The sequence below is a fragment of the Paenibacillus sp. CECT 9249 genome (genome assembly GCF_918697855.1).
Classification (GTDB): domain Bacteria; phylum Bacillota; class Bacilli; order Paenibacillales; family Paenibacillaceae; genus MSJ-34.
The window spans coordinates 1-57,671 of the sequence record NZ_CAKKLI010000018.1; the positions used below are offsets into that span (position 1 = coordinate 1).

Sequence of the window (57,671 nt, forward strand, 5' to 3'; positions counted from 1 at the left end):
GTAAATGACTTGATTTTCGGGCTGGGTTTAGTTTGGTGCTGTCATTTTCCCTGACTCCCTTGCTTTACGGCCAAGAAAATTTCCAATTCTCAAGAATCAGGGACTTGACATCTTACCGCTGGACTTAATTGATATATAGACAGCGATTAAGTAAGCGATATTTGCGCCAACACCTCCTCGTTTATTTGCACGTCCGCGTCTCTTATCCGCCGGTCGATCTCTTGCTCGAGCCGCTTTTGGACATAGATTTGAATTAACGGAGCTTTCACCTGCTCGTACGCTTCATATCCTTGGTCCCGAACGGCAACAAGCCTGTACGTGACGGCGCCCTCATCTGTTGGGACGATCTCCGTCAATTCGCCGGCCTGCATCGTGGTGAATGCATCGTGAAGATAACGGGCCATATCGTCGTCCTTGGACCTTTCTTCCAAATCCAAATGCAATGTTTCCATGCGAACTGTGGCGGGAAGTTGATCTTGTCCGATATTCCCCCGTGCCGCAGACGCCGATTTCCGCAGTTCTTGCAACGTATCGATCGCCTCCGTACCGTTTGCGGCCGCGATCTTCTCGTAATCGAATCCGAATCCTTTATAAAAATAATCCCGCTTCACCTGTTCGTACAAAGGCTTCAACTCGGAATCGGAAAGAGAAGCCCGCTCTTGTCGAACCAAGGTATCGACTAATCGTTGGTAATTGATGCTTTGGGTATAGGAATAAAATTCATTGACGCCGTACGTTTTGGGACCGTAGACGGGTTCGTTGTTTTGAATTTTCCGTTGCCGCTCGCCGTTTTCCTCCGCCAATTTTTTCAAAAATGCGTGATACGACAAATCCTCGATGATGCCGTGTTCTTTCATAACTATCTGTTCGACCTTCTGTTTCTTGATGTCTTTGATCGTTTGTCGCTTGGCATAATGCAACGGATTTTCACCGCCGTAGGTCGAAGTCCAGAAATCGTCGCTGTAATCCGCATCATACATTCGTTTGAAATAGCCGGCAGTCAGCGCCTTGTTGTTTTGCAAAAAAACTTGAAACTCGGAAACGGTAACGGGATAATCGTCAATGGTCAATACGACGGCATCCTCCGCCGCCCGCGACGAGCCTCCCCATACAACGATCATGGCAATTCCGACGATCAACGCGGAGCATACCCACAATACGCCCATGCTTCTTACTGACTGTTTCCGCTTCACAGCAACCCCCCTCCTTAAAAAGAAAGCCCTTTCATGAAAGATTACCTACATTATGGCAGGGTGAAAATAACGATGTAATGAACTAATTTGACAGATGCCAGACAATTTTTACCGATTATATGTTTAGCTCCGAAATCTGCCGTTATATTTGATCTATCTCGCATCATGGCTTCACATCCCCCCCCCAATTTGCGCAAAAAAACCTCCGGATTCGATCATCCGAAGGTTTTCCTTGCATACGATTACTCGTACCAATATCCTCTTATTCCTTTTTGCATCCGCACCAGCGCTTCCAAATAATAATAGTCGCCCCAAATCATATAGTCGTCCGGCGCGCGGTTGCCCCTGACGTGGTAGGACCCGTGCCGCAACAACCCTTCCGCTTTGGAATGGCTTGCTTCCGCATAGTTCGTCGACAAGGAATACATGCTTTGCCGCAACGCTTTCTCGAACGATTCCCGATCGGGGTCGCTGTCGCCGAGCCATTCCAGCAGTTCGAGCAGACCGCATGCGGCGATCGCGGAAGCGGAGCTGTCGCGCGGCGTTCCGGGCTCGAGCGGAACGTCGAAATCCCAGTATACGACGTAGTCCTCAGGCAGCCTTTCGATAAAATAGCGGGCAAGCCGTTTGGATGCGTCCAAAAACGCGGCATCCTTCGTATATCGATAGGCGAGCGCGAAGCCGTAGATGCCCCATGCCTGTCCGCGCGTCCACGTCGATCCGTCCTCGTATCCTTGATGCGTGCCGCCGCGAAGCGCATGGCCCGTGCTCGGATCAAAATAAAACGTGTGGTAAGAGGAACCGTCGCCGCGCACGAGAAACTTCAGGCTCTTGCGGGCGTGCCGATAGGCGATGTCGTAATATTTGCGGTCGCCCGTCTGTTCGCAAGCCCAGAACAGGAGCGGCAAGTTCAGCAAACAGTCGATAATGATCCGTCCCCCGTTATCGGGATCGCCCTCGACGCCCCACGCCTGAATCGCGCCCATCCCCGGCCGCCACCGCCCGCACAGCTTCTCCGCCGCCTGCAGGGCCACGGCGCGCGCTTCCTCGCTTCGGGTCGTCCGCCACTGGGCGACGGCCGACAGCGAATACAAGAAGCCGATATCGTGGTGATCCAGCTCCACATGACGATCCAACCGGTCCTTGAAGTTCGGCAGGAACGACTCTGCCGCCTCTTTATAGTAAGCGTCCCCGCTGTATTCGTAAGCCAGCCACATCATGCCGATATAGAAGCCCTCGATCCAATCGTCGTTGCCGCCCCACTCGTAGCGCTGCCCTTCCGTAATATGCGGCAGCTTTCCCGGGTGGCCGGCAATATTATTCTTCAGTATATGCAAAGCTTGTTCGATCGCTTGTTGCCACATCGCTTCTTCCATCCCCTTCCAGAGCTCTATTGCGCATCCGTACGCGATCGCGAAACGGGCGCCTCGCACCATATCTCGCCCGACTCCGGGTCCCGCACGACGATGGCGGATCCTCCCGCCGCGCGCTCGACGCGAGGCGGCCGCGCCCATCGCCGCACGTTCTCCTCGCTATGCGTCGCCCCAATCACGGCGGAGACGAGCCAATGTTCCCCCGGCTCCAACCGGGTCGTCAGCGTAGGAATCATCGTGCGCGGGTGCAGCACATTCGTGTTGGCGTCCGGATAAATCATCTCGGCCTGCCCATGGCCCTCCACGTTCGCGATCCCGCTGACGCCCCATGGCAAGATGGCGGCAATGCCGCATGGCACGGTCATAATCGCGTCTTCTTCGCGGATCGCGAAATCGGCCGGACGCCGCACGGCAAAGCCGCCTTCGGCCGCGTCAAGCGGCCGCCCGGTCGCGATACGGTGAATGCGGACATGCCACACGCCCGCAGGCACGAGCCATGTCCGCACTTCGACGTCGCGCCAAGGCAGCCAGCGCGAATAGACATAGCGCTCCGCGATCGCGAACTCCTCGCAAAACCGCCGCACGCGGTAATGGTCGTCGCATTCGCTGAGCGCCAGCGTCGAATCGTAGGCGCCCTGCACCAAGCCGTAGTACGCCTTCGGCACACTGAAGCCGAACAGCGTCGAATACGCGAACTTGGCGTATTTCGCTGCGCTGTGCGCCATATCGAAGTTGGCCATTTGCCCGGATGCGAGCGCCGTCACATGCCGGTCCCCTTCCGGACGGCAAACGATCATTCGCGCATGCGGCTGCGCGGATGCCGCTCCAAGCGCGGGCAGCGGCTCTTCCTCCGCCAGCCAAAAAGGATCGTCGTCCGGCAAGGCCAGCACGAGGAACGTTTTGTAAGCCCAATAAGGCGAGCCCGGCGCATTATAGTTCTCTCCCATGATCAGGTTCGGATAAGCGTACCCGATGCTGAGCAATCCGTCCGGCGCAAAGATCGGTTGGCGGAACCACCAGCGCAAATGGCGCATGACAATTCCTTTCAGCACGCCCGGCGTAAACACTTCCACGCCGGCGTACGCGAGCGCGGACCAGAACGACGCCTGCGCGAAACGGTACGTCAGGCTCCGCCCGAACGGCAGACTGCTTCCGTCTTCGGCAAACCAATAGACGAATTGCTCGGCAAAGCGCTTGGCCCGTTCGCGATAACGCGCGGCGCGCCCGGGATCTTCCCCTTCCATCAGCTTCGCATAGATCAGCGTATAGTAATGCATCGCAAACGGAATGTAATAATCGCGCTGATCGGTCTTGCCGTCCGCGTACCAACCGTCGTCCAAATAATAGGAGTCGATCGTGTCCAAATACTCGTTCATAATCGCCCGGTTATAAGGCAGGCCGACCTTCATCAATCCGATATTGACGAGCACGGTGAACATAAGCCAATTGTTCGGATTCGAACGATCGACCAAGTTGATTTGATTGAGCCAGCGGAACAGATTGTCTCGCTGCCGTTCGTTCAGCGGCTCCCACAACCGGTGCGGCGCAAGCGCCAGCCCGAGGCCAAGCGCCGCCTGCTCGACCATTCGCTGGTCCTTCGTGCCGAAATCGCCCCAATACTCCTCATGTTCCGGGTCGGTTCCGTTCGCGATTCCTTGAAGGAAGAGCGGCCACAGATCGCTGTCCCCGCCTCCGGCGGCATGCGGCACAAGCCCCCATAGCGGCCGGGCGAACGCCTCCATCAAAGCGATCGCTTCATTATGTATCGCTCCCGTCGCCCCGAGCTCCAATCCGGCACGGCCCGGGGTAAATCGCGCCCGCAAAGGCTCGAACGTTGCAACGGCCGCTTGCTGCAAGTCGGCTTTCGTGCGAAACGATTGCCAATCCGGCATTTCAGTTGTTTTGTGCATACGGTTCATACTCCTATCCGCCGTCTTTGTTAGTGCCAAGCCGTATATTCGCTGGGCGTCATGCCGACTTCCCGCTTGAACAGTTTAATGAAGTAGCTCTTATTGGCATAGCCCAAATAATCCGAAATTTCTTCCACCGTCTTATTCGACAGTTCCAGCAGTTCCTTCGCCTTTTGCAGTTTGACCATATTGACGTATTCGATAAAATTTTGATTCGTTTCCCGTTTGAACAACCGGCTGAAATAGCTGGAGTTCAAATTCAGGTGAGCCGCCATATCTTCCAGCGTAATTTTCTCGGTTACGTGCGCAATGACGTATTGCTGCGCCTTGATCACTTCCGTACGCTTCGAACGGACCGCAAGCATGCTCAATTTGCGCGAGAGATCGCATACGTATTGCAGCAGCCATTCTCGCAAATGATCGATCGATCGGATTCCGTTTACGGCGTCATGAAGCTTCTCTTCCGACAGGGAAGGCTGATATTGCAGCGTAACCTTCGTCTTCATCTGCAAATCGAGCAGCAGTTGCAGCACCCACTCTTTCACGTCGCCCGGATGGAACTTTTCGGATTTCACCCATTCCGCCCAGCCGCCGACAATGCTCTGCAACTCGTCCGTCCGGTTCAGCGCGATCGCGTCGTTGATGACGGAGAAGAATCGGGAATATTCCCCGTAAATATCTTCCGCGCTGTATTTCTGTTTCTCGAAACGATGAACTTTCGCTTCTTCCAGATAGAAACGATGCCAGGCTTCGTTTAACATCGGCGCAAGCGTTCTGCGGATATCGTCCGGCGTGCGCGCCTCTTGCCCGATCAAGCAGGAAACGGATATTTTCAAATAATTCTGAAAAGCCGCAATGCATTTTTGCGTGGAATAATAAGCTAATTGAACTTCTCTCGCGGGATCGTCGCAGCATAACAGTACGACCAGATCCCGATTGCTGTACCGGAAGATGACGCATCGATGCATCGAATCCATAATTTCCTGCAAAATATTCTCGACCGCGAAAACGATCGTATAATCGTTCATATTCCGCAGCCGCGCCGCTTCGGCCGCCCGGTCGACCGACACGACCATCGGCACGTAATGCTTCGCCTCGAGCGATATGCCGTTCAGCCGCGCTTGCTCGATCCAATTATCCTTCGTCCACGACGGCTGATACAACGTATCTTTCAGAAACTGTTCCTTCAAAGCCGATTGGTTGATCGATTGCTTCCGTTGATACATCAGCATTTCCGCGATTTTATCCTTTTCCTTGCAGAGATCGGTCGAAATATGCCGCAAAATCCGCTGCAGTTGGCCGACGTCCAAACTTTCTTTCAGAATATAATCGCTGACTCTCAATTTCATCGCTTGCTGCGCATAATGGAACTCGTTGTGGCATGATAATATCACCGCGCGGAACAGCGGGTGAACGGCGCCCAGCTTTTCCAACATTTCCAATCCGTTCATTTTGGGCATGCCGATATCGGTAATAACGATGTCCGGCAAGCTCCGCTGCGCGCCTTCCCATGCCTCGAGCCCGTTCGAATAGCAGCCGACGAGTTCGATGCCGAGTTCTTTCCAAGCGACCGTTTCCGAAAGATACCGTACCACCGGATAATCGTCATCCACTAGAATCGCCGTCAACATGATGCTCATCCACCCTTCCATACTCTAATGGAAATATCAACGCAATTTCCGTACCCACATTGGGCTCGCTCTTCATCTCCATTTGGAACCGGTCGCCGTAGATTAAGCGCAACCGCTGGAACACATTGGTTACCCCGATTCCCGAAAAACCGGCCGGGGCGCGTCCCCGCGGATCGGCCGAGCCGTCCAATTTGGACCGCAGCTCATTCAATCTTGCCTCCGTCATTCCGATTCCATTGTCGCGAACCGCGATCCGCAACCATTGCCGCGCACCGTCGTTCCCGCTATCCGACTCGATCGCGATTTGTCCGTCGTATTGCTCGAACCCGTGAATGATGGCGTTTTCAATGAGCGGCTGTATCATAAAGCGCGGAACCAACGCATTCCCGGTGTCGTCATCGCCTTGAAAATCAAGCCTGACCTGGTTCGCATGCCGGAAATTCATCAGACGAACATAATGGCATACCGTATCCACTTCTTCCCGAAGCGTAATGAATTCGTTATCGCGGGTGATCGTCATTCGCAGCAGCGAAGACAACGAACCGATCAAGTCCGCGTTTTCCTTATCCCCTTGTATCAAAATGTTCAACCTGATCGAATTCAGAAGATTGAACATGAAATGCGGGTTGATTTGCGCCTGGAGCATTTCGAGCTCCGCTTTCCGCTTTTTGGCTTGCTCCACCGTAATTTGCTCGATCATCGACTGGATTCGGTCCAGCATATGATCGATCGTCCGCCCGAGTTGGCCGACTTCATGCTGGCCGCGAATGCCGGAGCGTTCGTTAAGCTGCCCGCGTCCGATATTCGTCACGAATCGGCTCAATTCGGCGATCGGCCTCGTAATGGCGGAAATGACCAAAGTCAATAAAATGCAAAATACCGTAAAAAATAAAAATTGCAGTGTAAAGCTGATAAACAAAACTTGCTTGTTTTTCGCAAGCGCCGACGACAATGGGATCAGGTTCACCAGTCTCCAGTTCTCGTTGTTGTGCAGCTTCTTTTCGACGTACACATAATTTTCGCCGTCAATACCGATCGTCCTCGAATCACCGCTTCGCTTCCACCAATCCAATCTCGTTCCGATCTTCTCCGGATCGGTATGGGAGATGACGACCCCTTCTTCGTTCAACAGCATCATTTCTTGATTCGGGGTATTCGCCAGCATGGAACGAATTTTCCTTTCGTTTACGCTGACGACGACATAGCCGACCGGGCTGCTTGAAGTCGTCCGGATCGGGCGCCCGATCGTCACCAGGTAAGAAGACGCATTGCCCGGCAAGAAATAATTATGCTGCAAACCGGTCCAATAGGTGGAGAAGGCCGGGATACGGTCCAGCTCCGAGAACCACGGTTGTTCATACAGTGTGACCGGGTTGAACTCGATATGCGAATAATTCGTATAGATTAAACCGTTTTTCCCCAAAACCGTGACATAAAAATCGCCGTTCTGCGCGAATAAATCGTCCAGAAAACGCACCAATCGGCTGTAATTCACCAGGAAATCTTCCCTTTGTTCCGCCGATTGCATGTCATGCTGGCTAAAGAGCAGCAATTGGCGGATGCCGCTGTTCGTCAGCACGATGTTCGACAATTCCAACGTCTGGTCGATAATGCCGCCGACATCGGACTGCACCGCTTTCAACGAATCTTCCGCGCTGATAACCGCCTTCTCCAAGATAAGATCTTTTGTAAAATAATTCGTTACGACATAATTGACGCCAAGAGGGACCAGGAAACATACTAATGCCGACCACACCAATTGTTGACGCAAAGAGAGTTGTCTTATCTTCACCGGATGCAGGCCTCGAATCTAAATGGAATAGGACAGGGAAAACGAACGAATATCGTTCGTTTCCCCCGTATCCTCAATTGTAAATCCGTTTCTATTAAGCGGCAACCGCTTTACGGCCGATTATTTTCCGTTATTTTTAACAATCTCCGCAATTTTTTGATCGATTTTTTCGATCGTCTTATCAATGCTTTCTTTATTCAGGAGAAACAGTTCGGCTTCCGGAATGACGGAATTTTTCACTTCTTCGGCATAGGTCGCAGGAACGGGCGCGCTTCCCGGAATTGTATTTTTCATCGTATATTTCAAAGATTCCACGTCGATTTTGGACGGGTCCTTCGCATTTCCTACGATCGTTTCGACTAATTTGTCCGAATCCGATTTCGCCCAACCGGAGAACACTCTTCCCCCGATTTCCAAGCCCTCGGAAGTGTACCATCTGACGAACTGATAGGCGGCTTCCTTGTTTTTCGACTTGGCGGCAACGCCCATATACGTCGGCTGTACCGGCGAATAATGCGCATTCTCGCTTTCCAGCTTCGGAAGCGGAGCGAATGCGGTTACGAATGTGGCGGGAATCGCATCCGTGCCGCCCGATTCGGCCACCATCCAGTCTCCCATCGGGAGCATGACGGCATTTCCGTTAAAATATTGGTTCCGGTATTGCAATTTTTGCGAGATGATGTCCTCATACGGGCTCACGCTCTTGTCCTCGTACATCATTTTCTTCATCATTTCCAGATTCGTTTTGAGCAGCGGATCTTTCCCGTTGGACGTTCCGTCGGACTTCAAAAACGTGTTGTCGGCGGATTTGCTCATCAGCTGCAATTGGAAATAATCCGGCCAGTTATGCAAATAAGCGCCATAACGTTTGCTTGCTCCATCGCCTTTGGTCAATTTTTTCGCATAGTCCATAAAGTCGTTCCAGGTCCAATCCGTCGGTACGGGCAAGCCTTCTTGATCCAGCACCTCTTTGTTCATAATGACGAACCAGCGCTGCATGGAGGACGGAAGCGCGTAAATTTTACCGTTGACGCGCGTGTCGACAAGGTATTCTTCATCGTAGTTGTAGCCTTCTTGTTCAATATATCCGTCGAGCGGCTCGAGCAATCCGATGTCGGCGCGCTGCGAATAGTTGGTATACGGGAACTCGATAATGTCGAGCTGATCGTTGGAAGCGGCCATCAAATCCAGCTTCTGCATCGCCGCGAGCGAATCGCCTTTCTCGCTTAACAAATCGAGCTCGACTTTGATGTTAGGATATTTCTTTTCAAATTCCGGAATAATCTTGCTCCATTGGGCCTTCCCGTCCTGCTGCCAGGTGCTGAGCTTGAGCGTCACTTGCTCGGCTTGTTCCGGCTCATTCGCGGACTCTTTGGACGCCTCCGGGGAATTCGAGGATGCATTCTGTTCCGCCTGCGGCGACGATTGGCTTCCGCTGCCGCATGCGGCAACGAACAGCGCCAGAGATAAACAAAGTACGAGCGATAAAATCTTTTTCATATAGACCCTCCTAATTCATAAGTAAGTGCTTACAATGCCATCCTATCACGATTGATTCGGAAGCGAAGTGGCCAATTTTGACGTATACGAAACGATTTTGACTTCTTCATCCTTTTACGCCGCCGAGCGAGATCCCTTCGATGACTTGCTTTTGCCCGATTGCGAAAATAATAAGCAGCGGCAATATCGCCGATACGGTTCCGGCCATCATAAGCGAGTAGACGTCGCCGTATTCGTCGCCGAATAGCGAAATTCCCAGTTGGATCGTAAACAACGCTTTCGTCTTGAGAAAAATAAGCGGATTCTGATAATCGTTCCATGTCCAGATGAAGCGCAAAATCGCATAGGTCGCCAGCGCGGGACGAATCAGCGGCAGCGCGATTTGGAAAAAGGAACGGAAATGGCCGGCTCCGTCGATTTTCCCCGATTCGATATACTCGTTGCTGACGCTCATAAAGAACTGCCGCAGCATAAACGCCCCGATAATGCTGAAGCTGTTGAGCAATATGAGCCCAAGATGCGTATCGTATAAATGAAACCAGCGCAGCAGCAGGAATTGCGGGACGAGCGACGCTTGCGGCGGAACCATGTATAGAGCAAGTACAAGCAGGAACATCGTATCTCTGCCGCGAAACCGCAATTTGGAAAACCCGTAAGCCGCGAGCGCGCACACGAACACGTTGATGACGGTCGTGGCGACCGTTATATAGATGGAATTTCCGTAATACCTGACGAAATCCCCCGACCATACTTGCTTATAGTTTTCGATCGCATTCCACTGTTTGGGAATCCATTCGATCGGAAACGTAAAGACGTCGATTTCCTGTTTGAATGAGGCCGACAGCATCCATATGAACGGAAGCAGGAATAAGATACCGATCAGTGCCATAACGATCGTCCAGCATAATTTCGAAATGGATAGTTTTTTCATTGAAGTTTCCTCCTCCCTTGCCGTTTAGTAGTTGACCCACTTCTTCTGCGCAATCCATTGCGCGGCCGTAATGATGAGGCATATAAGGAACAAGATGAGCGCCATGGAAGAAGCGTAGCCTGTCTTCAGCTCGACGAACGCCGTATCGTACAATTCGTATACGATGACGGTCGTCGAATTCGCCGGACCGCCTTTCGTCAACACCTGGATGAGGTCGAATATTTTGAAGGAGCCGATAATGCCCGTCACGAGCAAGAAGAAAGTGGTCGGCGATATGCACGGCACGGTAATGTTGCGGAATTTCACCCATACGTTGGCGCCGTCGATATCGGCCGCTTCGTACAAATCTTTCGGAATCGACTGCAAGCCTGCAATGTAAATGATGATATTGTAGCCGAGCATAATCCAGACTTGAATCATCATCAGCGACGGCAGCGCGAAATCGATATCGGCGAGCCATTTGGGCGGGTTGTCGACGCCGAGCGCTGCGAGCGTCTGGTTTACCGGCCCCAGCGAAGGATGGAACAGCACTTGCCATACCATCGCTACGGCGACGATGCTGGATATGTACGGCAAAAAGTAAATCACCTTGAACGTATCCTTGATATACACATACTTGTCGATCAGTATCGCAAATACGAGCGCGAGAATCATCGTCACCGGCACCGTAAAGATGAAAATAAGATTGTTCTTCAAACTTTGAACGAAAGCGGAGTCGTTGAACAATTTGACGAAATTGTCAAAGCCCGCGAATTTGATGGCGTCGAAGCCCGCGACGAAATTCCAGTTCGTAAAGCTGAGCAGCAGCGAGAACACGACGGGAATCAGCGTTAGCACGACGAGACCGATCATTAAAGGAGCGACAAACAAATATCCCGCAATTTGCTCTCTCGTCCCCATGCTCAAATGGTCGAATCTGTTTTTTCGATTCATGGTTGGTTCCTCCTATACCCGTTGTATGTCTCATTGTAGAAAAAACGAGCGCGCCGCATAAGAAATAGAAATGAGCATTTTGGAACGAATTTTACTTTTTGCGCACGCAAAAAACCCGATGGAGCCGAATTCTCATCCGGTCAATCGGGTAATAGGCCGCTAGCCTTGCGTTAATTTTTTAAACTAGTTTTCAGCGAAATAGCCGACCGCCCAAGCAAGGACAAAGTCAATGTACCAAACCTTATAAAATAAAGGACTTTGCAACGTTAATGTCGCAACGCGGACAGAGGATCCCTTATTCCGATTAATGCGCCACTTGGTTGAAGGTCATGATCCAGATCGATCCCGCCAGGATCGTGACGACGATGACGAGGCCGAGAATAAGCGCCATAACGTTCCAACGCTTATTCTCCCCGTCGCGAATATGCATGAAGAAGAACAGTTGGACGATAAATTGCAGCGCCGCCATCGCCAGGATGACGACCGCCGTCGCGGTTTTGTTCAGCATTCCGTTCATCACGACGACCAGCGGAATGACGGTCAGGATGATGGACAGCAGGAAGCCGATCACATAGGACTTCAAGGAACCGCCATGGGATTCGCCATGCGTTTGTTGCGAATGCGCCTCATGTGCGTTATGGTTACTCATCCTACATCACCCCCATCAAGTATACGACCGTGAAGACGAAAATCCAGATCGCGTCGAGAAAATGCCAATACAAGCTGATGACGTTCACTTTACGCTTCGTTACATTCGTAATGCCGTGGCGCCGAAGCTGAATCATAAGCGCAATCATCCAGATCAGACCGATCGACACGTGCAAACCGTGCGTTCCGACCAATGTATAGAAGGCGGATAGAAATGCGCTGGTCGAGATGGTTGCCCCTTCGCCGACCAAGTGCACGAACTCGGTCACTTCCAGCGTAATGAAAGAGATCCCGAGCACGGCGGTAACGGCCAGCCACCCGATCAGGCCTTGCTTGCTCCCCCGGTTCATCGCCAGAACGGCAAGGCCGCTCGTAAAGCTGCTTGTCAGCAAGATGAACGTTTCGGCGATAATCATCGGCATTTGAAACAATTCTGCCGCCGTAGGACCGCCGCTCGTATTATTCCGTAAGACGACGTAAGTGGCGAACAATACGGCGAACAGAATCACGTCGGTGATGAGAAACAGCCAAAATCCGAACGTCTTCAACGATTCTTGATCGTGATGATCATGCTCATGATGTTCGGCACCGTGACGTTGCGAAATCGTATGTGCCATTAATTTGCCCCCCTCAACGCTGCTTCCGTACGCTTAATCTCGTCGACCGGAATGTAGTAGTCCGTATCGTATTGGAACGAGCGCGCCAGCATGCATATTGCGACGCCGATCAGTCCTGGAATCGCCATCCACATCCAGCCCCAGACGAAGCCGAAGCCGGCCACAAACCAGCAGATCGACTTGATAAACGGAATGCCGGAATTTTTCGGCATATGGATCGGTTCGAGCGGCGGCTCGGGCTTCGGCGGAATGCCTTGCGCCCGCTTCTGCTTTTGCTCCCACCAATCGTCCTGGCTTTCCACCGTCGGCGTGATGGCGAAATTATATGCCGGAGCCGGGGAAGGAATCGACCATTCGAGCGTACGGCCGTCCCAATTGTCGCCCGTTTTTTCTTTTTTATGATTTTTGATGCTGTAGGCGATTTGCCATACTTGGAAAATAAACGCGATCCCCATCAAAAATGCGCCGACCGTCGAAACGACGTTAAGCGGCTGCCAGCCCATATCGAAATCGTACGTATTGAGACGGCGCGTCATGCCCATTAAGCCAAGCGCGTATTGCGGCATGAAGCAAATGTAGAAACCGATGTTCCAGAACCAGAACGCCCATTTGCCGAGCCGTTCGTTCAGCTTGAAGCCGAACATTTTGGGCCACCAATAATACAATCCGGCGAAATATCCGAAGACGACGCCACCGATCAGCACCTGGTGGAAATGCGCGATCAGGAAGTAACTGTTATGGAACTGGAAGTCGGCCGGAGCGACCGACAGCAGAACGCCGGTCATCCCCCCGATGACGAAGCACGGTATGAACGCCACGGCCCACATCATCGGCGTCGAGAACGTAATCTTGCCCCGGAACATCGTAAACAGCCAGTTGAACACTTTGACCCCGGTCGGGATGGCGATCAACATCGTCGTAACCGCGAAGAACGCGTTCACGTCCGCCCCCGATCCCATCGTGAAGAAATGGTGAACCCATGTAAAGAACGAGAGAACGCTAATCGTCATCAAAGCGAACACCATCGATTTATAGCCGAACAATTTCTTCTTGGAAAACGTCGCGACCACTTCGGAAAAAATACCGAACGCGGGCAGGACGACGATATACACTTCGGGATGTCCCCACATCCATATCAAGTTGACGTACATCATCGGATTCCCGCCGGCGTCGAGCGTAAAGAAATGCGCGCCGGTAAAGCGGTCCAGAAACAATAACGCGAGCGTAACGGTCAAAATCGGGAACGCCAAGATGATCGTCAAGCTGGATGACAGAACCGACCACGTAAAGACAGGCATCTTCATTAACGTCATGCCGGGCGCGCGCATTTTCAATATCGTCACGATAAAGTTAATGCCTGTCGCCAAGCTGCCGATCCCGGATATTTGGATGCCCCATAAATAAAAGTTCTGCCCGACGCCCGGACTGCCCGACAATCCCGACAGCGGCGGATAAGCCAGCCATCCGGTGTCCGGGGAGCCTCCGATGACAAACGATACGTTGAACAGCATCGCGCCCCAGAAGAACAGCCAGAAGCTAAGCGAGTTCAAGAACGGGAACGCAACGTCACGAGCCCCGATTTGCAGCGGTACGATAATGTTGAACAAGCCGAACATGAGCGGCATCGCCATGAAAAGAATCATGATCACGCCATGGGTCGTAAAGATTTGGTTGTAATGCTCCGCATTCAGAAATTCAAGCTGCGGCGCGGCGAGTTGGGCTCGCATAAGCAGCGCGTCGACGCCGCCGCGGAATAACATTAATATGGATGCGATAATATACATAATGCCGATCTTTTTATGGTCGACGGTCGTCAGCCATTCCGTCCATAACCAGCGCCATTTTTTGAAATAGGTCAAGACGAATACGATCGCGACGACCGATAGAGCAATCGATACTTGCGCCCCGAGAATGAGCGGATCGCCGGTAACGAAAAACTCGGATGCGAATTCTTTCAAATTATCGAGCATAGGAACCACCTTTCTGTTTGCTATCCCCCATGATGATGTTGGGAAGTACTGTCGCCTTGCTCCGACGGTTGCGACTCTTCCATAACGCCGTTTGCCCCGTCGTCAGGCTTTTCTCGATCTTTCGAATTGGTGCCGCCGTGATGGTGGGATCCGCCCGGAGCGTATTTCGTTACGACCCGCTCGAACAAGCCTTCCGGGAACGAGGAGAACGACTGCAAATCCGAAACTCCCGGTTCTAATAACTGCTCGTAAGCTTCTTCCGTTAACGGCGGGGACGTTTCTTTTACTTCCTTCACCCATGCATCGAACTCGTCTTCCGATGTCGCCTTCACTTTAAACGTCATTTGCGCGAAATCCTTTCCGGTGAAGTTGGCCCCCGAACCGTAGTAGCTGCCTTCTTCATCGGCTTGCAAATAGAGCGTCATCGCCATGCCCGACATCGTATACATTTGGCCGCCGAGCTGCGGAATCCAGAACGAGTTCATCGCCGATTCGCTCGTCAGTTCGAACCGCACCGGAACTCCAGCCGGAATTTGCGCGTAATTGATCGTCGCAATGTCCTGATCCGGATATTTGAACAGCCATTTCCAATCGAGCGACGTGACTTGTATCGTTATTTCCTCTTTTGCCGATTCGATCTGTTTGGAAGGCTCCAACGCATAAGTATAATTTACCGTTACGGCAGCCAGCGCGATAATGACGATGATCGGGATGGTCCACCACGTAAATTCAAGCTTGTTGTTATGTTCCCAATTCGGTTTGTACGCGGCTTTCCGGCCCGGTTTGTCGCGATAACGCCATACGATAATGACGGTCATGATCAGAACGGGAACGATCACAATCGCGCACAGTATCGTAGCAATGACCATCAAATCCCTTTGCGATGACCCGATCGGGCCTTTCGGATCGAGCACGATAAACTTATCGCTGCACCCCGATAAGAGGCCAACCATGACGGCAAAAAGAACGGGCATCAAAATTCGCTTCATCGGTCTCACTCAGTTTTCATCTCCTTGTCCTTACCTGCTCTTGCGGATGCGCTTCGTAACATATTTCATTGACGAGAGACGTGACCGCTATTTTGTTACTCTTAACATAGCAGAAATAAAAGCTCTTAACTGCCGACTTAACAATTACGACAAAAAACCGCCTTTTTTTCGTAATACTTTATTCACCGGAATGACAAATCTTCGGCATTTGCTGGAGCAAGCTGGAATTTCGCCGATTTATCCGCATGAAACTGTCACAAAACGTTCAACGTTTTGCCGGTATTCTCCTTTCCCGCCATTAGCGTTGCATCCCTTTTTAAAAACGGATTGGGACGAGGAAGCAGTGTTCGTCTTTGGAAACCAACCGTGCTAGCAGGGAGAGATTAGTTTGACAATGACTTTGATTCAGAAACCTGCAAATGAAACCAATTTCATCATACCGTTAACGGCTGACGTTCTTTCGGGCAGGCTAACGAAACTGAAACATGCTTATGAGGGAAAAAAAGCGATTAAACCGCCGATTTCCTATGAATAACGATACGTACTTTCGTATGATTGGAAATGTCTTCATTTTGAGCCCAATAAGGATTGCCAGTTTCGTTAGCGCCTAGGTCCGCGCGGATCGCCTTCAAAATGGGGAATATTACTATCGCGCATGACAACTTCCATGAACTCGAATCCGCAGCCTTTATGGAGGCAATGCAGTGCACTCCCGCAACCATTTGCTTTGGGCACGATCCCATTCGCTCAGGCGGCGACAATTTGGGAACGCAAAAAAGGCCGCCCCAAAGCCACCAAAATGACTCTGGGACGACCTGCTATTTTCAGCTTCGCGCCTGATGATCCGCCAAACTATCGCAGCAATTTCAAAAATTCCCGCATAAATCCCGGCAAATCCGGCCAAGCATGGCCTGAAACAAGATTGCCGTCAAGATGAAGCGTTTCGGAAGTATAAGACGCTCCTATATTTTCAACGTCAAATTTGCATGCGCTATATGCCGTCATCGTGCGCCCTTCGAAATAACCTTTCCCCGGGAGGGCGCTAAATACTAAAGCCGCATGGCAAATCGCCCCGATCGGCTTGTTCGATTCCAGGAAATGTTCGAGAATGCGCGGAATATGCTCGTCGAGCCGAATATATTCCGGCGCCCGGCCTCCCGGAATGATCAGGCCCGCATAATCCGACGGTTCCACATCCGCGAATGCGAGATGCGATTCCAGCCTGTACCCCTGTTTTTCCGTATAAGTATCCCATCCCTCGAAATCATGCACCACCGTTTGCAGCAATTTTTTCTTGGGCGAGGCGATGACGGCTTCGTATCCTTCCTCCAATACGCGAAAATAAGGATAATACACTTCAAGAGCTTCTACGGCGTCTCCAGTAATGATGAGCACTTTTTTGGACATGGAATCAACTCCAATTCATTTTTTTAGGCTTTGCCCTGCATTTATTGTCAACCAACGGATAACCGCTGTAAAGAGGTGGAAAATGCGGAAATTTGTCGTACGAAAAATATTTTTTTTCGCGGTAGGAAAAAACGATTCCGCATCGAAATTAGGGAATGTAAACCAAAATGTTCAGGAGGGAATTATGAAGAAAAAAGCTTTCATCATCGCATCGCTAGCTTGTTTTGCGGCGGTTGCCTTCTCCGCCGGCGTCTTTGCGGCGCAAGACATCAAACTGATCGTGAACGGCAAGACCGCCAAAGCCGATGTGAAAACGATCGACGGTTCGACCTACGTTCCGCTGCGGGCCGTTTCGGAAATGTTAGGCGCCAAAGTCGATTACGATCCGAAGACCAAAACGGTTACGATTACGGGAGCCGCCGGCGCCGGAGAGAAGGAGAACGCAAACGAGAAGGCCGGAACGTCATTGCGCAATGCCGCGCCGATCGGTACGACGGTTTCCTTTTCCGATTCGGGCATATACGAATATGAAGGAACGTTAACCGTGAATGAAGTCATCCGGGGCGAAGAAGCGTGGAAGCTCGTTTCGCAAAACGAGTTCAATAAAGAGCCGAAGGAAGGCTACGAGTATTTGCTGGCAAAAGTAACCTTCGGCGTGACGAAGAACAAGAAAAACGCTGACGAACAAATTGTGATTAACCCTGCCAGGTTCGATCTGCTCTCGGGAGACGGCAAGGTATACGACCGTACTTCCGTGGCCGATCCGGAACCGGGCATCGCCTCGAAATTGTATGCCGGCGCGTCGCATACCGGTTGGGTCGGATTTCATGTGAAAAAGGACGATCCGAATCCGATCATCGCGTACGCCAGATCCCTGGACGGAACGGGCGGAGCCTGGTTGAGAACGTCTAAGTAAGGCAACAAGGGTTCCTCTCCGACTTTACAGAGAGCTTTTGCTTTTCATGGCATATAAAACCGCTGGAGAACACCCCTCCTGCGGTTTTATTATTCTTTGGCGGGCGAAGGGCGCATAAGAGTCGGCATAAAAGTCAGCATGCGGCATGGCGAAGAGCGTATCCCATTCGTCATAGCTCCGAAGTTTGGAGTTAATTGGTAATTCTATCGATTATATGTCACCGGCGTTGCATCGAGAAATTGCTATTCGGACCGTACGGCCGTTATTTCGCGTCAAAATCGCTTATTCACGGTTTAGGCGGACATTGGTTCCGCTATCCGTTCGACGGAGGGCTTATTTTTACGCTTTTGCCGCGAATAGAGGATCGTATGTCCGCGAACTGTCCGAAATTGGGCGTTTTGTCACAATCAGCGTCTTCTGTGTCCGCGAACTTGGGAGCGAGGCGGTAGAACCAATGTGAAGGAATAGTACGGTAATCCGCACAGCTGTTTCAATATTGCTGAAAAAAGTTAATGCAACGCCAGTGATGATTCTGCAAAGGTATACGAAAAATCGTACTAATCGAGCGGCGCACACTGCGAATCCGTCGATTTAGTTCGAAATTTCATACACAATGAGCGATTTCACCCCTATTCCCACAAAGGTATACGAAAAATCGTACTAAGCGAGCGGCGCACGCTGCGAATCCGTCAATTTAGTTCGAAATTTCATACACAATGAGCGATTTCCCCCTATTCCCTACTATATGTACTCTTTAACGGCGAAAACTACCGCTAATTTTTGAGAATCAACTTTTTGGCAAGTCCGCTCGAAAGCAGTTCCGCAAAATACCGTTAGTTTTCATTTTTTGCCCCGTGAGAACAAGATTACTCCAGAATTTACCGCTAAATAAAAAACGCCTGACGGCGTCCTTGCAGCTTACTCGAACCGAAACGATCGAAATAGGAATGGATTCCTCGAAAAAAGCAAGACGCCCGCCGAAGGGTTTCGCCGCGAACGGACATCTTGCGATCAAGCTATTTCAATTTCGTGAACATCCCGTTCCCTGAGCCGACGTATACATCATTGCCAAGCTTCGTAACATAACCTTCGACCGCCGGCTTCTCGCGCAGATCGGGATAACCGAACCGCTGGCCGGCCACGCGATTCAGCGCCGTTCCATCCTTGGCGCGCAGCGTATATAGATGCTTCCATCCCTGCACTAGGAGCTCGTCGCCGCGCAGAATCATGCGCGGACCGCCGTCAGTCAGGGGAGATTGCCAAATCGTCCGTCCCGTAGCCAGTTGCAGCGCCGCAGGATGTCCGTCGAGCGCAAGGTACAGCGCATCTTCTTTTACAATGGCGCCTGCGCCCCTTCCTTCCCGTTCCCATACGATTTCGGAATTGACGGTATCGTACAATGCCGTTGTGAATGTTTCATTCGGCCACTCTCGCGAACCGGTAATAAGTAAGAAATACCGTTCGTTTGCTTGTTCTACGCTCTGTTCCCCGATGAAAGGGAGACGATGCGTCACTTTACCCGTTTTCGTATCGATTCGCAACAGTTCGTCCTTTGCGGGAAGCCAACGTTCCGCCGGAGCAGGCGAGCCTAGATCCCTTTCGTCGACGGAATAAGGAAAACTTTCATAGAGGCCCGATTTGAACCTGGACATGTCGATGTTTTCAGGGAGTTCCCATCTTTTCTTCCCGGTTCGCGAATCGTATGCGGACAGGCGATTTTTCGAAGCGATCAATACGTTATCGCGCGACTGCCGATCCAGGATCAGGCTCTCGCTGTCCGCGAGCGTTTTGGTCCATAGCGACTTGCCGGTCGACTCGTCAAACGCGGTCAGTTTCCCGCTCCTCTTGCCTTCCCAATCGCTCTTCTGCATGACGATTACCCCATTCGCTTTCGAAAACTCAAGACGGTAATTCTCGTATTCCTTGCTATTGCGATTGAATCTCTTGCTCCATACCGTCTTGCCGGTGTTTGCGCTGATATACCGCAGCGAGGGCGAGTCGCCGTATGCGGTGTAAACGGCTACGTTCCGGCGGTCTTCGGAAATAAAATAGGCGAGTTCCTCGTTTTTGACATCGATCGTCCACCGCTTGCCCCCGGTCGCCGCGTCAACACCATACAGCTTTTTATCGTAATGCATGCCGCTGTATCCGCCGTCGTCCGCCAATACAAGGAGCGTTGAGCCAGCTTTGCCGACAAGGAAATTGTAGGCGAGTTCGCTTTGAAACTTCCACGCTTCCTCTTTCCGTACGGATCGTACGAACGGTTCCTTTCTTAATATATGGGAAAGGCGGCCGCTTTCTCCATCCATCTCAACTACGCTCAAATACCCGGTCTCGCCTTCCGGATAGGCAAACTCAATCCCGCGAACGGTTTTATCCTTCGACCAGGTCACGGCCATTTGCCAAGCATCGGTTTCGTATCTCCAAACGTCCAACGTTTGCAACGGTTCTCCCGTCATATTGACGGCTTCGGACGATTCCCGGAAGGACGGTTCGCCGAAAATTTGCTTGAACTTCGATGCCGCATCGCCGGGCCGAATATTGGCGTTTACGGCAGCTTTCGTAAAACTGAGCGATCGAGCATCCGATTTTACAGGCTCGACGTCCCGTTCCCGAATCCACCCTGCCCGCGGCGCCCGCTCATTTTCCGCCTGTTCCTGGTACAGATATACTTTCAACCAGTCTTTGTAACGCGCTATCGCCTGCACTCTTTGTCCGATTTCCGCGACGCCGCGTTCCACCGAATCATTCGGGTACAGGGCTAAGGACGTTGTCGCCTTCATGGCGAAATCTTGCGGCAGCATACCGCTCATTTCCTCCGTCTCCGGCGTCAAATACCAGATCGGGATCCAGCCGAAGTCGCTTTCGAAATCGATGAGGGCGTAATGTTCGGTAAGCGCGGTTACCAAAAACGTTTGCTCCGGTTTCGGATAGAACAACGCCTCCCGTTCCGCCGCGCGCGGCAAAGCGTAAGCTGCATCGGTTCCGGAGGGCAAGCGGTAAGTTTGGCCGATTTCGATTCCGTAACGCTCGGCCAACCTATTAGCCGCGGAATCGCCGGGCGGAATGTCCGCTGTGCCGGAATAAGAGGAGACAACTCGGCCGTCCTTAAGGGCATACGCAATATACTGCGATACTTTGTCATGATCCCATTCGACGATAAGCTGCTCGCGAACCGCGCCGCTGCGCAGTCCGTCGAAATCGACGTCCACCGTATATCCGTTCCTGTCAGCAAGGGGCGTAAACTGGTACGAGGAATCGGCAACATCGTACCGCCAATACTCCCGCGTGATCAACTCCCCGCCCTCATAACGGGATTTTTGGAATTCATAGTCGGGCGATTCCAGCACTCGCACCAATTGTTCTTTGCTCATGCCGATTTGAATTTGCCGCGTGTCCGGCAAACCGGATGACCGGTCGCCCTTCGGGGCAAGCGATCCCTTCTCCTTCAACTGTTCGGTCGATACTTCCACGAGATTTGCAGACGTCGGGCCGCCGGCTTCGAAAGGCTTCCGCGAAGAATCGCCTCCGTCTTTCGCCGCCGCGCAGCCCGCTGCCAACGCGAGCACCGCCGCAAAATATATGGATTTCACCCATCTCGTTTTCATGTCATTCTCTCCGTCTTTCATTGTATATTTTTTTCATTCGTTTCTAATTATATGACGAGAGTGGAGAATGGATTGTTACGCTTCCTTCCGAACTTTCTTTTCCGGATCCAGCGCTGAAATGAGCCGCCGCTTGCATTACGATTGATCAGCCTTCACAATCCGGTCCAATACCGTCTGGCCCTCCGCCTGAATCCTGTCCAGCGCCTCGTCCAAAGTCGTCTCTTTGGCTTGCACCCGCTGAATTTCCCGTTTCGTCAGTTCCTCAAAGAGCGGATAAAATTCATTGGGGATATCGCTTTCGCGGCCGTTACTCACGGTCTTGGGTTTAAGCGCATAGAAGGCCTCCAGTCCGTTCTCCGCATATTCTTCTTTGTAAGAACCCATTCTGGAGAGCAGGTTACCGTTCATCGTTCGTGATTTGATCTTAGCATATTCGACCCCGTTGACATATTTAATAAACTCCCAAGCGGCATCCGAATTCGGCGAACCGGCCCGAATCGCAAATATTTCCTGCAACTGAATATCTCTTGACGAATCCGGCTCGAACGGGTCTACCGGACCTGCCGCAATCCCCAGTTGAAAAGGTTTAAAAGCCTTGATTCGTTCTTTTACCTGCTTTATATTTTGAAGCAAATAAGAATCGTCCACGGTCATCGCCATCCGTCCCATCAAAAACGGCTTATGCAGATAATACTCCTCTAAAGAACCGCCCCAAAAATCCTCTTTCGGGCTGTAAATTGCCCCGGAATTCGCCGCTTCCAAAGCCATCTTCCAAACGTTTCTCCATGAATCGGTGTTTGCCGTCACTTTCAACGTACCGGGATTGACAGTGGTCAGTCCTTGGGTATAAGCGATACTGCTTGCTAAAGTATCTAGAAGACGATCGGAGGTCACGGAACCTTGCAGTCCGAACCCGTACACCCGCTCCTTCTCGTCGCCATCCGCCGGAAAACGCCGCGCCAATTCGAGTATTTCCTGCCAGGTCATTTTGTCATGCGGCAATTCGACTCCATACTTGGCGAACAAATCCGCGTTATAGAACAGCGCGTTGCCGTAAAACCTCGGACTGAGCCCGTACAGTTTGCCACCGCCCTTTTCTTTCAACAAATCGATGATGGTAGGATAAATGCCGTCGATGTCGTAGTTTTCTTTGCGAATGAAAGAATCCAGTTCCAACAGCATCCCGTCCGCGGCATATAGTTCGTATTGCTCCGCGCTGAGCAGCACAACATCCGGCTGCTCCTTATTGATAAAGTTGGTCTCCGCCTTGATGCCGTCTTTTTCCGATTCATAATCAATACCGCGATAGTCTACGACTTGCACTTCAATATTGGGGTATTTCGTAGAGAATAAATCGCCGTATTCCTGATAAAAATAGTCCTCGCTATAATACATAATTTTGAGACGCCGAGGCTCAGCGGACTTTTCCGGCTTGACGAGCGTACATCCCCCAAGCGCAATACAAAGCGCGATAACGAACATCTTATATATTTGTTTGACTCTCATTGCGACCTCCAAAGGCTGAAGTGAGGAAGAACGTTTTTTACCGAAAAACTATATTGCCGCCGGCAATGTGAAAGCCGTATGTATCGATGAATTTCACCAGCTCTTGATCGCTTATTGACACTATCTTCTCGATTTGGTTGCTGCCGTTTCTGATCACTTGCACGTCAACCGCGCCTCTTGCGTCGAAATAAAGAGTATCGGTTTCCCTTTTCGCAGCCGCATTCCCGTCAATCAATAACCTGATCGCTTTGTTGTCCCATAAATAGCGCTGTGTCTTTGGATCGTACTCGATTCCGTAATCCGTATAGACGTCTAACGATTCATCGCTTGCACCCGGGCCGTCGCCCTGCTCGAATGCAAACGTATAGTTGGAGCCGACAGTCGCTTGAACGTCGTCTGCCGTACCTGGCGTAAATACCGTAACGGCAGTCGCCTGCATGTCTTCTGCAGTGCCGGCCGCGAAGACCGAAACGGCTCCCAGGGTCAACGCCACGGACAAAACGATCGTTGCGACCGATGCTTTTCTAAATTTCATAATGGATACGATTCTTTCTTGGACGGCATTTTTACCGAATCCGTTATACAATGGGGCAAACTTTGAATTCCGCTCCGCCACAGCGATCAAAGACAATGCATAATCCGCCTTCTTGTCATCGCCGAGCTTCTGTAACACCTTTTCGTCGCAGGCCAGTTCCAAATCTCTGTTCAAGAGCATATACAAGAGCCAGACTAGCGGATTGAACCAATGGATACAAAGCGCCAGTGCCGATACGGTCTTCCATACCACATCGAAATGCTTGATATGCGTCAATTCGTGAGTAAGAACCTGTTTCAATAGCCCCTCATCGCTTAGATCCAACGCCTTCGGCAAAATAATTCTCGGTTTCAACAAGCCGCAGGCGATCGGGGTCGCGATTCGATCGGAAACCAGTATTCGGATGGGGCGAACGGTTTTATGTCCGCGCAGCCACTCCTCTATGAAGGGATGATGCCGAAGCGGCAAAGCCGTTCGAATCTCCCTGTAGCTTCTATAAAAAGCGGCTATACAATAAACGGACAGCAGTATCGTTCCCGCAAGCCAAACGACAACGATCGGAGCGATGAATTCGCTTCGATCCGACGTAGCGGTACCACCTGCGTATGAATGGGCCAAACCGGGAACGCCTTCCATAGATTGCCCGTTGGCGAGAGTTGAGATATCGGCAGCCGGAGAAGGAAGAAACGATGCTGCGCTGCCGATCCAATCGGATACGGTCCATAGGGGTAATGCGGGTATCGGAATGGAAACAGGAAGGATCAGCCGACATACCGCAATGCCCCATAGGATCACAAATGTTGTTTTGGGCAGCTTATCGATCGCAAGCGCTCTTACTATTGCAATGAAGGCTATCAAGGCTCCTGCCGAAATGCTCATTTGGAGAATCATCATCACAAATCCCTCACTTTAGGCGCTCAACAATTTGCTTTAACTTGTCGATCTCCGCTTTAGTCAAATTTTTCTCGTTAATAAAGGAAGAAAAGAACAGCTCGGCAGAACCGTCGAACATTTTGTTGATCAAACCCATCGTTTCCTGTTCCTGTACTTGCTCCTTGGACACTAGCGCCTTGCATACGAAATTCGGCTCCACTCGTTCGATTGCATTTTTTTCGATTAGTTTTTTAATCACCGTATAAGTCGTATTTCGATTCCAGCCCGTTTCTTCTTTCAAAAGCTTGGCAAGCTGCCCGGCCGACAAATCCCCCTCTCTCCATAATGCTTCCATCACTTTTAATTCCGAATCAAACAATTTAATTTCCATGTTATTCTCTCCTTGCGTGACTATTGCAATAGTTATCATGCATCAATACTATCGCAGTAGTCACACCTTGTCAATGACGATTATAGTAGTTAATCAAAAATTGGGGATTACCGAACCTAGAGTTGTGTCGAAAACAAAAAAAGCCGCCGATCTCCCGGGCTTACCTTTGCGGGTGATCGACGGCGCGAGGTTCGGACTTTTTATCGTTTCGTCCTGCAAGCTTGCCTATTCCATCGGCACTTCAATTTCTCCGTTCACAATCTTCTCTTTATATTCTTCGACTTGTTTCAGAACGTCCTCGGGCACGTTTTTCGAAGAGGTGTCGGCAATGCCGACCCCGTTCTCTTTCAGCCCCAGTTCGAGCGTAGTTCCGCCTTCGAACGTTCCGTCGATCAGCTCTTCGGAGACGCGGTATACGGCTTCATCCACCCGTTTCATCATGGACGTCAATGTAACGTCGTCGCCGTACTCCAAGGACTGGTCTCTATCTACGCCGATGACCCATACTCGCTTTCCTTGTTTCAACCGGTCCGACGCTTCGTTGAACACACCCGCGCCGGTGCCGCTCGAAGCGTGGAAGATAATATCGGCCCCCGCGTTATAAATGGTCGCCGCCGCCGCTTTGCCGAGATCCGGCTTATCGAACGCGCCGGTATAGTTGACGATAATTTCCGCGTCCGGATTGACCGCCTTCACTCCCGCTTTAAAACCGGCTTCGAATTTGGCGATAACCGGAATTTTCATTCCCCCGACGAAACCGACTTTGTCCGATTCGGTCATTAATCCCGCAATGACGCCGACAAGAAAGGATCCTTCATGCTCCTTGAACAAGACCGACTTCACATTCGGTTCGTCCACTTCATTATCCACAATGGCCAGCTTCGCGTTCGGGTTGTCCCGAGCCACCTTCTGAACCGCCTCCACCATGACGAATCCCGTCCCCCATGTCAGGTCGTAACCGTTCTTTACAAATTGGCTCAAATTCGGAACGAAATCGGCGTCGGTTTTACTCTGCAAATATTTAATATCCGCGCCTTTGTCTTTTTTGATCTGCTCCAAAGCTTCCCAAGCGGTTTGGCTGAACGCCTTGTCGTTCACCCCTCCGATATCCGTTACCAAGCCGATTCGGACCGATTGTTGACCCGCGTTCCCTTCGTTCTGTTCGGTACCGCCGGCGCTTTTGCCCGAATTGCAAGCGCTAACAATCATTGATACGAAAAGCATGAAAACGACCGACAACCAAGATAACCTTTTCAACAGAATTCCTCCCTTTAATCAATAATAGTTTAACAAATAAATGTTTGTTTATTAAACTTATGTTTATTTATAGCATATGCAAACCGAACTATCAATACTAAAAAAATGTTCCAAAACGAAGGAAGCGGAAATAAGAGGCAAGTTGCAAATAAAAAATTTACTATTGTTTTTACAACAAACATATGTTTATAATGATGTGAAAAAGGATGGTGACAAACATTGGACAAAGATAAGGACAAACAGATTTTAGATTACATCAGGCTGAATCCTTATATATCGCAACAGGAATTAGCGGATAAACTCGGTTTATCCCGTCCGGCGATCGCGGGGTATATTTCCAACCTGACCAAGAAAGGAGTGATTAAAGGGCGGGCGTACGTATTGCGCGAAGATACGGTCATCACTTGTATCGGCACGTCCAATTTCGACCGGAAAGCCTACAGCAAGCAAAAAATGATTACAGGCACGGCCAATCCGGTCGAATTCAGCGAATCATGCGGAGGCGTGGCGCGGAATGTCGCGGAAAATTTGGCCCGGCTCGGCCTTCACGCGACGTTGGTATCTTGCGTCGGCAACGACCGGGAAGGAGAGCTGCTCCTGGACGAAACGCGGCGCGCCGGCGTCGATGTCAGCCAAGTCAATGTGCTGCCGGACGAAAGAACCGGCACGTACACGACATTGCTGGACACGACGGGGGAAATGTTCATTGCCATCGCCAATTACAATGTATTGGACCGGTTAACGAGTTCGATGTTGGCGGAGCGCTGGTCGGCGGTCGCCTCCTCGCAAGCCGTCTTCCTCGATTCCAACGTATCGGCGGAGAGTCTCTCTTATGTCATCGAACGTTGCAGGGACGAGAATATCCCGCTCTATGTCGATCCGGTATCGCTGCCGGATGCGCAGAAGCTTCCGCAAAGGCTCGACGGCGTTCACTGCATATTTCCGAATCGCCACGAAGCCGGATTTTTGGCGGGCATGGTGATCGAGAGGGCGGAAGATTGCCGCATAGCCGCCCGCAAAATAAAAGACAAAGGAGTGCGCAACGTCATCATTACGATGGGCGACCAAGGATTGTTCTATTCTTCCGAGGAAGAGGAACGGTTCTTGCCCACTTTTTCAACCGAAGTCGTAGACGTTACGGGTGCGGGCGACGCCTTTACGGCAGGGTATTTATTCGGCATCGTCCGGGAGGAAAGCATGCATCGCGCCTGCCAATTAGGCCTGGCCGCTTCCTCAATCGCTTTGCAAAGCGATCAATCCGTTTCGCCCAAGCTGCAGCCGAATCTATTGTATTCCCTATTAAACGAACATAACGATGAGGAGGTCCTAACGCAATGAAATCTTATATAACGATATCCGAAGAAGTGCAATCGGCTCTGGAGCAAAAGCTTCCTGTCGTCGCCCTCGAAACGACGATTATCTCTTTCGGATTCCCGCATCCGTACAATATTCAAATGGCATTGGAGATGGAGGAAATTATTCGCCGGCATGGCGCCGTTCCCGCAACGATCGGCCTGAAGGAAGGGAAAATCAAGGTAGGCTTAAGTAAAGCGGAAATCGAGGAGTTCGCCACGGAAGGCTCGGTGTTGAAGGCGGGCCGGCGCGATTTCCCTTATGTGCTCGGGCAGAAGAAGTTGGGGGCCACCACCATTTCCGGCACGATGATCGCCGCCGGACTGGCAGGCATCCGAGTATTCGCCACGGGAGGATTGGGCGGCGTACATCGCCACGGCGAAGTGACATGGGACGTTTCCGTCGATTTGACCGAAATGTCGCTTACCAATGTCGCGGTCGTCAGTTCCGGCGCCAAAGCGATTCTCGACCTGGGCCGGACATTGGAAGTGTTGGAGACGTTAGGCGTGCCGGTCGTCGGATACCAATCGGATTATTTCGCCTCGTTCTATTCCCGCCAAAGCGGATTGAAAGCCAATTTCCGGCTGGACACCCCGGAGGAAGTCGCGGCGATGATGGACGCGAAATGGAGTATCGGCCTGAACGGCGGAATTCTTGTCGCGAACCCCGTACCGGAGCAGGACGAAATTCCGTTCGCCGAAATCGACGAAATTATTAAGCAAGCGGTGGAAGAAGCGAACGCCGAAGGCATCGCCGGGAAAGAAGTGACGCCGTATCTGCTGAAGCGCATCAATCATCATACGAAAGGCCGGAGTCTGGAGACGAATATTGCGCTGGTTAGAGAAAATGCAAAAGTAGGCGCGCAAATCGCCGTCGCCTATCAACATCTGCAAAACAACAGGTAGGTGAGATGACAATGGCGCCAAATGCCGCAGTGGAGTTGAAAAAGATTACAAAACGTTTCCCCGGCATCGTCGCGAACGATTCGATCGATTTCAAGCTGGAGAAGGGAAGCGTTCACGCCTTGCTCGGCGAGAACGGAGCGGGCAAATCCACGCTAATGAATATTCTCTTCGGACTGTATCAACCGGACGAAGGCAGCATTGAGATCGATGGAAAAGAAGTCGCCATCAACGGGCCAAACGAAGCGATCGGGTACGGAATCGGGATGGTGCACCAGCATTTCAAGCTCGTCAGCCCTTTTACGGTCGCCGAGAATATTATTCTCGGCATGGAGCCGAAGCGCGGCGGGCGCATCGATACCCGTTCGGCCGTCCGTAAAGTGCAGGCCTTGTCGGAACAATACGGATTGCATGTCGATCCCCAAGCGAAAATCGCGGAAATATCGGTTGGCATGCAGCAAAGAGTGGAGATTTTGAAAACGCTTTACCGCGGCGCGAACATTCTTATTTTCGACGAACCGACGGCGGTTCTTACCCCGCAAGAAATTTCCGAACTGCTGGACATTATGAAACGTTTGGTTGCCGAAGGCAAATCGATTATATTGATTACCCATAAATTGAAGGAAATTATGCAAATCGCCGACACGGTGACCGTTATCAGGCGCGGCAAAGCAATCGATACTTGCCCCGTATCCGGGACGAACCCGGATGAGCTCGCCGAGAAAATGGTCGGGCGAAGCGTCAATTTCAGCGTGGAGAAACAGCCTGCAAAGCCCGGCCCGGTCGTCCTGAAAGTCGACAAGCTTGTCAGCCGCAATAAGGACGGCGTCCAAGCGCTGAATGAAATCTCCTTCGAGATTCGGGCGGGCGAAATTGTCGGAATCGCCGGGGTCGACGGCAATGGACAGACGGAACTGATCGAAGCGATATCCGGGCTAAGAAAAGCCGATAGCGGGAGCATTCGCCTGAACGGCCAAGAACTGACTTCCTTAACGCCGCGCCAAATATCGGAAGCGGGGCTGTCGCATATTCCGGAGGATCGCCATAAGCACGGTCTTGTGTTGGATTTTACGATGAGTGAAAATATGGTGCTGCAAACGTATTTTCATCCCGAATTCCAAAAACGGGGGCTGCTCAATTATAAAGCGATCGACCGCAAGGCGGAGACGTTAATTGCCGAATTCGACGTTAGAACGCCTGACATCCACACTCCCGCCCGCGCACTGTCCGGAGGCAATCAGCAGAAGGCGATTATTGCCAGAGAGATCGACAAAAATCCGGATCTGCTCATCGCCGCTCAGCCGATTCGAGGCTTGGATATCGGGGCGATCGAATTTGTGCATAAACAGCTGATCGCTCATCGCGACCGCGGAAAAGCCGTGCTTCTCGTGTCCTTCGAGCTGGACGAAATTCTGAACGTGGCGGACCGGATTGCGGTCATTTACGAAGGTCGAATCATAGGCGAGGTATATCCGCATGAAACGAATCATCAGGAACTGGGCCTGATGATGGCGGGAAGCGATAAACGTTCAAAATCGAGGTGATACGATGCGCAAATTGGCGACATGGTTGCAAGGAGACTCGCTTATTATTTCATTCGTTTCTATTTTTCTAGGTTTGCTCTGCGGCGCGGTCATTATGCTGATGGGCGGATACAATCCGATCGTCGCCTATTCTTACCTGTTCGCCAAAGTGTTCGGCAATATGTATGATTTGGGCGAAACTTTGCGGCAGATCAGCCCGCTTATTCTTACCGGTCTGGCCGTCGCCTTCGCGTTCCGGTCCGGACTGTTCAATGTAGGCGGCGAAGGGCAATTTATTATGGGCATGACGGGGGCAACGATCGTAGGAATCAAGCTGTCGCTTCCATGGTTCATCCACGCTCCCCTTGCCGTAATCGCCGGAGCGCTGTTCGGCGGCCTGTGGGCGGCCATTGCCGGGTTTTTTAAAGCGAAGCGCGGGGTTAACGAAGTCATTACGACGATCATGTTGAACTGGATCGCCATGTTCCTTGCCAACTATTTGATCGGAGCGTTCCTAATCGAAGCAGGCCAGCAACGTTCGCAAACGATCCATGACTCCGCATCCGTTACGATCGCCCCTCTGCTCCCTTTGTTCGATAACGCGCGCATCCACTGGGGCATGCTGCTGTCGTTCGGATGCGTCCTGATCTATTACTTGGTGATGTGGAAAATGAAGCAAGGCTACGAATTTCGGGCGATCGGCCATAATGCCGAAGCAGCCAAATATGCCGGCATGAATATTAGCAAAAGCATCGTGAGCGCTATGTTCCTTAGCGGCATGTTCGCCGGTTTGGCGGGAGCGTTCGAGGTTCTCGGCGTATTTCATTATCAGCCCGTCGCGACCGCCTTCCCCGGTTACGGCATTGACGGCATCGCGGTAGCGCTGCTCGGCATGAGCAATCCGATTGGCGTCGTCCTCGCCGCCTTCCTGCTCGGATCGCTCACGTACGGAGCGGCGGGGATGAGTTTCGGAACGGATGCGCCTCCTGAAATTATTCGCGTCGTGATCGGTTCGATTATTTTCTTCGTCGCTACGCAAGGCATGATACGTTTCGTTCTGAAACGGTTTTATCCAAAAGGTACCGGGAAGAAGGTGATGTAAGATGGATGCAATGGACGTCATCGGTAACATTATCAACATTACCCTTGTATACGCCACCGCGTTAATCTTTACTTCCATGGGCGGAATCGTTTCCGAGAAATCCGGAGTCATCAATATCGGTTTGGAAGGACTTATGACGATCGGGGCTTTTACCGCGGCGATAACCGCCTTTTATATGCAAACAAAGCTCGGAATGGGGGCGAGTTCCCTCTGGATCGGCATGATCGCCGCCATGATCGCTTCCGCGGCATTCTCGTGCATCCATGCGGTCGCCTCCGTTTCATTCAAGGCGAATCAAATCGTTAGCGGCGTGGTCGTAAACTTTTTGGCGGCGGGATTGGCCGTCTATTTGGTCAAGCTGTTGTTCGACGGATCGGGAACGACAGACACATTGAAGGTGGTATTCGGCAAAATCGAAATTCCTTTCCTTTCCTCGCTCCCGATTATCGGAAACGGAATATTCGTCGCCTATCCGACCACTTTTCTGGCACTCATTCTTGTCGTTGCAATCTATTACGTATTGTTTAAAACTCCGTTCGGTCTGCGCTTGCGGGCCGTCGGCGAGCACCCCAGCGCGGCGGATACCGTCGGCGTCAAAGTGTCTCGTATGCGGTATATGGCCGTCATGTTAAGCGGCGCTCTGGCGGGACTCGGAGGAGCGACGATCGTGTTGACGACGACCAGCAATTTCTCCCATAATACGATTACCGGGCAAGGATATATTGCGCTCGCGGCCATGATTTTCGGCAAGTGGAATCCGTTCGGAGCGTTGGTGGCTACGCTGTTCTTCGGATTTTCGCAGGCGCTCGGGAATATTGTGCAGTTGTATCCGTGGGCGAACGATATCCCGCGGGAGTTTATCTATATGCTTCCTTATATTTTAACGATTCTCATCTTGGTCGGGGCGATCGGCCGCGCTTATCCGCCCGCTGCGCTCGGCGAGCCTTACGACCCGAACAAACGTTAAGTTAGCGGCGCTGCCTGGAGATCGCAATTCTCTGGGCAGTTTTTATAGCGGACAGTGGATCCCTTATTTGGCGAAAAAGCCCCTTTTTCCGCATGCTGGAGGACAGAGCTTCCGTTATCTGTGACAAATCGTCTTTTCGGGCCTGTTCCGGGTCAAATTGCGGATCGTGTGTCCGCCAATCATCGAAAAAACGCTCATCTAGCCAATTTAACGGAAGCTGTATCCGCCAAATCGCTTACCGCAGTCGCTTTCCCGTTTCTCGCGATCAAGCGGCTTAGAACAAACAAAAATCGCCCCCTGGCCATCATGCGGCCAAGGGACGATATGCTAGACGAGACTTATACGGCTCGCCGTACGCGCCCTTCCGTCTTACGATTCGCTTCGCTCGTTCTCTCGATCTCGATTCATCCGTTCGTGCACCAGCCCCATCGCCGTGCCGATGACGTAAATATGAACGCTGCCGACCAGAAATCCGAGGCCGACCATCAGGCCCGTATTTTGATCGCTGAAATGATATAAATTGAACAGGCATAGCAGCAAGCCTATGCCGAATACGACCCAAGCCATCCAAGTCATCGCTTTGACCAAACTCCGGGCGCTTCCTTCATTGCCGCCTTTCACTCCGCTTACGGATACTGTCTTTGTCGTCATCTCGAACACTCCCGTACTGTTGTAAGTGCTTACTTATCTATACTATACCACATGTATCCGAATTTGTTCATACAATTTTCGAAATTTGATCAAAAAACGGTCAAAATTATACGCAGGCATTAGTCTAATCATGTTTCCGGAATGGGCCCGCATGGAATCGATCGAAAAAATTTTACGCCCCCCGCATCGAATCGAACCGCTTCATTGTCTAATATAATAGAGACTATACGAGGAGGAATACGAATGGAACAGCATACGGAAGCGGATCTTCAAAATTTGGAACAAGAAGCGTGGAATTTAAAAAAGAGATTTCTAGAGACGGTTGCGCCTTATCGGTCGGATCTGTGGAGGTATTGCCGCAAATTAACCGGTTCGCCATGGGATGCGGAAGATTTGGTTCAAGAAACGCTGCTCAAAGCGTTGGCCTCGTTAGGTCAGATTTGGCAGCCGGTATTTCCGAAGAGCTATCTGTTTCGCATCGCGACAAATACGTGGATCAATCAGTGCCGCAGAGACAACCGATTCGAGTTGTCATCCTATGATGAAGAATGGGATGATTCCAATCGCTCCGGACATATATCGGATTTTGAAGTTTACGAATCGATCGAGTTATTGGTACATAGATTGTCCCCCAAACAAGCCGCGGCTATTTTATTGGCGGAGGTGTTTCATTTTACCGCTAAGGAAACGGCGGATATGCTTGCAACGACGGAAGGAGCGATGAAATCCTTGCTGCACCGGGCAAGAAAAAACTTGCGATCCATGCAAACAAACGATGAAAAGAACAGGGAAAGCCGAAGCGTCTTGGAAAGAGAATATCCGATGCCGGACCGGAAAGTAATCGATTCGATTATCGACGCGTTCCATAAGCGCGATCCGGAAGCGATGGCCGCACTATTCAGCGAATACGCCTATAACGATATCGTTCACGTCGGACAGGAATTCGGCAGGGAAACGATCAAGAAATACTCCGTCCGCGATACGTTTTTGCATTGGTCCGGAGCATTAAAGGCTTTCTTTCGGATGCTATGGGATCGCCCGGTTGTGATCGTCTTGATCGATACGAACCAAGGGTGGCAGTTAAAGAGCGTAATTTATTTGGAAACGCTAGACTGCTCTATCGTTTATAAAAAGGAATATTATTTCTGCGAAGATTTATTGCTGGAAGCGGCCAAAGAATTGGATGTTAAGCTTCACGAGAGAGGCTGGTGAAGAAATTTCGTCAACAGGATCGCCATGTACCGTTTTTATTTTATATAAACATATGTTTATAATGAAATGAAAGGGATGGTGACCTCGATGGAAAAAAACAAGGAGCAACAAATTTTGCACTATATCAGGCTGAATCCGTACATATCGCAGCAGGAGCTGGCCGATAAAGTCGGTTTGTCCCGTCCGGCGATCGCAGGATACATTTCCAATCTGACGAAAAAAGGTGTCATCAAGGGGCGTGCATATATTTTGCATGAAGATGCGATCATTACATGCATCGGCACATCCAACTTCGACCGCAAAGCCTACAGCAGACAAAAAATTATAACCGGTACGGCCAATCCGGTGCATTTCAGCGAATCATGCGGAGGCGTGGCGCGGAATGTCGCCGAAAATTTGGCGCGGCTCGGACTTCATGCGACGCTCGTGTCCTGTGTCGGCAACGATAAGGAAGGAACGCTTCTATTGGAGGAGACGCGGCGGGCCGGCGTCGATGTCAGCCAGGTGAGCGTCATGCCGGACGAGCGGACGGGCACTTATACGACATTGCTGGACGCGACGGGAGAAATGTTCATCGCCATGGCCAATTACGATATTTTGGATCGGTTGACGAGCGCCGTGCTGGCCGAACGCTGGTCGCTGATCGCATCCTCCCAAGCCGTCTTCCTCGATTCCAACGTATCCGCGGAATGCCTGGCTTACGTTATTGAACGTTGCCGGGACGAGAATATTCCGCTCTATGTGGACCCGGTTTCGTTGCCGGATGCGCAGAAGCTTCCGGAGAGGCTGGATGGCGTTCATTGCATATTCCCGAATCGCCGCGAAGCCGGATTGCTTGCCGGCATGAACGTCGAAACGGCGGACGACTGCCGCGCCGCCGCACGCATCATCAAAGAAAAAGGCGCCCGCAATGTGATCATTACGATGGGCGCCGAAGGGTTGTTCTATTCGTCCGAAGAAGAAGAGCGGACATTGCCGTCCATGTCGACCGAGATCGTGGACGTGACGGGCGCGGGCGACGCTTTCTCCGCCGGTTATTTATTCGGAATCGTCCGGGGCGAAACGATGCAGCAAGCGTGCCGACTAGGCCTTGCGGCTTCCTCGATCGCCCTGCAAAGCGACCAATCCGTGTCGCCTAAGCTGCATTCCGATTTGCTTGATGCTATCGTTTCGCAGGCCGGCCCCAAATAAGCGGCGCCCCTCCCGAATCCGATCGGGAAGGGCGCTTCCTATTCTATTACGCGAATTGCTCCTGCAGTAAAGAAAGCACTTCCTCTTGGCCGGCGCATTGCAAGGCGGATGCGGCCATTTGCTCGCAAGTCCCGCTATCCAGCGAAGCCGCCTTTTCTCTAATGCCGAGTATAGAAGAAGCCGACATGCTGATCGAATCGACTCCCAGGCCGATCAGAAGCGGAAGAGCGGACGCTTCGCTGCCCCATTCGCCGCATAGGGAAACGGTAATGCCATGGCGATGTGCTTGCTCCGCAATATAGGCGATCTGGCGCAGAACGGCCGGATGATACGGTTGGTAAAGATGCGATACCGATTCGTTCATGCGGTCGCAAGCCATCGTATATTGCACCAGATCGTTCGTGCCGATACTGACAAAGTCCACCATCGCGCCGAGTTGGTCCATCAGCAGGGCGGCAGCCGGCGTTTCCGCCATGATGCCGACTTTCATATGCAGGTCGTAAGGGATTCCTTCTCGGTCAAGCTCCTCTCTCGCCTGCTGCAAAAGCTGCCGCGTTTGCCGGATTTCTTCGGCCGCGCAGACCATCGGCAGCATAAGCCGCACTTGCCCGTAATGGCTCGCGCGCATAATGGCCCGCAGCTGCGCTAGGAACAACTGTGGCTGGTCCAGACAAAGCCGTATCGCTCGATAGCCGAGAAACGGATTCAGTTCTTTCGGCACTTGGAGATAAGGCAAATCTTTATCGCCGCCGATATCCAAGGTGCGGATCGTGACCGGCTTTCCGGCCATCGTCTCCGCGGCTTTGGCATAGGCGGCAAATTGCTCCTCTTCCGACGGCAAATCGTCGCGATGCATAAAGATAAATTCCGAGCGGAACAGGCCGATCCCTTCGGCTCCTTGCCGCAACGCCGCCGCCGCTTCGTCCGGATGGCCGATATTGGCCTGCAGAACGATGCTCTTGCCGTCGGCCGTAACCGTCGGCTTATCCTTCCAGCGGGCTAACCGGCTGCCGGCTTCCTCCAACGCGCGCCGTTTCTCCTCGTATTCGCTCAGCAATTCCGGGGCGGGATCGATATGAACGATTCCGGCGCTGCCGTCCACGATGAGCGTCTGTCCCGATTGAATCCGATCCCGCAGTTCGCCGGCGCCTACGACGGCGGGAATGCCGAGCGTTCGGGCAAGGATCGACGAATGGGACGTTCGCCCCCCCGTCTCCGTCACCCATGCCAGCACCGTGTCCGGATTCGCTCCGACGGTGAGCGAAGGCGGCAAGTCGCGCGCCACCCATATGACGGGGCCGTTCGTTCGCTCGACGCCATCGCTATCGCCGCCTTGCAGCTCCGTCAACAGCCGATTGCCGAGATCGCGCACATCGCTCGCCCTTTCCCGCATATATGCATTGTCCATTGACTCGAACATGCCGATCAATTCGTCCACTTTCCTCTTCGCCGCATCGGCTGCGGACGCGCTTTCTTCGTCGATGATGCGCAGCATGCCCTCAATCCAGGAGCGATCCTTCGTCATTAGAATTTGGCCTTTAATCATTTTGGCGGTGTCGTCGCCAAGCTTGGCCTGCGCCTGAGCATAGATCGTTTCCAATTGCTGCCGCACCTGCTCGAACGCTTGCAATAGCCTCGCTCTTTCTTGTTCCGGCTCTCCCGCCGCGATGGCAGGCGCCGCCTCATCGTCTTCCCAGTATGAGCGGGGAAGTACCCAAGCCGTACCGATCGCAACGCCTTCCGCCGCCGCAATGCCGCGAATCGTATTCATGCGTCCTCCTCCATTTCGCCGAGAACCCGCTCCAAAGCGGCCAATGCCTCTTCCTCATCCGGTCCTTCCGCTTCAATCACGATCTCCTCGCCGCATGCGATTGCCAGCGAAATGACGCCGACCATACTTTTGGCATCAACCGAAATACCGTCTTTCACGAGTGAAATCTTGCTGGCAAAAGCGGAGGCACAATCGACGAATTCCGTTGCCGGACGCATATGCAACCCGTTCGCGTTTCGGATCGTAGTTCGTTTCTCCACCATGTTTCTCCCCACCTTTATTTCTCAATATCGTCATTCACATTATTGTTTCAGTTCCGCGCCTTTGTTCCGGCCGTTGCGAACGATGCCCCATACAATGAGCGCAACGATAACGGCAGGAACGACAATCGGCAGCAAATGAAGCGAATGGAGCAGCTTCACGCCCGATAGCACGATCAGCGCGTCGGACACGAGCAGAGCGATCCCCGTTACGCCATACGCCTCCAAACCGTACATCGGGAAGAATAACGCTACCGGAATCGTTAACACCAGGCCGTATATCAAACCGGAAATCATCGCTCCCCGTCTGCCGCCCCACGTATTGCCGAAGATGCCGGCAATCCCGCCGGTGAAAAATCCGCCGATGATGGAAGGAAGCGGGACGATTGCGCCGAAAGATTGGGAGACGAGCATTCCGATCACCATGCCGACGATGCTGCTCAAGAAGCCGATAATCAGCGCATTCGGCGCAAACGCGAATACGACGGGACAATCCAGCGCTGGCGTCGCCCCCGGCACGAGCTTCTGCGCCACCCCGCGGAATGCGGGTACGATTTCTCCAAGGAACATCCGCACTCCCTGCAGCAAAATAAGCACGCCGGCCGTAAAGCCAAGCCCTTGAACGATCGCAAACACGATCCAATTCTGGTCATTGCTGATCGACTTCATAAATTCAGGACCGGCCATCAATACGGAGATAAGATAAATGAGCACCATAACGCAAGAAATCGAGACCGCCGTGTCCTTGAAAAATTCCAAGCTTTTCGGCATTTTCATCTGTTCCGTGCTCTTCTGCGGATTGCCGGCGAGCTTGCCGATGCCCGCGGACAATACGACGCCGGCCGTTGTAAAATGCCCGTAGCCGATATCGCCGGAGCCCGTCAATTTGCGCATGATCGGCTGGGCGAGCGCCGGAAAGAGCACGCAGGCCAAGCCTTGAATCATCGATCCCCATAGCACCGCCTCAACCGTCTGATATCCTAAATCGTAGAAAGCCCACGCCAATGCGCCCGACATAATCCACAACATATGCCCCGTAAGAAAGATATATTTGAAAGGAGAGAAGCGGGCAAGTATAATATTGATAACAAAACCGAAAGCCAAAATCAGCGAACCGTTGCGGGCAATCTCGGGCACCTTCTCGGACAGCGCCCCGACGACGGCTTCATCGAACGGAACGACGCCGGTCAACTGAAACCCTTGGGTAAAAATCGTGGCGAACGGTTCCAAATATTGAACGATAACTCCCGACCCTGCCGACAAGATCAATACGCCAAGTATGGTCTTCAGGGTTCCTTTCGTGACGTCTGCGGCATTTTTGCGCTGGATTAGAAGACCGACCAAAGCGACTAATCCGAGCATGACTGCAGGCGTCGTTATTAATTCAATCAGGAAATCGAGCATCGCGCTTGTTCCCCCTTCTTAGGTTATCGGTTTAAAAAAGCAATGACTTTCTCCTTGATCTCCGCCTTGTCCGTCATATTTTCCAGGAAAATGACCGGCGCTCCGACGTCCGGGAAACTGTTCTCCATATCCTTGGAAGTAACGAACAAATCCGCATCGAGACCTTTTACCGACCCCATATCCATCGCTTGCGTGTCGGCCTGCTTGCCCAACTCCTTCAAAATATCGTCAATGCTCATCTTGACCATCAAACTCGTGCCGAACCCCATGCCGCATACGGTTACAATTTTCATCGTCTTCCACGCTCCTATTTGGAATTTTACAATTCATAACCTAACGATACAGCCGAACGAACTTCTCTTCCCGATTACAAACATTTGATGCGGTCTTTATAGCGCCGTATATACTCCGCGTTGATCGCATCGCCCTTGTCCAGATTGGAACTGACCCAGATCGGCGGCTGCACGCCGCGGCCGCATAATTCATCCACGGTCTGAACGATGAGCGATTGCAGCAAGGTGAAGCCAAGAATCGACGAAGTCGGGCCGAACTTGGCCGGCATATCCTCCCGCTCCATAATCGCGTCGCCGCTTACTCCGCAATTGTCCAGCACGACGTCGGCCACATCGATCAATTTTTTCCCGGAAGGATGGCGGCTTGTCACATCATTCGTAAACTGCAGCGACGTCAATGCGATAACATGCATGCCGCGTTTCTTGGCTTCCATCGCCATCTCCACCGGCACGGCATTCCGACCGGAAGTCGAGGCGATCAGCAACACGTCTCCCGGGGCGATCCGTTCATGCTCCAGCACGATTTCCGCATATCCTTCGATTCGTTCAAACCAGGTGCTCTTCGTCGCTTCGGGCCGTAAAGACAAAGCCGGCTCCAGAATAGCGTTTACGGGCACCAACCCTCCCGCGCGATAAAATACTTCCTCCGCATACATTTGCGAATGTCCGCATCCGAACACATGCAGAACGCCGTCTTGCTGAACGGCATCCGCCACCAGCTTTGCCCCTTGACGGACCGACTCCAATTGCGTATCTTTCGCGGTCTGCATCAATTCCATAATTCGATCGATATAAGTCACTGCCAACATGTTGATCTAATCCCCTTTCGTATGAATCCATGATGATTGCATTCGAACGTCAGTCATGCAACAAAGCGAGCGCTTCATTCGTTGACGACGCCTTCATGAGAGCGGATAGCCGCTCCTCGTCGTTAAATAGCGACATTAAACGGGATAAAGCTTGCAAATGCGATTGCGGATCCGTCGTTCCGAAAGCGAAGACCAACCGGACCGGATCTCTGCTCGGATGCCCGAACGCCACGCCGTCGGGAACGATCTGCAGGCTCATGCCCACTTCGTTGACCCCGTCTTGCGGCCTTGCATGCAACAAAGCGACGCCGGGCGCTACGACCATATAAGGCCCGTGCTTGCGCAACCCGTTCATCATCGCGTGGGTATATTCCGCCTCCACGGCGCCGGTACTTTCCATCAGCTCTCCCGCCTTCATTACCGCATCTTCCCAAGAAGTACAATCGGGACGGCAAACTACGGTTTGTTCCGTTAATAAATCGGCCAGCATTTTTCCTTGATCGCTCCTTTTCCAAAATTGTGTCATCGTTTTTTCGCTATGGGCAAAATAGGATGCGATTGTCCTGCTCACCTCCTTCGCAAACTGGGGATGATGCATTCCCAAGCGGGCCGCCGCCGCAACGACTTCCCCCGTCAGCCTTTCTCTCAAGCCGGCGAACGAGGCGCTCCCGTCGGCCAGCCAAGCGCGAATCGCCAGAACGTCTTTCGAATCGAGAAACGGGCTGCATTCAATGACCGCCGCTCCGTCGAGCTGAAACGGCACCGTTGCAAGAAATAAATCGGTTTGCCCGTCAAGCCATTCCCGTACGGCAAAGACGGAACAGGTCGCTCGAACGTGAATTTCCGGAAATTCCTGCATTAACCGGACTTCCAGCATTTGCGAAGTGCCCATTCCGGTCCCGCAAACGATGACGGCCCGCACGCTTCCGGAGGAAACGCTTCCTTTTTTGCGCTCCACCGCCGCTCCAATGTAAAGGGCAAGATGGGCCGCTTCGTAATCGGGAACGGTAATGTCGAACAATTCTTCCACCGCCTTGGTCCCGGACCGGGCCGCGTAGAAAATCCACGGGTAAGCTTGCTTGATATCCATCTCCGCCGGGGAAACGGCCAATTGCGCGATCCCATAGCGCAGGCGCTGAATCATCGGCGCCACATGATTGGCCAGCCCCCGATACAGCTCGCGGTCCCCTTCAAAGGACAAGCCGAGAAACCGCTCCGCGATTTCGACCATATTGCGCACCGCGGTTGCCAGCATGGAAGCTTCCCCTTCCGATAGAGGCTGGAAGCCGTCCAACCATTCGATCATGCTGGATGCCGCCAAATGGACGGCCATATTCAGCACTTCTTCCTCGGGCCAAGGCAGCGCTTGAGACGGCAGCATATGAGCGAGCAGCGAGACGAGCCAAGGATGGAAATTTTGGCGGCGGATGCGTTCCTTCTGCCGATCGGACAGCGAGATTCGCCCCCCAAGCGGAATCCGGTATGCGGCGATCGCCATATGGAGCGCATAGGCGGCTAATGCTTCGTCGGTGAGACGCATGCCGTGCCGTTTCAACTCCTTGCGCAAACCGAGCAATACGCCAATCGTTCGTTCCCGCCCCGTTTCCGTTCCGCCGGGCTGTTCGCCGTCCGCTTTCAGGCAACGGTAAATTTCGTCAATGTATTTTTGCGCGGCCGGCATTTTCATCAAGGGTTCATCCGTCAGCAATTGGAATAACGCATTGCGGATCGCCCTCTCTTCCCCTACCGCCAACACGCCGAAATTGGGCCGTTTGACGAGCCGAAGCGGCGTATTCGTCCACGCCCGCTCCAAAGCGTCCAGATCGCGCAGCGCCGTCGATTTGCTGATACCCAGCATAAGCTCGAATTCTTTGACCAGAACCGCTTCATTGCGAAACAGCAATTCGAGTGCCATCAGTTTATGGCGGTCGTCGGGGCTGTAGGCGATTTGACGGCGGAAAGCCGGCGGCGAAAGCGGCGGTTCGGACGGGATTCCGCGGCCCTTCGTTTCGAGCCAAACGCCAACATTCGGTTTGCGGCACAGCCGCATCCCTTGCTTCCTGCACCATGCGTCCAATCCTTGCAGATCGTTGCGGATCGTTCGCTCGTTCACCTTGAACGAGCTGGCAAGGAAAGAAACCGTCAGCGGGCGCCGGCTTTCCTGCAATTTCTGAAGCATCAAATATTCGCGCATACTAAGCATCGCCATCTCCGTCCTTTTCTCGTGAATGCTCGTCTTCGGGAACGCTCGTTGTCTAAAGACTGCTGGGCAATGGTTCCTTGCTTACCTATATTGTAGCGGCACGAACCTTGCCGATTCAATGGAGTAAACTTGTGTTCTCTTCCGCGGCAAATGCGGCAATATGACACTATTTCACGAAAACGTTATCATCCCGGCACAAAACGGCTGCAGGCAGTCCATAAATTACCTTCGGAAACGGAAAAAAAAATCGCCGCTCCCCGGACTGGCCGTTTCGGGATCGACGATATTGGCAAACGTCTATATACTATTGATCATTGCGGACCGCACTACGGAAATTCCATCCATTTATTTTCGTTTCTCCAGATCCAGTTTGGCTTGCAAATCTTGCTGCATGGCGGCAAGCGCGTCGTTAACCGGCACGTCGTTATACGCCATATCATTCAGCGCATTCTCCATCGCCATAAAGACTTCGTTACGAAACTCCTGGGAGAAAGGTTCGCGGTCGACCACGTCCCATCCCGTGCCTCCGTTTAAAGACGGCTTCAGCAAAGTGAAGGGCTCCGCGCTCAAGCCGCCGATCGTTTCCACTCTTTCATTGCGTATCGGCAGATTAAGCATAAGACCGGATGTCAAAAAATCGGCCATTTCGGGACTGCACATATAATGGAGCAATTCCCACGCGAGACGTTTATTCTCGGAATCTTGATTGATGGCGAACAAGTCGTTGAAAAAAATAAACGGAGACGTCTCCGGACTTGCCGGATTGACCGGCATCGTGACGAGACCTACTTCGAACTTCGAATCGCCCGTCAGATGTTCGGATTGCGTAACGTATCTGATCGTCATCGCTGACTGCCCCATCGCAAAAGGCGTCTCATTCGTTGCGATAGAAAAAACCGGTTCCTCCGGAGCGTACAGTCCGTTATTTTTGATCAATTCCGCCACTTGCCCGAATGCCTGGTTCCATCCTTCCGTTTCGAACTGCATCTTCTCGCCGCGGCTGTCCAGTATGCCGATCTGTAAGGTCTGGGCGATATTCAATACCATTTCCAGCGAATTAGGAAAAAGCGAGCTTAGGCCGTATAGCGGTTGTTCTTCGGTACTGAGCGCGCCGAACCGGGATGCGAGAGCCGCGATTTCGTCCCATGTCATTTGATTGCGGGGCGGTTCGATGCCGTGCTCGGCGAACAGCCCGGCATTGTAATAAATGGCTTGCGTAGTATAGGTTGGCGAGATTGCGTAGATGCTACCGTCTCCGATTTGGCGGAAATAGTCCATGAATTGACCCGGTATGCCGCTTGTGTCGAAGTTCTCCTGTTGCATGACGGCATCCAATTGCATCAATTTGCCCTTCTCGGCCAATACGGACACTTGGCTCTTATCCAGCAATATAAGATCGGGCTTTTCCTTCTCGATCAGTTTCAACAAATGCTCGGCCGGCTCCTGTTCCGTTTCCGTATTTTCCCGCAAAGGTTTCGTATCGACAATCTCAATTTCGACGTTCGGATATTTCGACTGAAAATAATCCCCGTAAAGCAATCGAAACGTCTGTTCGTTGCCGTACATCACTTTAAGCGTTCCCGCTCCGTCCTTCGGCATCCCGGGCAACGCCGATTTCTCCCCCAGACAGCCGCTTGCCAGCAATAAAATTGCCAGCGCGCCGATCCATGCGGCTGCATACCTTCGCATCCTTCGCATTTTTTCTCCTCCAAACTGGATTTTTACGGTCAATTTGCGCTGCAAGATCGAAACCTGTACTCATAAAATTAAAACGTTTTAACTTTCAGGCCGATCGAGCCCATGTTTTTCCTGTTATCTATTTCCTTTATATATTAACATTGCATGCGTTGTCAATCACTATAATTCATTGAATTCCTAGTCCTTTCTTTCTTGTTCACCGCCTTCCTCCAAACGATGTTACTTGGAACTATTTCTTTTTAATTAAATATAAACGTTTTAATTTTAGTGATTATTGAAGCCTGGCATCAAAAAAAAGAGCCAGAACTCCCCATACGGTTGTTCTGCCCCTGACAGCGGCTATTTTCACAGACCGGCCAGCACTTGATACCATACGCCCCGCCTGGAATAAAGCGTTTCGCGTACGGCGTCCCAGCCGCCGAGATATTCGATATCGAACAAGCCCGCCGGGTGCGGATAACGGTCTTTCACTTCCGCGTATACTTCAGGCGCGACCGGACGGAATCCTTCGTCCGCGAACACGCGCTGCGCCTCCGGTTGAGACAAATACTCGATGAACGCTTCAGCCACCTCGCGCGTACCGTGACGGTCCGCGTTGACGTCGATGACCGCCGCCGGATTCTCGATCCGTATCGTATCCTTCGGCACGACAACTTCATAATCGACTCCCTTGTTGATGCGCGCCAACAGCTCGTTTTCATACGTGACGATGACATCGCCCACGCCATACTCGAACGCCGCCATCGAAGCGCGCCCGCTTTTGTCGAGCGATTCGATATTGTCATGCATTCGGCTTAGAAATCGCTTGGCATAGGCCGGATCCTGCGCCCCCCCCAATTCCTCCGACCGCTTTAGGCCCGCGCCGTATATCGCATTAATATCCCATTGCGCTCCGCCCGACGTCTTCGGATTCGGGTACAGCACCTTCACGCCCGGGCGCATCGCGTCCTCCCAATCCCGGATACCGTGCGGATTGCCCGGTCTCGTTCCCATGACGACGATCGACTCCGTGATCATGCCCCGATAAGGTCCGTTTTTCCAATCGCGGGTAATGAGACCCGCCTTCACGATTTTGTCGATGTCCCCTTCCATCGCCAGCATTGCCACATCCGCTTCGAAACCGCCGACGATCGCTCGCGCTTGCGTCCCGGAAGCCTCATACGATTCCTGGAATGTGACGCGTTGCCCCGTTTTCTCGTACCAATGCGCCGCGAATTTCGGCAATATTTCGCCCATCGCGTCCTTGACGACGCTGTAGGCGCCGATGACGAGCGTTACCCCGCCGCCGGACTTCTCCTCTCCGGACGCCGCCGCAGGCTCGGGAGATTGCGAAGGGCCGCCGCAGGCCGCGGCAATGATGCCTGCGAGGAGGAGCCATACGATAGCAAACGCTGCTGTGTGAAACGGACGATGATACCTGCCAAACATTGCGCTTCCTCTCTTCCATCTAGATATGAATCGGCATCGGGTCCTCTTTCAGCTTGTTTTCCATAATCCAACTGTCGTTATCGTTGAACAAATACGCCCGATGCACGAGCACGTATACCTCTTCTCCCGGCTGCAGCACGTCAAGCTCAAGCGAACGGTACGTGATGAGCGTATGGCTGCCGACCTCTACCTCCACCATCCACTCGCTGCCGCGAAAATGAATCTGCTTAATTCTTCCCCGTTCCGTTGCCGACAAAAGGCTGAATTCATGCCGTCTCCCGATTTCAATATATTCAGGGCGAATGAGCGCCTTCGTGTGCGGCCAAATCTTCGCTTCCTCGAAGCCTTTCAGTTCGGAGATTTGCTCCACGATCGTCGATTCGCCGATAAAGCTCGCTACGAACGGCGTCTGCGGGTTTTTATATATATCCCACGGCGTCCCCTTCTGCTCGACTTTCCCTTGATTGATGATCATTATTTCGTCCGCCACTTCAATCGCCTCGTCCTGGTCATGCGTAACGAAAATCGAAGTAATCCCGACCCGCTCGATCAAATTCCGCAGCCATACGCGTAACTCCTGCCGGATCTTGGCGTCGATCGCCGCAAACGGCTCGTCGAGCAACAGCAGCTGCGGCTCCGGCGCCAACGCCCGCGCAAACGCAACCCGCTGCCGCTGCCCGCCCGACAATTGATGCGGATACCGGTGCTCGAACCCTTTTAACCCCGTGAGCTCTACCAGTTCCGCCACCCGCGCCCGAATTTGGTCCTTCGGCATCTTTTTGATCTTCAACCCGAACGCGATATTATCGAACACCGACATATGTTTGAATAAAGCGTAGTTTTGAAAAACGAACCCGATTCCGCGTTCCTGTGGCGGCAAATCGTTCACCTTTTTCCCGTGAAACACGATCTCCCCCGAATCCGGCGTTTCGAGACCGGCCAAAATACGCAAAATGGATGTTTTCCCGCCTCCGCTCGGACCGAGCAGGCCGATCAGATGGCCCTTTTCGATTGAGAAACTGACGTCGCGCACCGCCTGGAACTGCCCGAACGTTTTGTTTAAATGGCTCACTTCAATATGCATTTCAATGCACTCCTTTTCTTTTTTTCGTCCATTCCATAATGAGCAGCAAGCCGATCGAAAAAGCGGCAAGCACGAAAGCGACGCCGTTCGCCGCGGTCACATTGAAATTTTCCACATCTTGATAGACGAGCGTTGTCGCCGTTTGCGTTTTATTCATAATGTTGCCGGATACGACAAGCACCGCGCCGAACTCTCCCAACGAACGGGCTACCGTCAATACGACGCCGTAAATGACGCCCCAACGGATCGAAGGCCAAGTTACTTTCCAAAACGTCGTCCACCCGTACGCGCCCAGCGTCGAGGCCGCCTCTTCCTGGCCCGAGCCGATTTCCTGCAGTACGGGCATCACCTCGCGCACCATCAGCGGAAACGTGACGAACAGAGTAGCGAGCACCATGCCGGGGAAGGCAAACACGATTTTCAAGCCGATCGATTCGAAGAAGGCGCCGATCACCGTATTGGGCCCCAGAAGGAGCACGATCATGAATCCACCAATAACCGGGGAGACGGCAAAAGGCAGATCGACAATACTGTTTAACAGTTGTTTGACCCTTCTTCCGATCCATGTTCCGCGGACCAGATAGACGGCAAGCATAACGCCGAACAGCGTATTCAACAGTGTAACGACGATTACGATCAACCCCGTCATCATCAAAGCATGCTGCGCCTGCGGGCGGGTCAGCGCCTCGACGAATCCGCTTAAGCCCTGCTCCCACGATCCCGTAAAAATTTTGGCAAGCGGAATGATCAGCACGACCGCGAATATGAAATAGGTGAGAAGAATAAGCGCTTTTTTCATTTGTTCAATCTCCGTGTTTGCACGAAATGAATAAGCCATAAAACGGCAAACGACAATGTCAGTAAAATGATCGATACCGCCGCAGCGCCGACCGGATTATCGCTCTCCACTTCGCCGAAAATGTATACCGACGCGATGAGCGTCTTTCCCGGAATATTGCCGGCTACGAGCACGACGGCGCCGAATTCCGCGATTGCCCGCGAAAAAGCCAACATCGCGCCGCTTAATACGCCCGGAAGCAGGGAAGGAAAAATGACCTTCAGGAAGGTTCTTCGTCTGGTAGCGCCAAGCATATAGGCGGCTTCCTCTTCCGATTTGTCGATTTCCTCCAACAGCGGCTGCACCGCGCGAATGACGAACGGAAACGTAACAAATAGCATCGCGATCACAATCGCCGGTTCGTGGAACACAATTTCAAATCCGAGACGTTCGGCCCATTGGCCGACCGGGCTGTTCGGGCCGAGCAAGAGCAGGATCATGAGCCCGCCGACAGCCGTCGGCAAGGCGAACGGAAGATCGACCAGGCTGTTCAACAGCGTTCTGCCCCAGAAGCGGTAACGGGTCAACACCCAGGCGATCATCGTTCCGATGACGATATGGATCGCGGTCGCGATAAGCGACAGTTTCAGCGTCAGCAGCACCGCCTTCCATGCCAGCGGTTCGGTCACGCTTTCTACAAACTTCCCCCATCCGGATGCGAAAGAATGGGTGTATACGCCGACAATCGGCAGTATGATCAATAGTAAAAAATAAAGCATGATGGTGCTGCGGAACCCCCAAGTCCATCCTTTATGCCGCAATATCGTATCCAACGTACTTCTCCTCCCCAAGCCTTCACTTACCCATAATTCCTATTCGATTACTTGGTATTATAACTTTACCAGAATATGACTTCTCGCGTCAATTCCTTATTTTGAGAAAACCTCTATCAAGGCTTTCTATTTTGCGGTTAAAAGGAATTTCGTTTTATCAAATTTTCTAATGCAGAATATTCATTTTGCTTATGATGTGTGAGTGCCTAATAGGGGAAGCGCGATAAGTTTTTCGAAGCAAAACGCCCGCCCCGGCATAATCGCCGGAACGGGCCTTTCACGCTTTATGAAGATTTTAAATGCGAAATGCGGAGACATCCGTGAGGCTTTGTCCTGTCGTCAACCATTCGCCTATCGTTTGGCCGATGCCGCTGCTGAACTTGAAGCCGTGTCCCGACCCTCCGCCCGCAAACCAAACGCCGGGACGGCCGGGAAGGGGGCCTAACATGAACCGTTCGCCCGGCGCGTTCTCGTACAGACAGACGCTCCCTTGCAGCAACCCGCCGGCTTCCGGCAAAAAGTCCCTCACAAAAGCGGCGAGATGTTCTTCGTCTTGCCGATAGGCGCCGAACGGCGGGATCGGCCGGCCGGGAGCGAGAATATCGCCCCCGTCATGCCTGCCGACTTTCAAACCGGAACCGTCCAGATCGGGAATGCCGTAATATTCTTCATCGCCGCCCTTGTTGACGACGAACGCCGGAAACGTTCCATCGCCGTATCGATGCGCCGGGGCCTTGAACCAGCCGATCGGTTTGCGCACAGGCTGAATCCGGCCAAGCAATTCCGGCACTACCTCCGCCGACCATGCGCCGGCCGCGACAAGTACGTTGTTCGCACAATAGGCGCCATTTTCGGTATAAACCTCATTCCCGCGCTTTCCCTGTTCGATTCGTAACGTTCGCGTATGAATTAACAATTCCGCCCCGTATTTCTGGGCCAACATCCGATATGCGCGAATAATCCGCTCGCTGAACAAAATGCCGCTATTCGGCTCGTAAAGCCCTTCCATTCGTTCCGGCACGGAGAACCCCGGCCATCTTGCCGTCAAATCGCGGGCGCTTATGTATTCATAAGGGATGCCGAACGCTTCGCAGCTTTCCCGTTTGGAGCGAAGAAAACGGGAGCCTGCCGGACCTATGCTTAGAACGCCCGTTTGGCGAAAAATTTCGCTATGTTCCGCCAGCGTTGCGCTCTCGCGAACCGCCTCGGCCAACTCGCTCCATAGCCGTCCGGAGCGAAGCGCCAAGGCAACGTAGGGCGCCCCCATCGTGTACGCCGTCCGAAAGATGCGGGTTTCCCCATGGTGGCTTCCGTTATGATGCGGCGGGTCGTGGGCGTCGATCAGCAGCACGCTCGCCCCCGATTTTGCCAAATAATATCCGGCGCTCATCCCGAAACTGCCCGCGCCTACAATAATGACGTCATAATCCGTTTTCACCTGAACTCCCCGCTTTCGCTTCCGATAATGAATTCGTCCAAATTAGACCATATCGGCTTAGATCTGTCAACGCAAACAAAATAACGCCAACCGTTGGAACGGTTGACGTCGCGCTAAAAACTGCAGGCCAAAAATTTTACGTGGGCAAGAGCTGCCGGTTTAATTTCATCGAAGGATACCTGATCTTGGATATAATAGGATATGAAACCGTGCACCGCTAAGAACAGGCTTAACGGAAGATTCTGTCTCGCTTTATCCGTAAGTTCTTTCCCGGATAAGCTTTGGCGCACAATGGCGGCGAACAATTCCAAGCATCGCGCTTGTTCCGTCCGGCAATAAGCCAACATTTCCTCATCGCGCGTCAAAAACATAATTTCGTAATGATGCGGATTATCCAGCCCGAATCGAATAAATTCCAACATTACGTATTCGAGCTTGGAAACGCCCTCTCCCGGCGCCTGGCCGCTGACGCGCTCGATTAATAAACAAAGCTCGTTGAAATCCTCCACAACGAGAGCATAAAACAATTCAGCCTTTTCCTTAAAATGGTAATACAAGGAACCGTGGCTATACCCCAACTGCTGGCCGATACTGCGCATCGAGATAGCTCGATAACCTTTCGTAACAAATAAATGCCTAGCGACTGCTAATATTCGTTCACGCGTCAACTCCTGTTCTACCGCTCTTCTTGCCATACCATTATTCTCCTTCGATAAAATAAACCTGATCCCCTCGCGTAATAACGCCTTGACCTTGCGTCAAATCGGTTATCCACGCCGTAAAGCGATCGGCCTCCGCCGCTACGGGCAAGCAGGTCAAGATAACTTTATCCGTAAATTGCGTTTCGCCCATGCGTATGTTGCGATTGCGCAATTCATTCTCCAGCTTCCCCAGCCACGTATAGTCGATTTCGACGTAAATTTGCGTATGCAATACGTTGACGATCGTTTCGGCCGCTTCGATGGCGGCTACTGCGCCGTCCGTATATGCGCGAATCAGCCCGCCCGCTCCGAGCAATATTCCGCCGAAATAACGGGTGACGACGATCGCCGTATTTTTCAAGTTTTGATTTTTGATGACTTCCAGTATCGGTTTGCCCGCCGTGCCGCTCGGTTCGCCATCGTCGGATTGCTTCTGGATCTCGTCCCGTTCGCCGATCATATAGGCGGAGCAATTATGCGTGGCGTTCCAATGCTGTTTCTTGATTTCGTCAATGAATTGGATCGCTTCTTCTTCGGTCTGTACCGGTTTGGCATAACCGATAAAGCGCGATTTTCTAATGACGATTTCCTTGTAGCCGAACTGTCTGACTGTTTTAAAGCGTTCCAGCATCCGCATCAATCCTCTGGTTTATTGCTGCTAGATGATAAATTTCCCATGTACAGCTATGATTTCAAGAAAGCAGTTCGGCCGACTCCAACCATCCGGTATCGGCGAACTGCCCTTAGATTGTCAGTTCATGGCGAACTGCGATTTATTGAGACAAGCGGGACTCGAGTTCCGCTTTTTCCTTCTCGTAGCCGGGCTTGCCAAGCAAGGCAAACATATTTTTCTTATACGCTTCGACACCCGGCTGGTCAAACGGATTGACGCCAAGCAAATACCCGCTGATGCCGCAAGCTTTTTCAAAGAAATATACGAGATAGCCGAACGTATACGGCGTCATATCCGGAATCGTCACGATGAGATTCGGCACGCCGCCGTCCGAATGCGCCAGCATCGTTCCTTCAAACGCTTTTTTGTTGACGAAATCCATCGTCTTGCCTGTTAAGAAATTGAGTCCGTCCAAATCGTCCGGATCGCTCTCGATCGTAATTTGGCTTGGCACTTCCGCCACTTGGATGACTGTTTCGAACAAATTGCGCGTACCTTCCTGGATGAATTGTCCCATGGAATGCAAGTCGGTCGAGAAGTCGACGGAGGCCGGATAGATGCCTTTATGGTCTTTTCCTTCGCTTTCTCCGTACAGTTGTTTCCACCATTCGGAAACGAAATGCAAAGCCGGTTCGTAATTGACGAGAATTTCCGTTGTTTTGCCTTTACGGTACAGCGCATTGCGCACCGCCGCATATTGGTAGCTTGCGTTCTCCGCCAAGTTCGGATTGCTGAATTCTTTCGCCGCGTCGGCCGCGCCGTTGATCATTGCCGCAATATCGATACCCGCCGCAGCGATCGGCAACAGGCCGACAGCCGTCAGAACGGAATAACGTCCGCCTACATCGTCCGGAATGACAAACGACTCGTATCCTTCTTCTGCGGCAAGCTTCTTGAGGGCCCCTTTCTCGCGGTCCGTTGTCGCGTAGATGCGTTTGCGCGCCTCTTCTTTCCCGTATTTCTTCTCAAGCAAAGCGCGGAAAATGCGGAAAGCGATCGCCGGTTCGGTCGTCGTGCCCGATTTGGAAATGACATTGACGGAAAAATCCCGATCCCCGATCAACTGAATCAAATGATTCACATATGTCGAGCTGATGTTATTGCCGGCAAAGTAAATTTCCGGCGTTCTCCGCTGTTCCTTCGGAAGCATGTTATAGAAGGAATGGGAAAGCATTTCGATCGCCGCCCGGGCGCCCAAATAGGATCCTCCGATACCGATTACGACAAGCACTTCGGAGTCCGATTGGATTTTGCCGGCAGCTTGCTGAATTCTTGCGAATTCTTCCTTATCGTAATTCGTCGGCAGGTCGATCCATCCAAGATAATCGGATCCTGCTCCCGTCTTATTATGTAACTGTTCGTGAGCCACGCGAACCGGCTCCGTCAAATAATCGATTTCGTGCTGCTGCACAAAAGACAGTGCTTTACTATAGTCGAACTGTATTTTCTTGCTCATGTTGCTGCATCCTCCTCGTCATTTATGATGCTTTTCCCCTTTGCATCGTTAAACTGTATATAAAATAGGATACTGTATATTGCCGCAGAATACAAGCTGAGTCACGGTAGAATAAGAAATGTTCGCCGCGGAACTTGCGCCCGGCGAATCCATTTCAAGGCGAATTCAAAGCGGGCCAAAGGAACGTATGTTCTATGTTCTAGAATACCATATTTCATTTTTTATTTCAACTGGCAAGCATGTTACAATATTAGGTATATACTCTTCAAAATATGGTTTGTTACCTACGGATGGAGGCGGGTATGACGATGAGAAAAATCGGATTTATCGGTTTGGGAACGATGGGAGGCCCAATGGCGGCGAATCTGCTGGCCAAAGGGTATGAGGTGACCGTTTATAACCGGTCTGCGGACAAGGCAGAACGGCTGGCGGCGCAAGGCGCCAAAGTCGCCTCCTCCCCTGCCGAAACGGCGAAAGGAGCCGACGTGTTGTTCACCATGATCAGCGACGACCGTGCGATCGAGGAAGTATATTTCGGCGCAAACGGCGTTTGCGCCGGAATCGGCGACGGCGGCGCGGCGAAAACGGTAATCGACAGCAGCACCATTTCGCCGGAGTTGGCGGGAAGAATCGCAGAAGCGCTCGCAGAACGAGGCGTCGATTTCCTCGATGCTCCCGTAACGGGCAGCAAGCCTGCGGCCATCGACGGCACGCTCGTCTTCATGGCGGGAGGAAAAGAAGAGACGGTCCGGCAGCATGAGGAACTGCTGCTGGCGATGGGGCGCAAAGTGCTCTATATGGGGCCATCGGGCAGCGGCGCGATCACGAAGCTGGCGCATAACGCCATCGTCGGCATTAACAATGTGGCGCTTGTCGAAGGTTTCTCGATTGCCGCCAAGGCGGGAATCGATACGAGCGCGTTTCTCGATCTGGTGATGTCCGGCGGGGCGGGCAGCAAGGCGGCCGAACTGAAAGGGCGCAAAATCATCGAGCATGATTTCAGCAACCAATTTTCCTTAAACCTCATGCTGAAAGATATGAAGCTCGCTTCCAGGCTTTCGGATCAAATGAGCGTTCCCGTCCCGATGCTGGAAGCGGCCAAAAGCATGTTCCAGATCGGACAGACGCAAGGCTACGGGGAGGAAGATTTGAGCGCCGTCGCGCGCTGTTACGAGGATTGGATCGGCCGCCGCATCGGCAAAACCGGTAACTGACCAACCGGATCCATAACTAGGCGCGATTGCGGTAAAAAAACATCCCGCTTCGCTCTGCTATTCTTATAGCAGGCGGGCGGGATGTTTGCATTTGAGATCGTCCTATTACAGCAGTTCCTTCACTTTGCCGACGACGTTCTCTACCGTAAATCCATATTCGCGAATGACGCGGTCTCCAGGAGCGGAGGCTCCGAATTTGTCGATGCCCAGTACGGCGCCTTGTTCGCCGACATAACGTTCCCAACCGAACGGATGGGCCATTTCAACCGCCAGACGAGCCTTGACGTCAGGCAGCAGCACGGAATCGCGGTATTCCTTCGGCTGAGCGTCGAACAAATCCCAGCTTGGCATACTGATTACGCGCACTTGCACGCCTTGTTCGGCCAACGCTTTTTGCGCTTGTACCGCGAGCTGCACTTCGGATCCTGTCGCGATAATTTGCGCTTGAGGCTTGCCGTTTGCCGCATCGGATACGACATACGCGCCGCGGGTTACCCCCTCGCGCGCCATTTCCGCCGTATTGTCCAATACCGGCAAGTTTTGGCGGGTTAAGACGAGCGCCACCGGATTGCGGCGGTTTTGCAGCGAATAAGCCCATGCCGCCGAAGTTTCGTTCGCGTCGGCAGGACGAATGACGGTCAAATTCGGAATGATGCGGATCGACGCCAATTGCTCGATCGGCTCATGCGTCGGGCCGTCTTCGCCGACAGCGATACTGTCGTGCGTCAGCACGTATACGACCGGCAAATTCATCAGCGCCGCAAGACGAACGGCAGGACGCAAGTAATCGGTAAATACGAAGAACGTTCCGCCGTATACTTTCAGGCCGCCATGCAGCATAATGCCGTTCATTGCCGCAGCCATGCCGAATTCGCGTACGCCGTAATAAATGTTGCGTCCCGCGTAATTTTCCGGATGGAATACAGGCAAGCCTTTCAAATGCGTCATCGTCGAGCTTTCCAAGTCGGCGGAGCCGCCAACCAGGCTCGGTACGTTCTTGGCCAATCCGTTCAGCGCATTGCCGGAAGCGACGCGCGTCGACAACGGTTTGTCCTCAGACGTATATTTCGGCAAGTCTGCGTCCCAATTTGCCGGCAGTTCGGCGGACACGGCTTGTTCGAATTGTTTCGCAAGCTCCGGATAGGATGCTTTGTATGCCGTGAATTGTTCATTCCATGCGTTGTATGCCGCAATGCCCTTTTGCTTCACTGCAGCGAAATGATCGCGCACTTCTTGCGGTACGTAGAAATCTTCCTCGTACGTCCAATTGTACGCCTCTTTCGTCAATTTCGCTTCTTCCGTTCCCAGCGGAGAGCCGTGTGGACCGGCGTGGCCGCCTTTGCCCGCCTTGTTCGGGCTTCCGTATCCGATCACCGTCTTCACTTCGATTAACGTCGGCTTGCCGGATTCTTGCTTCGCTTGTTCGATTGCCGCTTCGATCGCCGCGAGATCGTTGCCGTCCTCGACGCGCAGCACTTGCCAACCGTACGCTTCAAAGCGTTGCGCCACATTTTCCGAGAAAGCGAGGTTCAAGTCGCCGTCCAAGGAAATATCGTTCGAATCGTATAGTACGATCAATTTGCCGAGCTGCAAATGGCCTGCCATCGATGCCGCCTCGCTGGAGATCCCTTCCATTAAATCCCCGTCGCCGCAGATCGCATAGGTGTAATGGTCGACCACTTTGAATTGATCTTTATTGTAAGTAGCTCCAAGCTGCGCTTCCGCCATCGCCATACCTACCGCCATCGCGATCCCTTGTCCAAGCGGACCGGTCGTAGCGTCGACGCCCGCCGTATGTCCGAACTCCGGATGCCCCGGCGTCAAGCTGCCCCATTGGCGGAAGTTCTTCAGCTCTTCCATCGGCAAATCGTATCCGCTCAGGTGAAGCAAGCTATAGAGCAGCATCGAACCGTGTCCCGCGGACAACACGAAACGGTCGCGGTTAATCCATGCCGGTTGATCGGGATTATGGTTCATCGTTTTCGCAAACAGTTGATAACCCATCGGAGCGGCACCCATAGGCATGCCCGGATGGCCGGATTTAGCTTTCTCGATCGCATCGATCGCGAGCGTGCGTATCGTATCGACGGATAGTTGATCAATTGACTTGTTGCTTGCTGACATGTTGATGGTTCCTCCATTTCATTTTCGAAATACTCATTGATTTGAAGACTACTGTTACTTTGCATTATATTGTATCATTTGCGTCATCCCATTTCCATAAAGAAAGATAAAAACCGCATAGAAATCCATTTCTTTTTCGCAGAAATGTCATACTATGCGGCAGTTATCGTTCATACTATAAAGTTGATAACGATATGCTATACAATTAACTTGAAGAAAAAGTATATCATATTCGTAAAATATAAATAGGATTAAACCATCCTATTTGCGAATATCGCTTGAACGGCTAGTTGAAAACGACCGTCTTGTTCTGATACACCAAAATCCGGTCCTCGATATGCCAGTGGACGGCCCGGGCAAGCACGACGCGCTCGATGGTGCGTCCGATCCGTTTCAGCTCGTCCACATCGTCGCGGTGGCTAACGCGCTGCACGTCCTGTTCGATAATCGGGCCGCCGTCAAGCTCTTCCGTCACATAATGCGCGGTGGCGCCGATAATTTTCACCCCGCGATTGTAAGCTTGGGCGTAAGGTTTGCCGCCCACGAACGCAGGCAGGAACGAATGGTGAATATTAATGATCCGATTCGGATAATGCTCCAGGAATCTTGGCGAAATAATTTGCATGTATCGCGCCAAAACGATGACGTCCGCACGATCTCCCACCGCTTCCAACTGTTTCCGCTCCGCTTCCGGCTTATTGTCAGGAGTCACCGGAATATGATGGTACGGTATGCCGAAAGATTCGACGTATTCCCGCATATCGGGATGGTTGCTTACTACCATGGCGATTTCCGCGTCCAAGTCTCCCGCCTGCCATTGCCACAACAGCTCCACCAGACAATGGTCTTCCTTGGAGACGAAAATGGCCAGCCGTTTTTTCTTGCTCACTTGATTGATGCGCCATTGCATGCCGAACTTGTCCGCCGCCTCCGCGAAATGCCGCTCCAACTCCGGCAGGCGCTCCTGCAACCGCTCCAGGTCGAATTCGATTCGCATGAAAAACATGCCGCCTTCGGGATCCATCGTATATTGGTCGGACTGTACGATATTGGCTCCGTGCTCGTACAAAAATTGCGACACGGCCGCCACGATTCCCGCCCGGTCCGGGCAGGAAATCAACATTCTAGCGCGATCTTGTTTGTTCATTCTCCACTAACCTCTTTCATTGCCGTATTCCGATTGGTATATAATAAGTGCGTGTTCAAAAGTCGACTTTTCAGCACCGAGAAGGTTGCGAGAACCCGACTCTCTATGCGTTGATGAGCAGTTCTTTGCCGCCGAACCATGCGGTAAGCCGATGGTTGATCGCTTCTTCGGACAAGTCCGGGAACAGGCGCGCTTCCGCGACCATATCGTACAGCCTGTCCATCGGCTCGCGCGGATCGGCTTTCTTCGCCTTCGCGTCGTTCTTAAGCAGCGTCCACGTGGACAGCACATATTCGCGCGGATCGATCTCCTGTTTCTCGAAGAAGAAATGGAGCCGCTCCACATCGTCGAAGAACGATCCTCCGAATCGTTCCGCGGCGTCTCCCCGCAGCAGGGCAATTTCCGCTTCGTACATCGGTCTTTGCGTCTTGTCCTCTTTCCCGATCCAAGGCGTTTCCAGAATAAACGGCCGGCCTTGCAGCGCTTCGTGACGGGCGACATTGTTCATCGCTTGAAATCCGATCCAGCCGGCGCCGACGGGGGCATGCCGGTCTTTCCCCGCGCCTTGGGGATTTTTGCTGTCATTCATATGCACGACGGCAATGCGGTCCAAGCCGATGACCCGGTCGAATTCCTCCAGCACGCCGTCCAGGTCGTTCACGATATCGTATCCGGCGTCATGCATATGGCATGTATCGATACAAACCGTCAATCTGCCGTTATCTTGGACTTTGTCGATAATCGAAGCGATCTCCTCGAAGCTCCGGCCGATTTCCGTCCCTTTGCCCGCCATCGTCTCAAGCGCGATATTGACGTCCGTCTCTTTCGTCCCGCCAAGCACTTCGTTAAGCCCCTCGGCAATCCGGTTAATGCCGTATTCCGCGTCCTTGTCGGTATAGGCTCCCGGATGAAGGACGATGTTCTTCACGCCGATGTGATGGGTACGGCGAATCTCTTCCTGCAAGAAGGAAACGGCCAACTCGAACGTATTCGGCTTGTACGATCCCAGATTGATAATATAAGGGGCGTGAACGACGATTTCTTCGAATCCGTGTTCCCTCATTAAAGCTTTGCCTTCTTCAATATATAGATTCTCGATAGGCTTGCGGCGCGTATTTTGCGGAGCGCCCGTATATATCATAAAAGAGCTTGAGCCGTATGATGCTGCTTCTTTCGTCGCGGTCACCAATCCCTTGTCGGAAAACGACACATGGGAACCGATTTTCAACGTTTTCATAATAAAACTCCCTTCTATCGATTATCCCATTATTTTACCGTGAATATCGTAATAAATCTAGAAATACGTTATAATTCTTTATGGAAAAACAATTTGAGGTGACGCTGCATGCATACTGTTTTCGCTTCTTTATTTTTATCGACAAGCGGTCCGAGCAACGGATTTATGAATATGATCGTCTTATGGTCGTTTGTTTTGATCGGACTCATGGCAATCGGCGGTTTTTTTATGTTCCGCAA

48 protein-coding genes (1 of these 48 running past the window's edge) are annotated in these 57,671 nt (G+C 52.2%); 11 read left to right on the forward strand and 37 right to left on the reverse strand.

Features of this window, described 5'->3' with window-relative positions; translation table 11 throughout:
- Positions 1 to 146 precede the first annotated feature (146 nt).
- From LQ229_RS14180 to cyoA, 12 genes are all read right to left on the reverse strand, one after another.
- Positions 147 to 1,193 (reverse strand): peptidylprolyl isomerase, encoded by a 1,047-nt coding sequence (locus tag LQ229_RS14180; RefSeq protein ID WP_230192093.1) that lies wholly within the window; start codon positions 1,191 to 1,193, stop codon positions 147 to 149.
- Positions 1,194 to 1,435: 242 nt separating this feature from the next.
- Positions 1,436 to 2,557, reverse strand: a complete 1,122-nt coding sequence (locus LQ229_RS14185; RefSeq protein ID WP_216536523.1) for a glycoside hydrolase family 88 protein — start codon at positions 2,555 to 2,557, stop codon at positions 1,436 to 1,438.
- Positions 2,558 to 2,583: 26 nt separating this feature from the next.
- Positions 2,584 to 4,476, reverse strand: coding sequence for a DUF2264 domain-containing protein (locus tag LQ229_RS14190; RefSeq protein WP_230192094.1), 1,893 nt, complete (start codon positions 4,474 to 4,476; stop codon positions 2,584 to 2,586).
- A gap of 29 nt (positions 4,477 to 4,505) precedes the next feature.
- On the reverse strand, positions 4,506 to 6,116 hold the full coding sequence (locus LQ229_RS14195) for a helix-turn-helix domain-containing protein (RefSeq protein ID WP_230192095.1): 1,611 nt from the start codon (positions 6,114 to 6,116) through the stop codon (positions 4,506 to 4,508).
- Positions 6,082 to 7,899, reverse strand: coding sequence for a sensor histidine kinase (locus LQ229_RS14200; RefSeq protein WP_216536508.1), 1,818 nt, complete (start codon positions 7,897 to 7,899; stop codon positions 6,082 to 6,084). The genes LQ229_RS14195 and LQ229_RS14200 overlap by 35 nt, the downstream gene beginning before the upstream one ends.
- 120 nt (positions 7,900 to 8,019) lie before the next feature.
- Positions 8,020 to 9,399, reverse strand: a complete 1,380-nt coding sequence (locus LQ229_RS14205; protein WP_230192096.1) for an extracellular solute-binding protein — start codon at positions 9,397 to 9,399, stop codon at positions 8,020 to 8,022.
- Between the two features lie 106 nt (positions 9,400 to 9,505).
- Positions 9,506 to 10,330: a carbohydrate ABC transporter permease gene (locus LQ229_RS14210; protein ID WP_216536506.1), complete on the reverse strand. Its 825-nt coding sequence runs from the start codon at positions 10,328 to 10,330 to the stop codon at positions 9,506 to 9,508.
- 24 nt (positions 10,331 to 10,354) lie between these two features.
- A complete protein-coding gene (locus LQ229_RS14215) occupies positions 10,355 to 11,263 on the reverse strand; it encodes a sugar ABC transporter permease (protein ID WP_216536505.1) in 909 nt (302 codons plus the stop codon).
- A 304-nt stretch (positions 11,264 to 11,567) separates the two neighbouring features.
- Positions 11,568 to 11,912, reverse strand: coding sequence for a cytochrome o ubiquinol oxidase subunit IV (gene cyoD, locus LQ229_RS14220; RefSeq protein WP_216536504.1), 345 nt, complete (start codon positions 11,910 to 11,912; stop codon positions 11,568 to 11,570).
- 1 nt (position 11,913) lies between these two features.
- Positions 11,914 to 12,528: a cytochrome o ubiquinol oxidase subunit III gene (gene cyoC / locus LQ229_RS14225; RefSeq protein WP_216536503.1), complete on the reverse strand. Its 615-nt coding sequence runs from the start codon at positions 12,526 to 12,528 to the stop codon at positions 11,914 to 11,916.
- On the reverse strand, positions 12,528 to 14,498 hold the full coding sequence (locus tag LQ229_RS14230) for a cbb3-type cytochrome c oxidase subunit I (RefSeq protein ID WP_216536502.1): 1,971 nt from the start codon (positions 14,496 to 14,498) through the stop codon (positions 12,528 to 12,530). The genes cyoC and LQ229_RS14230 overlap by 1 nt, the downstream gene beginning before the upstream one ends.
- A 20-nt stretch (positions 14,499 to 14,518) precedes the next feature.
- Positions 14,519 to 15,487: a ubiquinol oxidase subunit II gene (gene cyoA, locus LQ229_RS14235; protein ID WP_216536521.1), complete on the reverse strand. Its 969-nt coding sequence runs from the start codon at positions 15,485 to 15,487 to the stop codon at positions 14,519 to 14,521.
- On the opposite strand from cyoA, the gene LQ229_RS14240 reads away from it, so the two are divergent.
- The gene (locus tag LQ229_RS14240; RefSeq protein WP_230192097.1) at positions 15,450 to 15,860 is read left to right on the forward strand and encodes a hypothetical protein; all 411 of its coding nucleotides are present in this window, start codon (positions 15,450 to 15,452) and stop codon (positions 15,858 to 15,860) included. The two genes, cyoA and LQ229_RS14240, sit on opposite strands and share 38 nt — an antisense overlap.
- A gap of 479 nt (positions 15,861 to 16,339) precedes the next feature.
- Here LQ229_RS14240 and LQ229_RS14245 read toward each other — a convergent pair whose 3' ends face one another.
- Positions 16,340 to 16,894, reverse strand: a complete 555-nt coding sequence (locus tag LQ229_RS14245; protein ID WP_216536501.1) for a DJ-1/PfpI family protein — start codon at positions 16,892 to 16,894, stop codon at positions 16,340 to 16,342.
- A gap of 184 nt (positions 16,895 to 17,078) precedes the next feature.
- Between LQ229_RS14245 and LQ229_RS14250 the strand changes: the two genes are divergently transcribed.
- Positions 17,079 to 17,810, forward strand: coding sequence for a DUF4352 domain-containing protein (locus LQ229_RS14250; RefSeq protein ID WP_230192098.1), 732 nt, complete (start codon positions 17,079 to 17,081; stop codon positions 17,808 to 17,810).
- 1,016 nt (positions 17,811 to 18,826) lie between these two features.
- Here the strand turns inward: LQ229_RS14250 and LQ229_RS14255 are convergent.
- The 5 genes from LQ229_RS14255 to LQ229_RS14275 all read right to left on the reverse strand — a co-directional run bounded on the left by LQ229_RS14255 (position 18,827) and on the right by LQ229_RS14275 (position 25,980).
- The gene (locus LQ229_RS14255) at positions 18,827 to 21,418 is read right to left on the reverse strand and encodes a PQQ-binding-like beta-propeller repeat protein (protein WP_230192099.1); all 2,592 of its coding nucleotides are present in this window, start codon (positions 21,416 to 21,418) and stop codon (positions 18,827 to 18,829) included.
- Between the two features lie 135 nt (positions 21,419 to 21,553).
- Positions 21,554 to 22,924 carry an extracellular solute-binding protein gene (locus tag LQ229_RS14260; protein WP_216536498.1) on the reverse strand — a complete coding sequence of 457 codons (1,371 nt, stop codon included), beginning with the start codon at positions 22,922 to 22,924 and terminating at the stop codon, positions 21,554 to 21,556.
- A 37-nt stretch (positions 22,925 to 22,961) separates the two neighbouring features.
- Positions 22,962 to 24,353 carry a M56 family metallopeptidase gene (locus LQ229_RS14265; protein WP_230192100.1) on the reverse strand — a complete coding sequence of 464 codons (1,392 nt, stop codon included), beginning with the start codon at positions 24,351 to 24,353 and terminating at the stop codon, positions 22,962 to 22,964.
- Between the two features lie 10 nt (positions 24,354 to 24,363).
- Positions 24,364 to 24,723: a BlaI/MecI/CopY family transcriptional regulator gene (locus tag LQ229_RS14270; protein ID WP_216536496.1), complete on the reverse strand. Its 360-nt coding sequence runs from the start codon at positions 24,721 to 24,723 to the stop codon at positions 24,364 to 24,366.
- A gap of 225 nt (positions 24,724 to 24,948) precedes the next feature.
- Entirely contained in the window at positions 24,949 to 25,980 is a 1,032-nt protein-coding gene (locus LQ229_RS14275) for a BMP family ABC transporter substrate-binding protein (protein WP_230192101.1), read from the reverse strand.
- A gap of 219 nt (positions 25,981 to 26,199) precedes the next feature.
- On the opposite strand from LQ229_RS14275, the gene LQ229_RS14280 reads away from it, so the two are divergent.
- Genes LQ229_RS14280 through LQ229_RS14300 form a run of 5 tightly spaced genes read left to right on the forward strand, consistent with a single transcriptional unit; the run spans position 26,200 to position 31,827 of the window.
- Positions 26,200 to 27,318 (forward strand): carbohydrate kinase, encoded by a 1,119-nt coding sequence (locus LQ229_RS14280; protein ID WP_216536494.1) that lies wholly within the window; start codon positions 26,200 to 26,202, stop codon positions 27,316 to 27,318.
- Positions 27,315 to 28,238, forward strand: a complete 924-nt coding sequence (locus tag LQ229_RS14285; protein WP_216536493.1) for a pseudouridine-5'-phosphate glycosidase — start codon at positions 27,315 to 27,317, stop codon at positions 28,236 to 28,238. The genes LQ229_RS14280 and LQ229_RS14285 overlap by 4 nt, the downstream gene beginning before the upstream one ends.
- 11 nt (positions 28,239 to 28,249) lie before the next feature.
- Positions 28,250 to 29,779, forward strand: coding sequence for an ABC transporter ATP-binding protein (locus LQ229_RS14290; protein WP_216536492.1), 1,530 nt, complete (start codon positions 28,250 to 28,252; stop codon positions 29,777 to 29,779).
- Between the two features lie 4 nt (positions 29,780 to 29,783).
- The gene (locus tag LQ229_RS14295) at positions 29,784 to 30,860 is read left to right on the forward strand and encodes an ABC transporter permease (protein ID WP_216536491.1); all 1,077 of its coding nucleotides are present in this window, start codon (positions 29,784 to 29,786) and stop codon (positions 30,858 to 30,860) included.
- Between the two features lies 1 nt (position 30,861).
- Positions 30,862 to 31,827, forward strand: a complete 966-nt coding sequence (locus LQ229_RS14300; RefSeq protein ID WP_216536490.1) for an ABC transporter permease — start codon at positions 30,862 to 30,864, stop codon at positions 31,825 to 31,827.
- 369 nt (positions 31,828 to 32,196) lie between these two features.
- On the opposite strand, the gene LQ229_RS14305 is transcribed toward LQ229_RS14300, so the two are convergent.
- Positions 32,197 to 32,478: a hypothetical protein gene (locus LQ229_RS14305; protein WP_230192102.1), complete on the reverse strand. Its 282-nt coding sequence runs from the start codon at positions 32,476 to 32,478 to the stop codon at positions 32,197 to 32,199.
- 243 nt (positions 32,479 to 32,721) lie between these two features.
- Between LQ229_RS14305 and LQ229_RS14310 the strand changes: the two genes are divergently transcribed.
- Together LQ229_RS14310 and LQ229_RS14315 are read left to right on the forward strand one after the other, a co-directional pair.
- A complete protein-coding gene (locus LQ229_RS14310) occupies positions 32,722 to 33,690 on the forward strand; it encodes an RNA polymerase sigma factor (protein WP_230192103.1) in 969 nt (322 codons plus the stop codon).
- A gap of 87 nt (positions 33,691 to 33,777) precedes the next feature.
- A complete protein-coding gene (locus tag LQ229_RS14315; RefSeq protein ID WP_230192104.1) occupies positions 33,778 to 34,881 on the forward strand; it encodes a carbohydrate kinase in 1,104 nt (367 codons plus the stop codon).
- A gap of 46 nt (positions 34,882 to 34,927) precedes the next feature.
- Here LQ229_RS14315 and ptsP read toward each other — a convergent pair whose 3' ends face one another.
- The 15 genes from ptsP to LQ229_RS14390 form a co-directional block, all read right to left on the reverse strand.
- Entirely contained in the window at positions 34,928 to 36,652 is a 1,725-nt protein-coding gene (ptsP, locus tag LQ229_RS14320) for a phosphoenolpyruvate--protein phosphotransferase (protein ID WP_216536486.1), read from the reverse strand.
- Complete coding sequence (locus LQ229_RS14325; protein ID WP_216536485.1) at positions 36,649 to 36,915, reverse strand: HPr family phosphocarrier protein; 267 nt, start codon at positions 36,913 to 36,915, stop codon at positions 36,649 to 36,651. The genes ptsP and LQ229_RS14325 overlap by 4 nt, the downstream gene beginning before the upstream one ends.
- A gap of 39 nt (positions 36,916 to 36,954) precedes the next feature.
- Positions 36,955 to 38,316 (reverse strand): PTS ascorbate transporter subunit IIC, encoded by a 1,362-nt coding sequence (locus LQ229_RS14330; protein ID WP_216536484.1) that lies wholly within the window; start codon positions 38,314 to 38,316, stop codon positions 36,955 to 36,957.
- Positions 38,317 to 38,339: 23 nt separating this feature from the next.
- Positions 38,340 to 38,609 carry a PTS sugar transporter subunit IIB gene (locus tag LQ229_RS14335; RefSeq protein WP_216536483.1) on the reverse strand — a complete coding sequence of 90 codons (270 nt, stop codon included), beginning with the start codon at positions 38,607 to 38,609 and terminating at the stop codon, positions 38,340 to 38,342.
- Between the two features lie 74 nt (positions 38,610 to 38,683).
- Positions 38,684 to 39,418: an SIS domain-containing protein gene (locus tag LQ229_RS14340; protein ID WP_230192105.1), complete on the reverse strand. Its 735-nt coding sequence runs from the start codon at positions 39,416 to 39,418 to the stop codon at positions 38,684 to 38,686.
- 49 nt (positions 39,419 to 39,467) lie between these two features.
- A complete protein-coding gene (locus LQ229_RS14345) occupies positions 39,468 to 41,627 on the reverse strand; it encodes a PTS sugar transporter subunit IIA (RefSeq protein WP_230192106.1) in 2,160 nt (719 codons plus the stop codon).
- Between the two features lie 339 nt (positions 41,628 to 41,966).
- Complete coding sequence (locus tag LQ229_RS14350; protein ID WP_216536480.1) at positions 41,967 to 43,319, reverse strand: extracellular solute-binding protein; 1,353 nt, start codon at positions 43,317 to 43,319, stop codon at positions 41,967 to 41,969.
- 345 nt (positions 43,320 to 43,664) lie between these two features.
- Positions 43,665 to 44,747 (reverse strand): sulfate ABC transporter substrate-binding protein, encoded by a 1,083-nt coding sequence (locus tag LQ229_RS14355; protein ID WP_216536479.1) that lies wholly within the window; start codon positions 44,745 to 44,747, stop codon positions 43,665 to 43,667.
- A gap of 19 nt (positions 44,748 to 44,766) precedes the next feature.
- A complete protein-coding gene (gene cysA / locus LQ229_RS14360) occupies positions 44,767 to 45,831 on the reverse strand; it encodes a sulfate ABC transporter ATP-binding protein (protein WP_216536478.1) in 1,065 nt (354 codons plus the stop codon).
- 1 nt (position 45,832) lies between these two features.
- Entirely contained in the window at positions 45,833 to 46,630 is a 798-nt protein-coding gene (locus LQ229_RS14365; protein ID WP_216536477.1) for a sulfate ABC transporter permease subunit, read from the reverse strand.
- The gene (gene cysT / locus LQ229_RS14370; protein ID WP_216536476.1) at positions 46,627 to 47,442 is read right to left on the reverse strand and encodes a sulfate ABC transporter permease subunit CysT; all 816 of its coding nucleotides are present in this window, start codon (positions 47,440 to 47,442) and stop codon (positions 46,627 to 46,629) included. The genes LQ229_RS14365 and cysT overlap by 4 nt, the downstream gene beginning before the upstream one ends.
- Positions 47,443 to 47,737: 295 nt before the next feature.
- Positions 47,738 to 48,880, reverse strand: a complete 1,143-nt coding sequence (gene solA, locus LQ229_RS14375) for an N-methyl-L-tryptophan oxidase (RefSeq protein WP_216536475.1) — start codon at positions 48,878 to 48,880, stop codon at positions 47,738 to 47,740.
- Between the two features lie 113 nt (positions 48,881 to 48,993).
- Positions 48,994 to 49,575, reverse strand: coding sequence for a TetR/AcrR family transcriptional regulator (locus LQ229_RS14380; protein WP_230192107.1), 582 nt, complete (start codon positions 49,573 to 49,575; stop codon positions 48,994 to 48,996).
- Positions 49,576 to 49,579: 4 nt separating this feature from the next.
- Complete coding sequence (locus LQ229_RS14385) at positions 49,580 to 50,212, reverse strand: YigZ family protein (protein ID WP_230192108.1); 633 nt, start codon at positions 50,210 to 50,212, stop codon at positions 49,580 to 49,582.
- A gap of 142 nt (positions 50,213 to 50,354) precedes the next feature.
- Complete coding sequence (locus tag LQ229_RS14390; protein ID WP_230192109.1) at positions 50,355 to 51,710, reverse strand: glucose-6-phosphate isomerase; 1,356 nt, start codon at positions 51,708 to 51,710, stop codon at positions 50,355 to 50,357.
- 308 nt (positions 51,711 to 52,018) lie between these two features.
- Here LQ229_RS14390 and LQ229_RS14395 point away from each other — a divergent pair, with 308 nt between their 5' ends.
- Positions 52,019 to 52,924, forward strand: a complete 906-nt coding sequence (locus LQ229_RS14395; protein WP_230192129.1) for an NAD(P)-dependent oxidoreductase — start codon at positions 52,019 to 52,021, stop codon at positions 52,922 to 52,924.
- Positions 52,925 to 53,029: 105 nt separating this feature from the next.
- On the opposite strand, the gene tkt is transcribed toward LQ229_RS14395, so the two are convergent.
- The 3 genes from tkt to LQ229_RS14410 form a co-directional block, all read right to left on the reverse strand.
- The gene (gene tkt / locus LQ229_RS14400) at positions 53,030 to 55,048 is read right to left on the reverse strand and encodes a transketolase (RefSeq protein WP_216536470.1); all 2,019 of its coding nucleotides are present in this window, start codon (positions 55,046 to 55,048) and stop codon (positions 53,030 to 53,032) included.
- A 286-nt stretch (positions 55,049 to 55,334) separates the two neighbouring features.
- On the reverse strand, positions 55,335 to 56,195 hold the full coding sequence (purU, locus tag LQ229_RS14405) for a formyltetrahydrofolate deformylase (protein ID WP_216536469.1): 861 nt from the start codon (positions 56,193 to 56,195) through the stop codon (positions 55,335 to 55,337).
- 103 nt (positions 56,196 to 56,298) lie between these two features.
- Positions 56,299 to 57,432: a deoxyribonuclease IV gene (locus LQ229_RS14410; RefSeq protein ID WP_216536468.1), complete on the reverse strand. Its 1,134-nt coding sequence runs from the start codon at positions 57,430 to 57,432 to the stop codon at positions 56,299 to 56,301.
- A gap of 108 nt (positions 57,433 to 57,540) precedes the next feature.
- On the opposite strand from LQ229_RS14410, the gene LQ229_RS14415 reads away from it, so the two are divergent.
- Positions 57,541 to 57,671, forward strand: partial view of a DUF2621 domain-containing protein gene (locus tag LQ229_RS14415; protein WP_216536467.1) — the start only. Its footprint extends 340 nt past the window's final position; only the first 131 of its 471 coding nucleotides appear in the window; the start codon lies at positions 57,541 to 57,543; its stop codon lies beyond the right edge, outside the window.

What these genes read in the sequence shown, in the direction of transcription:
- LQ229_RS14335 (WP_216536483.1), bottom strand. Translation starts at nt 38,609, where the DNA reads ATGAAAATTGTAACCGTATGCGGCATGGGGTTCGGCACGAGTTTGATG.
- LQ229_RS14240 (WP_230192097.1), top strand. Translation starts at nt 15,450, where the DNA reads ATGACGGCAAAAAGAACGGGCATCAAAATTCGCTTCATCGGTCTCACT.
- LQ229_RS14185 (WP_216536523.1), bottom strand. Translation starts at nt 2,557, where the DNA reads ATGTGGCAACAAGCGATCGAACAAGCTTTGCATATACTGAAGAATAAT.
- purU (WP_216536469.1), bottom strand. Translation starts at nt 56,195, where the DNA reads ATGAACAAACAAGATCGCGCTAGAATGTTGATTTCCTGCCCGGACCGG.
- LQ229_RS14250 (WP_230192098.1), top strand. Translation starts at nt 17,079, where the DNA reads ATGAAGAAAAAAGCTTTCATCATCGCATCGCTAGCTTGTTTTGCGGCG.
- LQ229_RS14365 (WP_216536477.1), bottom strand. Translation starts at nt 46,630, where the DNA reads ATGAAAAAAGCGCTTATTCTTCTCACCTATTTCATATTCGCGGTCGTG.
- LQ229_RS14205 (WP_230192096.1), bottom strand. Translation starts at nt 9,399, where the DNA reads ATGAAAAAGATTTTATCGCTCGTACTTTGTTTATCTCTGGCGCTGTTC.
- LQ229_RS14255 (WP_230192099.1), bottom strand. Translation starts at nt 21,418, where the DNA reads ATGAAAACGAGATGGGTGAAATCCATATATTTTGCGGCGGTGCTCGCG.
- LQ229_RS14290 (WP_216536492.1), top strand. Translation starts at nt 28,250, where the DNA reads ATGGCGCCAAATGCCGCAGTGGAGTTGAAAAAGATTACAAAACGTTTC.
- LQ229_RS14350 (WP_216536480.1), bottom strand. Translation starts at nt 43,319, where the DNA reads ATGCGAAGGATGCGAAGGTATGCAGCCGCATGGATCGGCGCGCTGGCA.
- LQ229_RS14325 (WP_216536485.1), bottom strand. Translation starts at nt 36,915, where the DNA reads ATGGTGGAGAAACGAACTACGATCCGAAACGCGAACGGGTTGCATATG.
- LQ229_RS14215 (WP_216536505.1), bottom strand. Translation starts at nt 11,263, where the DNA reads ATGAATCGAAAAAACAGATTCGACCATTTGAGCATGGGGACGAGAGAG.
- LQ229_RS14380 (WP_230192107.1), bottom strand. Translation starts at nt 49,575, where the DNA reads ATGGCAAGAAGAGCGGTAGAACAGGAGTTGACGCGTGAACGAATATTA.
- cyoA (WP_216536521.1), bottom strand. Translation starts at nt 15,487, where the DNA reads ATGAAGCGAATTTTGATGCCCGTTCTTTTTGCCGTCATGGTTGGCCTC.
- LQ229_RS14355 (WP_216536479.1), bottom strand. Translation starts at nt 44,747, where the DNA reads ATGTTTGGCAGGTATCATCGTCCGTTTCACACAGCAGCGTTTGCTATC.
- LQ229_RS14270 (WP_216536496.1), bottom strand. Translation starts at nt 24,723, where the DNA reads ATGGAAATTAAATTGTTTGATTCGGAATTAAAAGTGATGGAAGCATTA.
- LQ229_RS14190 (WP_230192094.1), bottom strand. Translation starts at nt 4,476, where the DNA reads ATGCACAAAACAACTGAAATGCCGGATTGGCAATCGTTTCGCACGAAA.
- tkt (WP_216536470.1), bottom strand. Translation starts at nt 55,048, where the DNA reads ATGTCAGCAAGCAACAAGTCAATTGATCAACTATCCGTCGATACGATA.
- LQ229_RS14230 (WP_216536502.1), bottom strand. Translation starts at nt 14,498, where the DNA reads ATGCTCGATAATTTGAAAGAATTCGCATCCGAGTTTTTCGTTACCGGC.
- LQ229_RS14410 (WP_216536468.1), bottom strand. Translation starts at nt 57,432, where the DNA reads ATGAAAACGTTGAAAATCGGTTCCCATGTGTCGTTTTCCGACAAGGGA.
- LQ229_RS14385 (WP_230192108.1), bottom strand. Translation starts at nt 50,212, where the DNA reads ATGCTGGAACGCTTTAAAACAGTCAGACAGTTCGGCTACAAGGAAATC.
- ptsP (WP_216536486.1), bottom strand. Translation starts at nt 36,652, where the DNA reads ATGAATACGATTCGCGGCATTGCGGCGGCGGAAGGCGTTGCGATCGGT.
- LQ229_RS14285 (WP_216536493.1), top strand. Translation starts at nt 27,315, where the DNA reads ATGAAATCTTATATAACGATATCCGAAGAAGTGCAATCGGCTCTGGAG.
- LQ229_RS14245 (WP_216536501.1), bottom strand. Translation starts at nt 16,894, where the DNA reads ATGTCCAAAAAAGTGCTCATCATTACTGGAGACGCCGTAGAAGCTCTT.
- LQ229_RS14330 (WP_216536484.1), bottom strand. Translation starts at nt 38,316, where the DNA reads ATGCTCGATTTCCTGATTGAATTAATAACGACGCCTGCAGTCATGCTC.
- LQ229_RS14315 (WP_230192104.1), top strand. Translation starts at nt 33,778, where the DNA reads ATGGAAAAAAACAAGGAGCAACAAATTTTGCACTATATCAGGCTGAAT.
- LQ229_RS14395 (WP_230192129.1), top strand. Translation starts at nt 52,019, where the DNA reads ATGAGAAAAATCGGATTTATCGGTTTGGGAACGATGGGAGGCCCAATG.
- LQ229_RS14340 (WP_230192105.1), bottom strand. Translation starts at nt 39,418, where the DNA reads ATGTTGGCAGTGACTTATATCGATCGAATTATGGAATTGATGCAGACC.
- cyoC (WP_216536503.1), bottom strand. Translation starts at nt 12,528, where the DNA reads ATGGCACATACGATTTCGCAACGTCACGGTGCCGAACATCATGAGCAT.
- LQ229_RS14310 (WP_230192103.1), top strand. Translation starts at nt 32,722, where the DNA reads ATGGAACAGCATACGGAAGCGGATCTTCAAAATTTGGAACAAGAAGCG.
- LQ229_RS14300 (WP_216536490.1), top strand. Translation starts at nt 30,862, where the DNA reads ATGGATGCAATGGACGTCATCGGTAACATTATCAACATTACCCTTGTA.
- LQ229_RS14265 (WP_230192100.1), bottom strand. Translation starts at nt 24,353, where the DNA reads ATGATGATTCTCCAAATGAGCATTTCGGCAGGAGCCTTGATAGCCTTC.
- LQ229_RS14305 (WP_230192102.1), bottom strand. Translation starts at nt 32,478, where the DNA reads ATGACGACAAAGACAGTATCCGTAAGCGGAGTGAAAGGCGGCAATGAA.
- cyoD (WP_216536504.1), bottom strand. Translation starts at nt 11,912, where the DNA reads ATGAGTAACCATAACGCACATGAGGCGCATTCGCAACAAACGCATGGC.
- LQ229_RS14195 (WP_230192095.1), bottom strand. Translation starts at nt 6,116, where the DNA reads ATGAGCATCATGTTGACGGCGATTCTAGTGGATGACGATTATCCGGTG.
- cysA (WP_216536478.1), bottom strand. Translation starts at nt 45,831, where the DNA reads ATGCATATTGAAGTGAGCCATTTAAACAAAACGTTCGGGCAGTTCCAG.
- LQ229_RS14390 (WP_230192109.1), bottom strand. Translation starts at nt 51,710, where the DNA reads ATGAGCAAGAAAATACAGTTCGACTATAGTAAAGCACTGTCTTTTGTG.
- LQ229_RS14295 (WP_216536491.1), top strand. Translation starts at nt 29,784, where the DNA reads ATGCGCAAATTGGCGACATGGTTGCAAGGAGACTCGCTTATTATTTCA.
- LQ229_RS14260 (WP_216536498.1), bottom strand. Translation starts at nt 22,924, where the DNA reads ATGAGAGTCAAACAAATATATAAGATGTTCGTTATCGCGCTTTGTATT.
- LQ229_RS14345 (WP_230192106.1), bottom strand. Translation starts at nt 41,627, where the DNA reads ATGGCGATGCTTAGTATGCGCGAATATTTGATGCTTCAGAAATTGCAG.
- LQ229_RS14210 (WP_216536506.1), bottom strand. Translation starts at nt 10,330, where the DNA reads ATGAAAAAACTATCCATTTCGAAATTATGCTGGACGATCGTTATGGCA.